A 57671-nucleotide genomic window follows, 5' to 3' on the forward strand; every position below is an offset into this window, starting at 1 on the left:
GATTAGACTAAATTTTATCAGAAGAAATCTATATAATTTTCAAATGAATTAAAGATTTATAATTTGATAAAGTGTATGACATATTTTAGGGTTTTGAATGATTAACCTAAAATTACTATAAATTTTGAATCTAAAAATGAAAAAAACAGGAAAGTGAAATGAAATTATAGGAAATAAAAAAGCTGATTCCATTTAAATGGAATCAGCTTTTTTAAATTATTTTGTAAGAATAAATTTTTCTTTGTCTTTTTTGACTTTCCAATCTGGATTTAATTCCAGTTTCCAACCATCTCCTTCAACTATTTTTTCTTCGATTTTAGTAGGTTCAGAAACAAAAACTCTTGACCAATCAGAAGCTAATAAAGCACCATTTTCAATTGTCAAAATTCCCCAATTATCTGTAACTCGCATTGTCGGATAAACAGTTCCATAATCTTCTATTGGTGTAATATTTCTCGGATCAAAAGAAATTCCCATATTTTCAAAAACAAGTTCTAAAGTAGGTTCTTCAATAAATTTGGTCTTTAATTTTTTGATTTTTTCTAGCCTTATTTTTTCTCTTTCTGATTCTTCAGAATGAATTTTTGTATAATTATATAAAGCTAATTTTTCAGAATCATTTAAAAGCTCTTTTTCAGAAAGTTTAATTTCAAAAGCATTTTTAAAAAAATCCGATAAATTTGTTTTACTATCTACATGATGTTGCCAATTATCTAACTTTTTAGAAAGTAAATAACCGTAAAAAGGAATAGTTTGATAAGCAAAACTTCGAACAAAAGTTGGATTTTCATAGAAATCATTTTTACTAGAAATTAAATGAGATTTCATTTGTTTGTGATTTCTTCCGCTCAACATAATTGCAGTATATTCAGCCAATCCTTCGTTTAGTTCTAAAGAATTTTCAGCATTTTTTATCGCATCATTTTCTTGTCTTTTTTTTCTGAAAATTAAAGCATTTTCTATATGTTTTTTTCTTTTAGAAGAATCCTCAGAAAGTAAAGCTTTTTCTAAAGCTTCCAATTCCAATTTCAAATACAAACGAGTCTGAAAAGAATCTAAATGTCCATTATTCAATTCTTTTAATCCTTCAAAACCAACTTTTGATTGAAGTTGATGAAATAATTCATGGATAATCAAATTGTTTCTAGAAATTTCATCCTCAGAAAGTGGTAACATAATCATTGACCATTTTTTTCCATCCCAATCAATTGCTGTATTTGCAATATTGATTTTTTCAGGTAAAGTATCTTTAAAAATTTCGCCAAATGATTGAAAAGAATTTTGTGTATTATTTTCATTTGCATAAAACTCTCTTGTTTCTGGATTTACTAGAAGAATTGAATTGTAAATTTGTTTTCCCCAGAATTTTCCATTGTCTAATTTTAAAATACTATCAACAGATTTAAAAACTTGTTCGTAAGAAATTTCTGTTTTTTTTGTGTGTTGTTTTGGTTGTTTTTGTTCTTGATTATTTCCGCAAGCGCTTAATAAAACCAAGGATAACAAATAAAGTGGTTTTCTCATTTTATCGAAAAAATGTAAGGTTAAATGGTTAGTTTTGGCAAAAATAGAAGAATTTAAGTCGAACGAAATAATCGATTAAAAAATTATAAAAGAATTAACATAAAGAATGTTGTAATTTCTATTTTATCATTGAAAATCATTTAAATAATTTTTTAATTATCATCATTGATAAAAGGTTCCAAAAACCCAATAATGATAGTTCCTTCTTTGTTCCAACGAATTCCATGTCCGCTTGCAACACGAATTTCATAGACCAATTCATGTTTATAATGAAAGAAAATATTCCACCAACTTTTGTTTTCTATCATTTCAGTGATTTTCTTTTGCACAAAAGCATTTTTCTGCGTTGGATTTCCCTTGATTTCTCCCCAAAACTGATCATTTGATCTTCCAACATGTTTTTCCCAAGCTCTTGTTGCGATGAAAATTTGCTTATTAAAAGGTTCAAAACAACTATTTAACAAAACACTTTTTAATGGAGGAATTGCATTTTCATCTGTGATACTTGCAGAAGTTAATCTTTGTCCGTGAATTATTAAAAGATATTCAAAACGAATGTTTTCAAAGACTTTTACCCAGGCTTTTGCTGAATTTTTTTCTGTTTTTAACTCTTTCTGATAAATAGTTTTCATTTCAAAGATAATTTCAGAAATAGGAGGAGTAATTTCCTCAAAAAAATAAGGAATACGATTATCAGAAATTTCATTATTCAAATAAAATTCCAATTGTTTTAAAAAGAAATTCCAATGTTCAGGATGTAAAAAAAGTGCATATTTTTTCTTCCATGATTTTGATAAAAAAGAAGTAATATTTTCAGGAATTAGAATCATGATTTTTTTATTTTTAAACAAAAGTAGAAAGGAAGTATGCAGTGTTTTTGCGTTTATTTTAAATTTCCATAATAAATTAAATCAATAATTTCTCCAGAAGTTGTTTTATAATCTTTTTGAATAATTCCTTCTACTTCAAAACCACATTTTCTATTATATTTAAAATGAAAATTACGGAAATTTTTAAAAAATATTTAAAATAAAATCGTCTAAAGGATTTTCTACATATTCTTCTGATTTAAATATAATTTCGAGTACCATAAACAAGATTTCTTTTTCAGTTTTATTCAGATTTTTATCTTTTTTTATGTTGTTTAGAAGTTCGATTTGTGTGTTTTTAAAAAGTTTTGACTGTTTATTTAGTTTGTATAATAAAGCTAATTTCAAAAGATATTCATGAGGTGATTTTATACAATCCTCAAAATCTTTAAATAAATGAATTGCCTCATCATAATTTTTTAAATCAAATTCCACTTCAATAATTGCTTTCTTTTTTTTGCATTCTGTAGAATTAAAATAGTACAATTCTTGTTTATTAGAATTAAAAAGAGGAGATTCTTTTAGATCTTCTTTTTTAAATTCCTCTTTTTTTACTCTAGAACAATTGAAACAAAGTGTTAAACTAAATAAGACAATTAGTTTTAAGCTAATTTTTTTAAAATAATAATCGTTTTTCATTTCAAAAAAATAGTTTTTAATTTTGAGTTTGTAAATATATTATAATTGATACTAAATATTTTGTTTAATTAGTAATGCATTTACATTTTCACCATCTGCATTTGCGTTTTTCATGACTGCATTTGCATTTTTACCATCTGCATTTGTGTTTTACATGACTGCTTTTACATTTTTACCGTCTGCATTTGTGTTTTTCATGACTGCATTTGCATTTTTACCATCTACATTTGTGTTTTACATGACTGCTTTTCATTTTTTACCCTTTTATCTTTATAGTAATTATTAATAATTTAGATTTTGTTTAATGTTTTGTGTTTCAGTTCGTTGTGTTTTTATTAGAGAGTATCGGCTTTTATAAAAAATGTTAAAAAAATCTTAAAATAAGTTTCTGTTTTTCAAAAAAAATGGCAATCTTTATGTATAGGTTTTTTTCGAATGAAACTTTGATGATAAGAGCAAATTTTATTTTACCGGGTACAAAGGAAGATGAATAATCTGTTTTTAGAGTCAAAGTTTTTAAATTTTAATAGATATTTAGATATCTAGCTAGCGAGTAAGTTTTTGTTAAAAGACAAAACGGATATTAAATAAACCTCTTCAAAAAAGAGAGGTTTATTTTTATGTGTTATGTCGGCAATATAGGAGTTCAAATTTAGAATAGTAAACAAAAATTTTTATAAACAATTTTTAATTTCATTTAAACCAGATTAAAATGACAACGAAAAAATTTAACTCGCCAGCATTCTGGGCAGAACATGATGTCCCTTCAGAATTGCTACCTGTTTTCCATAATCGATGGAACAATTATGTAAACTCATGTACAGAAAATTCATTACTTGGAGATGTTTGGTCATCTACAAATAATGCTCCAAGATCTTTTTATTACAACTATACTACAGTAGAAGATGGAGAGGCAACTAAGGACAATACGATGCCAGTTCAATGGTCTGCTTTTCCGAATAGAATTAAGTTCTATTTCAGTAATAAATTTCAAAAGTATTTTACACCAAATAATCCAACAGCAGAAGAAAAATTAATTTATTTAAAAAGACTTTATGAATTAGCGGATATTGGACCAGCTGCTTTCTCTGAAAAGTACAATGTTTTTATGGATATTCCTAAGAGTAGATGTAATTTACCTGTAGCTTTTATAAATGCACCTTTATTAGAAAATACAGATGAAGTAGCAAAAGCTAAGCAAACAAAAGAGTTTGATTTAGTTCAGTACGATCCAATAGGACCAAGAGGTTGGCAAGATGAATATTGTGAATGGTCAGTTGAGCGAAATAAAGAAGGACAAATTATAGCGATTAATTTTACACATGAAAATCCAGAATATTGGTTTTTCTTATGGGAGCAAGACCCAAATAATGTATTGAAATTATATCAAGATATTTTAAAGAATGAAACAATTCAATTGTCGGATTTGTATTTATTAGATACAGAAGGAAATCCAGTAATTGAAGAGCAAACAGGGAGGCCTGCTTATAATCCTATTAACAAATGGAATTATGGAACTGCCGCAAATAAAACAAAAGGAGGAGCAATTCATTTGACAAGTAATCCAAATACATTAGGAGCAGAAATTGAATTAGGAGCAGGAGCAACAATGCTTAGAAAAGATGTAAAAGGGAATCCAATAATTGATGTTGATGCTTTGATTTGTGCAGGAGCTTTCGGAAGGCCTTTTAGAAATAGTGATCCAAGAATTGGACAATCGGTAAATGCTTTTATTCGAAATGTAGGTTTACGTTTAGGATTGACAAATCCGATTGGATTATATGGACAACAACCAGAAAGATGGGATGCTTTTCAACTTCCTGCTGCTGCAAATGGATTGACGATTCAAGATTTATATACGGTTGTTAGAGGATTAAAACATGAAGATATCACAAGAAGTTTTTATCCAAATGATATGATTTTACATTCTCGTTTTGAAGTTCCAGAGGGGTATGATTTTACATTGTCAGATATAAAAGTAGAAGGAATGCCTTTAGAATGGGGATCACAAATTGCAGAACAATTTAAAGTACAATTAGCAGCAACAGGAATTCCTCCAACAGCAGAAGCTAAAGTTCCAAATCAATTTTTACCAGTAAGTTATTTACCACTTCCAAATATAGGATATTGTATGGAAGCAAGATTATTTGAAGTAAGTAATGAAAATAAATTATTTAAATATTCAAGTGTAAATCCTACACCAATTCGAGTAAATAATAGAACTGTATTTAAAAATATTTTAATTATTGTAGATGGTGCATCTAGTGAAGAAATTGAAATAATTGCAATGAATGATGAAATCGATTTTACTGTTAAGCAAGTAAAACGAACAGAAGATGGTTCTTTTGCACTTCTAGTAGATGCTATAGGAAAAAAAGATACAAATGGAAGTGTAAGTGTTTGTGCAATTCAAAAAGGAGTTGAAAGTTTAAGATATGGAGTGTTTGGAAAATTTGAATTAGATATGAGTGCAGAATATTCTAGCTCGGATTCTATCAAATTCGATTTAAATAATATGAATATTAAATAATAATCAATCTTTAAAAAGCATTCAAAATGAAACGAATTAATACATTCCAAAACAACATATATAAAATAATTACTTTAGTTTTAATTATTGTTCTTTCCACTTCATGTGAAGAACCAAAAAAAGACAAACCAAAACCAGAAACAGCTGAGGTTCCAACACCATCTTGTGGAGCGCCTTGTGGAGTTCCAGAAATTACTTGGGATTTGCCAAATAATACTTGTGTTGGATCTATTCCAAATCAAGAAGTAATCAATTGTTTTGCTTGGACTAATTTTATTGCATTAAACTGGGAATCATCTGATGAAAGAGGAGTAGCAGATACATTAGTAACAGCAAATAATTTCGGAAATCCAGGGAATTTAAAACCAACAGTTTGGGAATCTTTTTTACAAAGAGAAGATGTATTTAGAGATTCTCCTCCAGCAAATTGGGATAGAATTAATGTAAAAGATTATATAAAAAGCATTAAAAGTTTAGGAGAATTGACAGAAAAATTAAGTCAAATTCCAGATAATAAAATTCTTCCAACAGATGAATCACTTCGTAAATTGAAAAGTGTTTTACAAGCAGGAAGTGAAGCTTTTTTAATTGATCAGGATACAAGTCTTGTTTGGTATGAAGTAAAAATGAATAAAGATGAGTATGAATTTATTATGAATAATAAATTATACGATTATCCAACGCAAAGAGAATATGCCAATAAAAATAATGGAATTTGGTTGCCTTCTGCTGGAACAGATGGATTTGAGCAAGGAGCAATGCAATTAAAAGCTTCTTGGAAGATTATTCCAAATGCTAAGTTTGATAAGCTGAAGAAGTATTATAAAATTTCAAAAGCAATGGTTCCTTCTTGGGTAAAAGTTAAGGAAGTTGACGGAAAAAGAGTTATTGTTTATGGACCGATGACAGAAGTTTATTTAGGTTTAGTTGGATTACATATTGTTCGAAAAATTCAACCAGCAAATCAATTTGTTTGGATGACATTTGAGCATGATTGGAATGCTCCTACAGAAAATGCAAAAGAGGAAGAAATGTCTGTTGCAATGAAAGAAAATGGAGGTTATAACTTCTTTAATAAGGACAGTAAACAGCCAATAAATACGATAAGTGATAGTTTAAATATTCCATCGCAAATTGTACGAATTCAGCAAAATGCGATACCTAAAGATGTGAAAGGATTAAATGCATATGTAAAGCAGTTGATTGCACAAACAAATTCTAATTCTGTATGGCAATATTATCAATTAATTAGTGTACAATGGCCAGAAAGTCCAGTTTCTTCTAAATTTAATGATGGAAGAAATGTTCCGTTACAAACTGGAGCGATTACGCCTGTAAGTATGGCAAATGTTACATTAGAATCATTTACACAAACACAAAGTTGTATGACTTGTCATAAATATGCTTCGATTCATTTAAATAAAATGGATGCATCGAAATTTAAGACAGATGTTTTTGCTTCGGATTATAATTTTATGTTTAGTGAAGCAGAATATAATAAACCAAAAGTAGATAAAAAGTAAAAAAGAAAAAGCATCTATTAATTTAGATGCTTTTTAATTTATATTTTTCATAAAATTATCCTCCGATAAGTTCCAGTTTTTTTGAATTGATTTTTTTTCCACTAATACCATCCAAAGTGATTTCTAAATATTCATTTTTCTTAAAATCATAATAGCTGACTGTCCAAATTTTCCTTCCATTTAATTCACCTTTATAAATCTCTGTTTTAACACCTCCAATTACAGGATATCCTTTTTCTAGTTGAATTTCATTTTCTAAACAATAATTCATTACATCCAACCAATTAAAATCGAATCCTTCATCCATGTTGAATTCTTTTAATAATTTCCCGTTTTCATCAAATTCATACCAAATTCCACATTCAGAACCATTATTAAATCTGTTTCCTTTGATTTCAATATTTCCGTTTAAATAAAAGTTTTTGACAGTATGAAAATAACTTTTGTCATCATAAATCGTTTGACTATAGCCATTTGAGTAATCAATTAAAATAATAAAATTCTCATGCTCTCTTTTTCTTACCTGTCCGTTTGTTTTTTCTTTATTATAGCTTTCAATATCAAATTTTTCAAAGTTTTTTGATACTTCAGGTATTAGGATTTCATTTTTCATTTTTGTTGTTTTTTGTGCAATACAACTATTTAAGCTTAATATTAAAGTTAATAAGTAAACTAGATTTTTCATCTTATTTAAATTGAATTGTTAGCTCTTTTCCATTGCCAATAATATAAACTACAACGACTATTTGTATGACCAGAAATATGGTGTGAATAGTCAAGTAAATTATCTGTTTTTCTTGCGTAATATGTAAATTCTGCATTTGTTGAAGCTTCAATATTTGTAAATGTATGCGCTAAATTCAATGAATGTAAAAGCTCATGAGAAGCAGTTTGGTCATTTGCAGATTTAAATACTACAACATAATCAGCATTTGCAGCAGAGAAACCACTCAAATTACCACCACTCGGATGGTATCCATTCTCTGCGAAGTAGAATGCTTTAAAATAAGCTGTTCCATCGTATTTATTATCCTTTTCTTTAAGTTTTCGTTTTAAATAATTCACAATTCGTTCACTAGGAATTGCTGGTTTTCTTGGAATTGCTGGTGTAGTTGCTGTTGCTGGAACAGCTGGAACAGAGGAAATACGATCACTTTTTGTTTTAACTTTTCCTCGTTTAATAAATCTACTAAAATCAGGATCACCAGTAAGATCTAATTCTACAATTTCAGAATCTGGAGATAATTCTACATAAGCTTGTTCTAAATATTTATTAATTCTAGATTTTTCTGGAGTTGCATCTACCATGTTTGGACTAGAAGTTCTTGACATTTTTGTTTTTATTTGTACAAAAACAACTCTTTTAGATTTTGTTACATTATTTGCCCAAACATTTAATTGCCCTGAAAGCGTAGAAATTTCATGTCCATCTTTATAAGCTTTTATAACCAATTTTTGATCGCTAGAGAAAATCTGCTCACTTTTAATAGTAACAATATCATTTAATTTCTTGATACCAGATTTTCCACTTATATCAATTCTATTTGGAGAAATCGTAAAATTAGCATTGTCTTCAAACTCCAAATAATCTGCTTCATCTGTAACATCAATATGTAATTTGATTTTAGCTTCTTTATTTTTCTTTAAACTTAACCATTCAGTATGATGTTTAAAATTCGATTTTGTACCATTTGAATCCGTAACTTTTTTCCAAGAAATTTCTATTGGCGCATAATTTTCTTTTTTTAATTTTTCAAATTGTACGTTGTCTTTTTTGAAATGACCATCATATTTATTAGAATCCATTTGAAGATTTGTAAAGGAACTTTCTAAATATTGTTTCGTGATAACATCTTCGAATTTTTCATCATTAAATAAATTGGTATCTCCGATTCTCAACCAATCAAATCCAAATTCACCTTGCCAATTATCATGCGGTCTAAAATTCACTAAAACTTTTGGAGTAGGAGAGATTTCTAAAAATTTACTTTCTTTTTCTACATCTTTATAAGTAGCTGTTGCAACAAGTTTATCAGTATCTGCTGTTTTAAATTCTTCCCAACTATGTTTTATTTTAAAAAGAGGTAAAAGAACTGCTCCTTCCTTTGCAGCAGCAGAAAAAGTAAGATATTTTTTTCCAGTTTCGAATTCGGTTGCATCCTTTTTTGTAATTTTTATTTGAACATCACCATCTTCTACGTTTTCTAATACAACTTTTACAGCTGCCTTTTTTTGATAAGGAATTTCAGAAATATGTTCCTCTTTTTCATTGACCCAATCTATAGAAACAATTTTCGGATTTTTTTTCTTTTCTTCTTTTTTCTCTTCTGATTTACCAGTTTCCGTTTTTTCAGGAGCTGGAATCCAAGTTACATTCCAAGATCGAACATATTCTTCACCATAATCTTGAATTGCTGGAGAAATAGTAACAATCGTTTTCATCGGATTATCTTCTTCAGCACTAAAGGTTTCTTCAAAATGAACAAGATGTGAATCACCAAATTCATACGTTCTTGTTGGAGGAAATTCAAAGCCATTTTCATAAAAACATACTTTTCCTTTCTCCATTTTATCTATTTCTTCCCAAGTGTCATCCTCACTTTCTTTTGTCATCCAATTTAGAATTCTATCTGTATTTCCGTCAGATGGGAAGCAAACTGTTATTAATCCACCCATCACTTCTGTGAGAGGCTTTCCGTTCGGTCTAATATCTCTATGATATTTCATATCAGTCCAAAGAAGTTCAATTTCTTGTCCCAAAATGAATAATTTTGATAATATCATTTCATGTAAAATTTTTTACTCTTTAAAATCAATTTTGTTCTATTATTAGTGTTTTTTAATGGTTGATTCTAAATTTCATAGTGTTTTATTCAAAGATATTAGTATTCTAATTAAAAACAAAATATTGAAAATTAACATTAAATAATTAATATTAGTTATAAATTAAGATTATTTTGTTAATTCATTTATGATGAAATTTTCTGTTTCTTTTCCAAATTTTTGTTTGATTAATTTTAAAAAATCAGAAGTCTTTTTTATTTCCTTTTGGTGAACTTTTTTAAGTAGTTTTTCAAAGTTTTTTCTTCCAATTTTAACCTCTAATTGGTATAATAAATAGGCACCTTTGTAAGTGATTGTTGTTTGATTCTTTGTGTTTTTTTCTTTTAATTCTTGTAAAGAAGGAGCATTTTTAATTGTTTCTTCTAATTCTTTAATGTTTTTAGAAAAATTTTCTTCTCCATATTGTTTTCTTTGAAGAATAATGGAAGTATACTCAGCAAAAGATTCGTTTAACCAATCTTCCCAAGAACTCACTTCTGCTTTATTCCACCATAAATGTGCAATTTCATGTGCCAATGTTTTATCATCATTTAAGTCATAAGTTTTTCCAATTGAAAGAGAAATAAATCCTTTTCTAGCATAAGAAGTTACACGTTTGAATTGATTAACAGCTAAGGTTAAATTTCCTTTTGCTGTTTTTCCAAACATTTTATTTAGTTGTTTTAAATGCGTTTCAATGTTTTTTTCTAATGTTTTGGTAGTGTTTTTTTCTAAATTCAAATGATACACATTTACTTTCTTTTTTGCCGCAGAAATTGATTTAAACTTTGAGGAAATGATAAAAGGAATATCTAAAAAAGGAATATTCTGTGACATTTTCCAAGAATTAGTTGTATTAGAAACTTGTCCAGATCCAATTAATTGTAATTCATTTTCTAAAATAAAATTTATATCGTAAGTAAAAAGTCCATAATCCAAATTAAATGGAAACCAAGCATTGTAAATATTTAGTTCTAACCAATCTTTATTAAATGGAAAATTTTTATTCTCAATTTTTTTTAAATCGAAAAGATATTTTAAATGAATTTTTCCATCTGTAATATTTTTATTTTTGATGAGAATTGCTTTGTCTTCCCCAACAAAAGATTCTTCAGTTATAGTATAAGTTAATGATTTTGCATTTGAAGAAATTTCAGAAATAGTAGCAGATTTTGGGAAAAATAATTTTAATTCATCACTTTTTGAAAGGTGTTCAAATGAAATTATAAATTCAGCATTTAAAAGATGTTTTTCAATGCTAATTTCAATAGTTCCTGTGTAGTGTTTTATTTTTTGTGAAAAGAGAAAAGAAGTGAATAAAAATATTCCTAAAGTAAAGATTGATTTTAAGTGTATTTTCATAAGGAGAAATTCTATAATTTCTTGCAATATAAACTTTTTAATGAAATTAAACGGTTAGTGTAAAAATTTAAGTTTGTAGAATAAAAAAAGCATATTGAAAACAATCAATATGCGTTAATATTTATAGGTTTTATATATTTAAAATAAAAAAAGACAAATAAGATTTAAAGCTCCGAAAATTAATTCAAAGAAAATTCCTTGTATAATTTGTTTGTTAGGTTTTCCATCTTTTATTAAACTTATAATTCTTCCAATTAAAAAACTTAGAAATAGGAGAGATGCAATTGTAAAAGATGTAAATGTAAACTTTTCAATAAAAATTCCGAGAGAAATAAGAATTCCTGAAAAGAACATTACCGAACTAAATCCGCGAATTTCATTCAATAAATTGGTGTCATTTTCAAGTGAAATTCCAGAATTCTTCGAGAAAGTTTTTATCGGATTTACCAATCTTGATAGACCAACAAAAATTAATAATATACTGGATAATGAAAGTGTAATAATTTTAAAAATCTCCATTTTAAATTGCGTTTAATTTATATTGCAAATCTAAAAGCAGCTTGTGACAAAGGTGTGTCAAGGGTATTTTAATCTTTTACATATTTTTCAAAATATTCTTGAATTGTCATATTGTGTGGCGTAAAATTTTCTTCTAAAATAAAGATAGATTTTATAAAATCAATTCTAAAAATTCTAAAATCATTTCGAAGTTTACAAAATGCAATCAAAAGAAAATTTCCATTAGTACTATAGATTGCGAAAGGTTCAATTTGTCGTTTAGTTTCCTTTTTATTTGAAGAAAAATAGTTAATTTCTAAAACTTGAAAATTTGTAATTGCAGATTGAATTTGCATTAAATTATTACTCGATTTTTCTTGTTTTTTTTCTTTTCCAAAATGAATTCTTTCCGATAATAAATCTGCTTTTCCTTTTTGAGAATATTTTAAAACCGCTTTAATTTTTGTAATTGCATTACTATAATTTTCACTAAAAGATTGATCTTTATTTTTTTGAATTAATTTTTCTGCTGTTATTAAAGCATTTGCTTCATTTTCAGTAAAAAGAACAGGAGGAAGCTGAAAACCTTCCATTAAAGAATACCCTTTTCCTTCTTCAGTGAAAATCGGAATTCCAGATTGTTCTAAAGTTCGAATATCACGATAAATAGTTCGTAAACTTACATTGTGTTTTTCTGCTAAAAATCGAGCAGTTACAATTTGTTTTGATTGCAATAAAGTAATAATTGATGTCAATCTTGAAATTCTTGGTTTTTCACTCATGAGTGTTTTTGGGTATTATTGTATCCGCAAAACTAAGCGAATAATTTATTTCAGAATAGATAAAATTCTCAGAATTATTTTCTTTTCCTTTTAATAAAAAGAATGCTTTCCGTTGATTTTCCGATGCAAATTTAAGAATTTCACCATTTGGTAAAATAGGAATATCATTTTTAAACTGAAGAAAATTTTTCGAAACTCGAAAGGTTATTCCCAACCAATGATTTTCGGATTCCAGCGGTTTTTTTCGATGAGAATTGTCTAAAATAATTTTATGAACAAACTTTGAATTTGTAGAAATTGAAAATAAAACAACAGAATTATGAGAAAGTATAATTTCCGATTCTTCTGTTGTTTCTTTGTTTTTAATTTTTAGTTTTCTTGTAAAATCAGCATCTAAAGTCTCAGGATTTTTATAACAAGAAAAAAGTGCGATATAAGAATTCGGATGAACATCGAGACACTGATCCGAATGATAACTCATTTTGCGATATCTTTTTTCATAAATTTCAATCAAAGCATTATTAAATTCCAATGAATCAGAATCGATTTCACTCATTTTCGTTTTAATATTTTCAATAATTTTTAAATGATTTTCATCGAAAAAATAATTTGCTTCTAGAAAATTGGTTGTCGTTCTAACAATCGGAATTCCTTTGCTATCTTTTTTTACTAAATGTTTTCCAAATCTTCCTTTTCCAGTATTTTCAAACAAAATAGAAGAAGAAAGTTCTTGAAAAAGATTTTCTTTTAAAGGTAAATTAATTTTATGAAAATTAGATTTTGACATCTTTTAATAAATAGGTTTTTTATAATCTCCAACATTCATACTAAAACGAATTTTATCATAATCTACCTTCTCTTTAGTATCATTTTCTTTTTTGTAATCTTTATATAAATTCTGACGCATTTCCTCGGTCATTTCCACCATTTTTAAAAGTTCTCCACTTTCATTTATATAAACATTTTCATTCATATATTGTGCTTTTACATTCGAACAACGAGCTACATATCCCATTCTCACAGGAATTTGATCTACTCTTAACATGGAAGTTCGAATTTCATGTGTGTATAAACGATTTGTAGAAAGTGGAATAATAAAAGCCGAATTTGGATAAAGAGTTACACTAAATTCTTTCACCAAAGAAGTATCTGTAATGTCTTTTTTTAATTTAAATAAAAGTCTAGAAAGTCCGCTTACATTTTTATAAGTCCAATCAAAAGTATCTTCCTTTGAAGGTTTTAAATCTTTAAATTCTGTTCGATCATAAAATGTACAAAAAGCAATTAAGCCTTCATCTGCCATATCTTTAGTTTTGTCAGAATGTGCTTTGATTTTGGCTTTTGCTTCTTTTCCATTTTCTTGTTTCACGTTTCGATAAATTTGTGCTAAAACATGATTTAAATCGGTCTTTTCTTCAAAAACGTCTTTTGCACATTCATTTAATCTTTGAATAATTTGTTTATCAGAATTTCTAAAATTGTCTGTAGGACCAGTTAAATTGCTAGAACATCTTAAAAGGTGATAATGTAGGATTTCACCATTTTCTTCATTTTCTTCTTTTGTAACATTTGTTAGGTAAATTCCTGTTCTTAATGCTTTAGAAGGTTTTGTAGATTCTGTTAATTCTTGAAAATCATGTTCTGATTCGACCCATTTAAAATAATCTTCATCATTAAAAAGATTTCTGTATAGAACTCCAGCATTATGTAAAAGAATCGGAACTTTTCCTAAATCAATTAATTCAAAATTTCCAACATTTTCATAATTGGAAGAAAGTTCTTTAATGATAAAAATAGTAGAGTTTTCATTTTTAAAATCCACTAAATCTCCGCAAACATAGATTTTTTGATGCTTTGTAATTTCTAATGGATTTTTAATAATTTCTCCACAAAAATGTTCTTTTAGATAGTTTAATTCTCTGTTTTCTTGATTTTCAGTTGGAAAAATTAGAAGTGCATTTTTAGTTTTTGAAATAGTATTTTCTGTTTTCATTTGCTTAATTTTCTATGTTTAAATCTTTTAAAATTAATGTTGAAACGTTTGATTTAATTGTAGAATATGGAATTTTCAATCTAAAATGTCCGAAAAGTTGTAAACCCAGTCGCTCTTCATTTTTTAAGATTTCCATGTTTTCAAATAAAGTTCCATAAATGTTCAATTTTTTTATAGTAGATGTGGTTTTATTTTTTGTATGATTTATAATTTCAAGAAGATAAATTTTATTATTTGTTATCACTTTTGCATCAATTTTCATTTCTGAATTTCCTTTTACAACATATTTTTTAATTGTTGTGTTTTTGTGAATTAATTGAAATTCATAAATAATATGATTTAGAAGGTAATTATTCCAGATTTCTTCCTGTTTTTTTACTTCAAGCTTTTCAAAATTTGGAAATTCTTCAATGATATTTTTATATGGATCAAAGAATTTTACTGAAATATCAAAATCTTGAATTTTAAATTTCTCTAAGGTTGTTGATTTTTGAGAAAAAGAAACTTGGATTCCAAAAACTATTAGAATTATAAAAAGAAAATCAGTTTTAATATTTTTTCTTTTTTTGTGCATTATTTCATTAATTTAAAATTATTTTCATAACAAAAGTTCCCAAATATAATTGGAATAAGTCAAACATCAAAAAAATGAAGTTTTAAGTTAAATAATAAAATATTATTATAAAAACTAGGCTGAGATGAAGTATTAGAATTGTTTCAAATAAAATAAATGTCAATTAAAAAACAATTAAAAGTTTGTTTTGAAATTCTGTTAAAAATAAAAACAGGCCACCCAAAATAAAAGATAACCTGTTGATTTGAAAAAAGATATTTATAGTTAAATCTAATTTAACAAAAATATTTTAGTTTACAAATTGCTATAAATTAGTATGGATTTCTTCGAATTTACCAATGATTCTTCTTTTTATTTAAAAATAAAATAATCAATTTGTTTGGAAAATAGATTTTCTATTTAAATTAGTAATCAATAAAGCTTCATTTTCAATAAATTTATTTTTGAATTCTTCTTTTGTTATTTTCATTTTAATAAAACAAAAGATAAGGAGGAAGTAAAAAATACTATGAAACCTATAATTTTAGAAGTTGATTTAATAGAAGTTTCATTTTTTCAATTAAATCCTTTTCATTATCATATTCAATAATATAATTAGAACTTCCAGCAGCAGTTGTAGAATATTCTGCATCTTTTTTACGTAAATAAATAATAGGTTTTCCTTTTGCGTTTGCATAACCAATTTCAATTCCCACACCAATTGATTTTGTAGTTAATTCGGCAACTAAAAAAGCGGATTCATCAATTTCCTGAAATGCAGTTTCCATCATTATTTTTTCTTCATCTGCTTTAAAATTATAATGATCTACAAATGAAAATAATTCTAAATTTTTTGTGTGGAAAAGTTTTACTAAACTTTGAACTTCTGTATCAAATAATTTCCGATTGGAATAGCTAATGGCAAAATAAACTTTTTTCATATAATGTTATATTATTTCTTTTTTGGATTAAAATAATGTTGACCAAAGATAGAAGTTTATTGAAAAAATATTCACTAAAAACTGGTTGTTTTTACTTCTTAAAAACAAATGAAATTAATCTTGAAAGTTCTTTATTATCTTCATCAAACCACTCATTTAATTCAATTAAAGAAAAACCATTTTGATTGGCTTTTTCCATATATTCTGAAATATGATGTGTATAAACTTCCAATTCATGAATTCCATCTTCTGTTTCGTATTTTGCTTTACTTCCTGAATATTGTTTAAAAGGATGCAATTCAGAAATGAAAAAGATTCCTTCATTTTTCATTTTTAGATTTGCTTGTCTAAAAATGTGATTTAAATCTTCAATATGTTCTAGCGTTAAACTTGAAGTAATTAAATCTGCAAAACCATTTTCTACATCCCAGTTTTTGGTTAAATCAGCTTTTTGAAAGATAACATTTTCACTACTGATTTTTTCTTTTGCTTTGTTCAACATTTCATCAGAAAAATCTAAACCGATTATTTTAGAAGCTTTATTTAATAACCATTGTGTATTTTTTTCTGTTCCACAACCTAATTCCAAAACATTTTCAAAATTGTATTTTTCTAAAGTTTCAATTGTTGCTTTTTGATCTAAATCTCTTGTTTTGTTTAAGTTTGAATCATATTGTTCAGCCCAATTATTATATGCTTTATCTATGCTCATTTCTAATATTATTTTTATTAAATGTAATATTAAATTATAATCTTAATCTTCTTTAATTTTAAACAGTTTTTATTGCATAAAAAAACAGACCACCAAAAAGAAAGTCTGTTTTATAAATATTTTAAAGGAAAATGAAATAAAAGTTTCATCGAATTTTATTTATACTCGATTTCGACTTCGCTCAATCTCCATTTGTTATCCAACCAAAGATTCTAAACTCGATTTTAAAGTTTCGATTTTAGCTAAAGCATCTGCTTCTTTTTTCTTTTCTAAAGCAACAACTTGTTCTGGTGCATTGCTCACGAAACGCTCGTTAGATAATTTCTTTTGCACACCTTTTAAGAAACCTTCTGCACGATTTAATTCTACTTTGATTTTCTCAATTTCTTCTTCAACATTAATTGCTCCAGCAACTGGAATAAAGAATTCGTTTGCTTTCACACGGAAAGATAAACTTCCATCTAATTTTTCAGAAACTGTGTGAATCTCCGAAATATTTCCAAGCTTAGAGATAATCACATCAAAAGCTCTGTTGATTTTCTCATTTTCCATTACAGAAAGTTCAATAGCCTCTTTAAATGCGATGTTTTTATCTTTACGAATTGTTCTAACTCCAGAAATAATATCTTTAATTTCTTCAAAATCAGAAACGATTTCTTTGTTGTAATTCTCGTCTAATTCTGGGTAAGAAGCAATAATTAAAGCTTCCTCAGCAGTTCTTTCAGAGAAATGTTGCCAAACTTCTTCCGTTAAGAAAGGCATAAATGGATGCAATACTTTTAAACAATCTTCGAAAATCGCAACTGTTTCAGCATATGTTTTCGCATCGATTGGTTGTTGGTAAGCTGGTTTTACCATTTCTAAATACCAACCACATAATTCATCCCAAATTAATTTATAAATGCTCATTAAAGCATCTGAAATTCTATATTTAGAATAATGATCTTCAATAGTTGCTAATTCACTTTGGAATTTCGCTTTGAACCACTCAATAGCTACTTTTGCAGATTCTGGTTGCTCAATTTCTTCAGAAACTTCCCATCCTTTAACTAAACGAAATGCATTCCAAATTTTTGTTGTGAATTTTTGTCCTTGAGAACATAAATCTTCATCAAAAGGTAAATCGTTTCCTGCAGGAGAACTTAATAACATTCCTACACGAACTCCATCCGCTCCATATTGTTTCATTAATTCAATCGGATCAGGAGAATTTCCTAAAGATTTAGACATTTTACGTCCTTGCTTATCACGAACGATTCCAGTTAAATAAACATTTGTAAATGGTTTAGCATCTCCAAACTCATATCCAGCAATAATCATACGAGCAACCCAGAAGAATAAAATCTCAGGAGCCGTTACTAAATCATTTGTTGGATAGTAATATTTAAATTCTTCGTTATCAGGATTTCTTACACCATCAAAAACACTCATTGGCCATAACCAAGAAGAGAACCAAGTATCTAAAGCATCAGGATCTTGTTTTAAATCTGCTACTGTAATTTCTTTTCCTAATTTCTCAGAAGCTAAAGTTGCTGCTTCTTCAATTGTTTTTGCAACAACGAAATCATTTACACCTTCACCGTAGAAAAATGCTGGAATTTGGTGTCCCCACCATAATTGACGAGAAATATTCCAATCACGAACATTATTCATCCAGTGATTATAAGTGTTTACGAATTTATTTGGAACTAAGTTTACCTCACCATCTTGCACAGCTTTGATAGCTGGTTTTACTAAATCTTCCATTTTTAAGAACCATTGAACAGAAACTTTAGGCTCAATTACAGCCTTCGTTCTTTCAGAAGTTCCTACTTTATGTACATGATTTTCAACTTTTGCTAAGAATCCTTTTTCTTCTAACTCTTTAGCAATCTCTTTACGAACTACAAAACGATCTTTTCCTTCGTAGTGTAAACCGTGAGAATTTAAGCTTGCATCATCATGGAAAATATCAATAACTTCTAAATTATGTCTTTCTCCAATTTCTTTATCATTTGGATCGTGTGCAGGAGTAATTTTTAAACATCCTGTTCCGAATTCCATATCTACATATTCGTCTTCAATTACAGGAATTGTTCTATTTGCAATCGGAACGATTACTTTTTTCCCTTTTAATGAAGCATATCTTTCATCATTTGGATTCACACAAATTGCGCTATCTCCAAGAATTGTTTCTGGTCTTGTTGTTGCAATTGTTACAAACTCTTCTGTTCCTTCAATTTGGTAATTGATGTGATAGAATTTTCCATTTCTTTCTTCATAAATCACCTCTTCATCAGAAAGCGTTGTTTTTGCTTCAGGATCCCAGTTTACCATTCTATATCCACGGTAAATTAACCCTTTATTATATAAGTCAACGAAAACTTTTGTTACAGATTCCGATAAATCAGGATCCATCGTAAATTTCGTACGATCCCAATCACATGAAGCTCCTAATTTTTTTAACTGACTTAAGATAATTCCACCATGTTTATGTGTCCAATCCCAAGCGTGTTCTAAGAATTCTTCACGTGTTAAATCATCTTTTTGAATTCCTTCTTCACGTAATTTTGCAACAACTTTTGCTTCCGTAGCAATTGATGCATGGTCAGTTCCAGGAACCCAGCAAGCATTGTAACCTCTAAGACGAGCTCTACGAATAAGTACATCTTGAATAGTATTATTCAACATGTGTCCCATATGAAGTACTCCTGTGACGTTTGGTGGTGGAATTACAATTGTGTACGCTTCTTTTTCGTTTGGTACAGATTTAAAATAATTGTTTTCCATCCAGTAACTATACCACTTGTCTTCAACTTCTTGTGGGTTGTATTTTGTTGCAATATTCATTTTTAATAAATAATTTATATTTAAAATATCCGCAAATGTACAACTTAAAAAAAATCTAAAGAATTTTGAATGAAAAAAAAAATAATTAATTTTACAAAATAAAAAACTATTATCATGAAAAAATTTGTACCATTATTAGTGCTTTTTCTTACATTCGTAGGAGTGCAAGCACAACAGAATGCAAATAATCAAGCAGACCCAAATGCTCCAGTTATTACTTTTGAAGAAACTGTAATTGACTATGGGAAAATTGAGCATAAAGCAGATGGAAAAAGAGTGTTTAAATTTACAAATACAGGAAAATCTCCTTTAATTATATCTAAAGTTAAATCATCTTGTGGTTGTACAGTTCCAAAAAAACCTGAAAAACCAGTAATGCCAGGTGAGAAAGCTGAAATTGAAGTGAAATATGCAACGAATAGAGTTGGAGGATTTTCAAAAACAATTACTGTATTTTCAAACGCTAGTGAACCAACTGTAAGATTAAAAATCAAAGGTGTGGTGATGAAGCCAGAAGCAAATTCTAAAGTAGAAAAGAAAAAAAGTATGATGGCAAACTAATTACTTTTGTTATAAGAAATAGAAAATAGTAATCAATTTTTTGATTACTATTTTTTTTAGCTATGAATTAAATTTAATTGAAATGAATCAATTTAACCATAAATAAATGAAACAAAAATTACTATTATTAATCACTTTATTGATTTCTATATCTTCTTTTTCCCAAAAGATTATATTTAAAGAAAAAGTCTTCCAACCAAATGATATTGTAAATCTTTTTGCAAATGATGTTAAACTTCGAGCCGAACCAAACACAACTTCTGAGGTTTTAGCATTAATGAGAATGGGATCACAACTAATATTTTTAGAAAAAACAAACCAAGAATATGTGACGGATAATGTAAAAAGCGATTGGGTGAAAGTTCAATATGCAAATCAAGTTGGATATATTGTGCAAAAATTTATTGCCGTAGAAAAAGTTACTTTAAATGGAGAACCATATTATTTGAATGTAGAATTTGATGCCAAAAGAAAAAAATATAATATTTTGATAAGGAAAATGAATCTTCATGCTGAAATTGTTGAGAATGAAAGAATTTTAGTTCCAGAAGATTTTGATTCTTTAGAAATTGCGTTTTCAGATGACGATAGAGAACTTGACATTATAAAAGATATTATTGAAGTAGTTTATAAAAAAGGGGAAAAAAAAGTGACAACTTATATTTTTTCAGGTCCTGTTTATCTTCATAAAATTCCATCATTAATAGAGGATAAAAAGCTTACGAAAGATAAAAAAGAAGAAATTATTACAACTCAAAAAATACAATTCCCTGATGAAGTAGAACATTATGAAGGAAGTTTTATCTATTATACAGAAAGTATTGTAAGAAAGAATCTAGAAAATTCTAATTTAAAAGAAATTATTGAGCAATATAGTGTTCGAATGAAATGGGGGGAAAATGGATTACAACCAACATTTGAATATGTGAAAAATAATATTGAAGAATCTAAAAAAAGATAAAAATGAAAAAGTTACTATTTATTTTAAGTTTATATTGTTCTTTTTTCACTTTTGGACAATCGAAAGAAATTTCTCATTACATTACAAATGAAATAAATTGGAAAGAAAATGACACTGTTTATTTGTTTGGAAATAATGTAAAATTTAGAGAACATCCAAATACAGATGCAAATAATAAAGTTTTAGATACATTGCCAATTGGAGCTGAATTAAGAGTAATTGAAGTTTCCAAGAAAACATATAATTACAATGGAATTGATTATCCTTGGGTTATGGTGCAACATGATTATGAAATTGGATATGTTTTATCTGGTTTAATTGCGAATTCAAAGTTGGAATATCAAGGAGAAGAATTTTATATACTTGGCTACAAAAAACCATCTGATAATCCTTTTGATACAAATGTTGTTACTAAAATTCGTGCAAAAAAATCAAATGATGAGGTGGTTGAACAAGAAATTAGATTTATAAAAAATCATGTTTATTTTTCAATTTATGATGCTAAAGGTTTAGAGTATGTAGATAATGTTGTTCGAATTTCAACTTTAACAGAATCTTGTGGTGATACTTCTATTGAAAATTATTTTACTTTTTCTAAAGAAAATGGATTTCAATTAATTTTTGGAACTAATATAGTTGCTGATGGAGGATATAGTACTGTAGAAGAAATTATATTCCCAAGCGATAAATTTGGAGAAAATGATAAAATTATTCTACTAGATACAAGTTATGATTATGCAGATGATGAAGAATTAATATCTATAGAATATACTGAAAAATACGAATTTGCGTGGCCGCAAGAAAATATAAATGAAAAGATTAAAAAAGCGCTAAAAAGAAAATAAAAATAAAAGGCTATCCTAGGATAGCCTTTTAAGTTTACGATGGAAATTCTTTAGCCCATTCTTTAGTCCACGGTTTAAATAAATTTAATTGTTTGGTTAATTTAGTTCCCAATGGCGTTAGAATGTACCCATCTTTCGTCAATTCTAATAAATGTAAACTTTTTAATTCTTTGATTCTCAAATTCAAGGTTGTCGGTGATGAAGTTCCACATCTGTAGAGTAATTCGCGAAACTTACACGGCCCATCCTTCAAGCTCCAAATAATTCGTAAAGTCCAATTTTTTCCTAACAAATCAAATAAAGCTAATAGTGGTTGATCATTACTGGCATCTTTTTTCGGTATAGATAATTTCATATGTATTTTGTTAGTTTTAACAGTAAATGTAGTTAAAAATTATTATTTATGCATAATAAATTTATAAATATTCTAATTTTAGTTTAATATAGATAAAATGTAAAATCCACGCAGGACCTATCAATAAAAACTGAATATCCTTTAAAAATGATGGTTTTTTCCTTCTAATTGATGTCCGTAAAACTGTCCAATCCATGCAATAACAAATGTTATTATCGTAATCTTTAGAATCGAAACTGGCACGTATAATTCTATAAGATAAAAAGATATAAGACAGAAAAAACTAAAAATTAGCATTCCAAAACTTAACCTAATTGAAAGAGATATATAGTAAATTAAAACAAATAATAAAGCTATTGTCGCCCAATTTACTAAAAAAAGATTTCCAAAAGAAGAAATTAACAACTGATTTGGAATTGCATAAAAAAAACCTACAATAGACCAGAAAATAATAGGAACACAAACAAAATGAATTTTTTTATTTTTTGCATTCTGATGACTTTCTGCATATGCATCTAAAAGTAATTGTAATTTGGTTGTTTTTGTTTTTTTAGAATTCATAAAATTGGTGTTTTTGAGAGCAGTTGAAATTGAATATTCAAGAAAATTAGAAAAACTTTTTTCAAAATACTAAAAAAAATATAGCTTTGCACTTGATGAATTACCCAAAGAAAATAAAAGCTCTTTTACTTTTAAGTATCATAAGTATTATGATTCTTCATAATGCGCTGCCACATATTCACCATATTCATCACAAATTAGTTTCTTCAGAAACTTCACATAATCATTCTCATGATGGACATTCACACCATCATTCTTCTGATGAAAAAAAACAAGATTCTTCTGCTTTTCAATCTAAACTACCGATTGATTTAGAAGGTCATGCACATTCTTTTCATTCTTATGAAGATATTACTTTAACGAAATTCAAAACAGAAATTGCAAAAGTTCAAAAAGCAGTTTCCGAGTTTGGATTTGTTTTCACAGATGGTTATTATACAATTGCTGAAAAACTCGATTTACATAGGAATTTTCTTTATGATGAACCATTCTATGAATCCTATGTTTTTCAAAATATTGCTTTAAGAGCTCCACCTAAAATTGCCTAAATTCCGCATATCGGATAAATCCCTTTATCCAAAAAATCAATTATTTATTAATAAAAGAATTTGTGATATTTATTTACTGCTTGTTTTGTATTTAAAGAAGAGATGTATTAAATCGTTGATGAGATTTTATAACTCGAAATCATACATAAATGCAACAAACAATGAGCAAACTTACAAAAGTGCGCTAGTGTAAATATTAAATTTTATTTCAATAGAAAAACAAATTCTTTAAATATCATTTTTAAAAATGAGACTTAAATTAGTTTTCATTTTTTGTAGCTTTTTTGCTTTTTCTCAGTTAAATGCACAAGAAAAAACAGAAAATATTCTGCAAAAAATAGAACAGAACAATAAAGAATTACAGGCTTTTGCTACTTATATAAAAAGTAAAAAATTACAATTAAAATCAGAAAATAATCTTTCAAACCCTGAAGTTGGAGCTTATTTTTTACCATGGGGAGAACATACAGATGGAAATTATTCAGAGTTTGAAGTTTCACAAACTTTTGAATTTCCAACAGTTTATACTTCTCGTAAAAAATGGATTACTACTGAACAAATGAGTTTGGATTATGCTTATGAATTAAAAAAACAAGAAGTTTTACTTTCTGCAAAAAAGGAATTAATCAAACTAATTTCTCTACAAAATTTGATGAAATTAGAAGAAGAAAGAATTCTAAAAGCAGAAAAAGTTTATGAGCAAACAAAACAACTTTTTGAAAAAGAACAAATTGGGATTTTAGACCGAAATAAAGCAAAAATAGCTTGGTTGCAAAAACAATTTGATTTCGAAAAGTTACAAACTGAAATGCAGAATCAAAAACTTACTTTAGAAAGTTTAAATGGTGGAGAAGCACTTAATTTTTCTATTCTAGCATTTGATAAAAATGTAAATTTGGCGCCTTTAAATGAATTATGGGAACAAAAGAAAAAAAACGATTTTATGTTGAAACAAATTTCGCAAAAAGAAACTGTTGCCTTACAGAAATATAAACTTTCGAAACATAAATCGTTACCAAATCTTACAGCTGGTTTTAATTATCAAGGTGTAGCAGGAAATAATTATTCTGGACTTTATGGAGGAATTTCACTTCCACTTTGGAATAATAAAAACAAAGTAAAAGCTGCGAAAATCGATTATGAATCAAGTAAAATTGAATCGGAAGCTTCTATTTTAAAATTATATGCTGATTTTCAAAAGAAATACAATTCTTACCAAACAATTTTAAAGAAATACACAGAATATAAAGAAGTTTTAAACTCTTTGAATTCTGCTTCTTTATTGTTGAAAGCATATGAATTAGGTGAAATTAATTTCATCACTTATTTCCAAGAAAATCATTTTTACGAACAAGCGATAAATAAAGTTTTAGAAATGGAAAAGGAACTTTATTTACTTCAAGCAGAATTATTTAAATACCAATTATAAAATTAAATATTATGAAGATCACAAAATTAATTATTGCAGGTTTAGTTGTTTTTGCTGTGGCATGTACGCCAAAAAAAGAAAAGAAAAATGAGGATCATGGACATGACCATGGAACTGAACAAAATTCTGATCACGGACACGATCATGGTGATGGTGACCACGGACATGATCATGAACATGGAGATCACCATGAGCAAAAAGAATTTAAAGTAAATGATTCTACTTCAAATCATGATAATCATGAGCATAAAGAAGGAGAAGAGCATCACAAACATGAAGCAGAAGAAACTCATAAACATGAAGATGGAACAGAGCATAAAGCTCACTAATTTTTGAGTTTTTAAGCTTTAAAAAGTTTAGAGGTGTGTAAAAAACTCATCTCTAAACTTTAAATAATTGGTGAAATAATTTGTGATTTAAATAATTATTAAAAGAAAAAAACAATGCGATTTTTATATATAATCATTGCTTTAGCAATAGTTTCTTGTAGCCCAAAAGCACAAGAAGATCATGGACACGCACATGATGTAAATGGTGGACATTTTGAAGAAACACCAAGAATAGATTTTACAAAATGGACAGAGAAATCAGAGTTATTTGTTGAGTTTCCAGTTTTAGTTGTTGGAAAAACAAGCCGATTTGCTGCTCATTTTACAACGATGAAAAAACACAAACCCGTTACAGAAGGAAAAGTAACGGTGAGTTTTATTTTAGGAAATTCAGGAATTAAACATACGGTAAATGCACCATCTTCTCCAGGAATTTTTTCTCCGAAATTACAACCGAAAAAAGCAGGAAAAGGTACATTGATTTTTGATATTCAAACACCTGAATTTTCGGATGAAATTGTAATTAAAAATGTAGAAGTTTATACTGATTTAGAAGCTGCTAGAAAAGCAAATCCAGCTACGGAAGATGATAGTTCGATTTCATTTTTAAAAGAACAAGCTTGGAAAATGGAATTTAAAACAGAACCTGTTCGAGAAATGGAAATTTATGAAATGATTTCAACTTCTGGAGTTTGGAAAACATCGAATTCTAATTCGAAAGTTTTAAATGCAACAACAAGCGGAACAGTTTCTTTTGCTGATGAGAAAATTGTAGAAGGAGCAAAAGTTCAGAAAGGACAATTGCTTTTAACGATTGAAAGTAAAGAGTTTTCCGTGAATAATTTAAACTCAAATGTTGCTAAAGCAAAAGCAAATTTTGAAGAAGCAAAATCGAATTTTAATAGAAAAAAAGAATTATACGAATCGAAAATTATTGCAAAATCAGAATTTTTAAAATTTAAAAAAGAATTTGAAGTTGCAAAAGCTTCTTATCAATCTTTAGTTTCTAATTTTTCTACAAAAGGAAAACAAATCAGAGCGCCATTTTCTGGATTTATTAAAAATGTAAAACATCGAAATGGTGATTTTGTAGAAGAAGGAGCGATGTTATTTACAATTTCCAGCCAACAATCAAATATTTTAGAAGCAAAAGTAAGCGCTTCAGATGCAGAAAAACTAAGTGCAATTCAAAATATTTGGTACCAACCAGAAACAGATTCTTGGTCGAATTTAAAAAAAACCGAAGGAGAAGTTTTATCTGTTGGGAAAAAAGTAGATACTGAAAACCCGATGGTTTCTGTAATTGCAAAAGTAAAAGATGCTGTTTTAAAACCTGAAGGAGCATTTACAGAAGTGCAAATTGCTGTTGGAAATGGAGAGAGAGGAATTGTAGTTCCTTTGAATTCCTTATTAGAAGATTATGGAAATTATTCAGTAATCGTACAATTAAGTGGAGAAACTTTTGAAAGAAGACCTGTAATAATTGGAAAACAAAACGGAGAATTTGTGGAGATTAAAGAAGGACTTTCGAAAGAAGAATTTGTAGTGACAAAAGGTGCGTATCAAGTTAAAATGGCTTCAATGTCTGGACAAGCGCCAGCTCATGGACATGCACACTAAAAAGGATTGGATTTATGTTAAATAAAATTTTATCAATATCGTTACAAAATAGATTTCTAGTCCTTTTAGTCGCTGTGATTTTAAGTATGACAGGAATTTATTTCACACGTACAATGAACGTGGATGTGTTTCCAGATTTGACTGCACCGACAGTTACAATTCTGACAGAAGCACATGGAATGGAATCGGAAGAAGTAGAGAAATTAGTTACTTATCAATTGGAAACAGCAATGAATGGTTCGCCAAATGTTCGACGAATTCGTTCGTCTTCGGCTGCTGGAATTTCTATTGTTTGGGTAGAATTTAATTGGGGAACAGATATTTATCGTGCAAGACAAATTGTTAGTGAAAGAATTCCGATGGTTCGTGAGAATCTACCAGAAGGAGTTGGAACACCAACAATGGCACCGATTTCTTCTATTATGGGAGAAGTAATGTTACTTGGAGTTACTTCGGATAGTTTGTCGCCAATGGAACTTCGAACTTTAGCAGATTGGATAATCAGTCCAAGAATTAAATCAATTGGAGGAATTGCAAATGTGATTGTAATCGGAGGAGATTATAAAGAATATCAAGTTTTTGCAAATCCTGAAAAATTGAATTATTACAATGTTAGTATTACAGAGCTTTTAGAGAAAGTACAAGAAGCAAATTTGAATGCTCCAGGAGGTGTGATTAATCAACATGGAAATCAATATATCATCAAAGGAAGTGGGCGAGCTTATAACTTGGAAAGTTTACAAGAAAGTATTGTTAAATATAAGAATGGACAAGCGATTAAAATTAAAGATGTTGCGACAGTTCAGATTGGAACTTCAGATAAAATTGGAGATGGATCGTTAAATGGAAAACCTGCTGTTGTTCTAACAATTTCAAAGCAACCAGATGTAAATACTTTAGAATTGACAAAAAGTTTGGATGAAGCAATTGTAGATTTAAAGAAAACAATTCCAGAAAATGTAGAGATTCAAAGTCATATTTTTAGACAAGCGAATTTTATTGAAGCTTCAATTAATAATTTAAATCAAACTCTTTTAGAAGGAGCATTTTTTGTTGTTTTAGTCTTATTTATTTTCCTGATGAATTGGCGAACAACAGTGATTTCTCTTTTAGCAATTCCAATTTCACTTTTAGTTTCTATTATTGTTTTAAAACTTTTAGGTTATACAATTAACACGATGTCTTTAGGAGGAATGGCAATTGCAATTGGAGCTTTGGTGGATGATGCAATTATTGATGTGGAAAATGTTTTTAAGAGATTAAGAGAAAATGTACAAAAACCAAAAGAAGAACGATTAGGAATTTTAGAAGTGGTGAAAATTGCTTCGATGGAAATTCGTAGTTCGATTATTATTGCAACGTTAATTATCATTGTTTCTTTTGTTCCATTATTTTTCTTAAGTGGAATGGAAGGAAGATTGTTACAACCACTTGGAATTGCATTTATCACATCTGTTCTAACTTCTTTGATTGTAGCTGTAACAGTTACGCCAGTTTTATGTTCTTTTTTATTAAAGAATGAAAAAGTAATAGGAAAACAAGCAGAAGGGACAAAAATCGAAAGAGTTTTACAAAAATGGTATGCTTCTATTTTAGAAAAAACATTAAAAATTCCGAGAATTATTATTGGATTTACAGTAGGAGTTTTTGTTTTAAGTTTAGTGTTTTTATCGCAATTAGGAAGAAGTTTCTTACCAGAATTTAATGAAGGTTCTTTGGTAATCAGTGTTGTTGGAATTCCTGGAATGTCTTTGGAGGAAAGTAATAAAACAGGAAAATTAGTAGAGCAACTTTTATTAGAATTACCAGAAGTTGATGTGGTAACAAGAAGAACTGGGCGAGCAGAATTGGATGAACACGCACAAGGTGTAAATGCTGCCGAAGTGGATGTTCCTTTTACTTTAAAAGATAAAACAAAAGAAGAATTTTTCGAAGAAGTTCGTACAAAGTTGAGTGTAGTTCCTGGAGTAAATATCACGTTGGGACAACCAATTGCTCACAGAATTGATCATATGCTTTCTGGAACTCGTGCGAATATTGCGATTAAGATTTTTGGTTCGGATTTACAAAGACTTTTTGAAGTTGGAAAAGACGTAGAAACGAAAATTAAAGCTATCGATGGGATTGCAGATGTTGCCTTAGACCAGCAGATTGAAGTTCCACAATTACGAATTGTTCCGAAAAGACAAATGTTGGCTGCGCACGGAATGACTGTGAAAGAACTTTTAGAGCAAATGGATATTTCTTTAGCAGGAGAAAAAGCAGGAGAAATTTATGAAGGACAAAAGTATTTTGATTTGGTAGTTCGTTTGCAAAAAGAAAACCGAGACACAAAAGAGAAAATTGAAAAAACTTGGATTCATTTGCCTAAAGGAGGACAAGTTCCTTTGCGAGAATTGGCAACTGTAGAATCTGTTAGTAGTCCGAATACAATAAGTAGAGAAGATGTACAGCGAAAAATTGTTGTTGCTGCGAATGTGCAAGGACGAGATTTACGAAGCGTGGTAAATGATATTCAGAATATTGTAAATACTGAGGTGAAATTACCAGAAGGATATCGTGTGGAATATGGAGGACAATTTGAAAGTGAAGCGAAAGCATCGCAAATGTTATTAATTACGGCTGTGATTGCGATTGTGATAATTTTCTTTTTGCTGTATTATGAGTTTAAAGATATCAAGCTTTCATTTATTGTTTTGATCAATTTACCTTTAGCGTTGATTGGTGGAATTCTGATTGTGTATTTTACTTCTGGAATTATCAGCATTGCTGCAACTATTGGATTTATTAGTCTTTTTGGAATTGCAACAAGAAATGGAATTTTGTTGATTTCTAAATATGAAGATTTACGAAAAGAAGGAAAAGAAGGTTTTGAATTATTAAAAATTGGAGCATTGGATCGTTTAAATCCGATTTTGATGACTGCTTTTACAACTGGTTTAGCTTTGATTCCTTTAGCAATGAAAGGAGGAGAGCCTGGAAATGAAATTCAAAGTCCGATGGCAGTGGTGATTCTTGGAGGATTACTTTCTGCAACGGTTTTAAATCTGATTGTAATTCCTTGTGTTTATGAATTGGTGATGAAGCGAAAATAGAGACAATTTAGACTTTATATAATTTCAAAACCCAACTAGATTTTTTCTGGTTGGGTTTCTGCGTTTTCTAGAGCTGCTTTGTATAGTTCTAGTGTTTTTCTTCTAATAATGATTTGTTTCTGTTCATATTATTTAAAATTTAGATTGTTTAACCACCCTCGGCCCCTCCTTTTAAAGGAGGGGAGTTTGATTGTGCTTTTTTATGTTGCCTGAGTGATTCCTCATGTTATCTGAGTGGTCTCTTAGAGAGTTTTAGTAATAAATTTATTTGTTTGTTGATTTAGTTTTTCTTCTTTGCTCTATATTAATTAATTGATTTTTAACTTCTTAAATATAATTAAGAAATTATTTGTTTTAACATATTCTATTTGTCTTTGTTTTAATATTCATATTTACTTTTTATAGGTAAAATACGGAAACCCGTAAGGAATTGTTTATTCTTTATGTTATTTTTGAATGATTATAAATTTAATGTTACGTTATTTTTTACTGTTTTTATTTTGAGAGTTTTTTAAAATAATTTGAGAAAAATGTTAAAATAGACTTATTATATTTTACTAGTTTTGCGTAAGAGAATAGATTTAATTTGAACTAGAATTAATTTTTTAATTAAATAATATTTGGTTTGAAATCTTATGGGGATTTTGTGTAATCTAGAACACACCCCTAGCCCTCTCTAGAGGGGAATTAGATAGTCTTTATGGGAGCTTTTATTTTTTAAATCTCTAGCCTCTCTAAAGAAAGGAACTTGAAAATCTGTATATCTTTATACAAAGTCAAACGTGGTAATGTTTAATATAAAAGGAATCGTAATAATATATTATTATAAAAATAAAAAATGGCAAAAGTAGATACTAGTAGTTTTGAGCAAAAACTATTTAAGGCAGCAGACAAACTTCGTAAAAATATAGATGCTGCGGAATATAAGCATGTTGTGTTGGGATTGGTTTTTTTGAAATATATATCGGAGTCTTTTCAAGAATTATACAATAAACTAGAAGAGGACGAATATTCGGACCCAGAAGATAGAGATGAATATCTTGCAGAAAATGTCTTTTTTGTACCTAAAGATGCTCGATGGACACATATTCATAACAATGCAAAATTAGCAACTATTGGTCAGACCTTGGATGATGCTATGAAACATGTGGAGAAAGAAAATAAGGAGCTTAAAAATGTATTGCCACAAGTATATGGTAAAGCGAATTTGGATAAAACTTCACTTGGAGAATTAATTGACTTGATTTCGAATACGGAATTGCAAGCTGAAAACGAAAACTCTAAAGATTTGTTTGGGCGTGTGTATGAATATTTCTTAGGAGAATTTGCCAATGCGGAAGGGAAAAAAGGAGGACAGTTTTATACACCAAAATCTATCGTGAAATTAATGGTAGAAATGATTGCGCCATATAAAGGACGTGTGTATGACCCTGCTTGTGGTTCTGGTGGTATGTTTGTAATGTCTGAAAAGTTTGTGATCGAACATCAAGGAAATATCAAAGATATTACTATTTATGGGCAAGAAAGTAATCAGACTACTTGGAAGCTTTCCAAAATGAACCTTGCGATTCGAAATATTAATTCGCAGTTTGTGTCTTGGAACACGGAGGGGAGTTTTTTAAAAGATGCACATCCTGATTTGAAAGCTGATTTTATTTTGGCAAACCCACCTTTTAATCAAAAAGAATGGGGTGTGGATTTACTACAAGAGGATGGTCGTTGGAAGTATGGAACACCACCAAACGGAAATGCCAATTTTGGATGGATTCAGCACATGCTATACCATTTGGCACCAAAAGGAGTGATGGCAACAGTGCTTGCCAATGGTTCGTTGAGCTCTAATACTTCTGGTGAGGGAGTGATTCGTAAAAATTTGATTGAGAATAATTTGGTAGAATGTATTGTTGCTTTGCCAAAGCAGTTGTTTTATAATACGGGAATTCCTGCTTGTATCTGGTTTTTGCGTAGAGACAAGCAAAGCAAAGAGACCTTGTTTATCGATGCTTCGGAGCTTGGATTTATGAAAACTCGTGTACACCGTGATTTGTCAGAAGAAGATTTGGCAAGTATTCGTGATGTGTATCATAACTGGCAGGCTTCGGCTTTGGCTACAGAAAATTCGGGAGCATATGAAGATGTGAAAGGGTTTTGTAAGTCGGCTAGTATGGAAGAAATGGAAAAGCATGGTTTTGTATTGACTCCTGGGCGCTATGTTGGAATACCTGAAGAAGAAGATGACGGAATTCCGTTTGATACGAAAATCGAAGCTTTGACTACGGAACTAAAACAACAAATAGCAGCTGAAGAAAACTTAAACGAAGAAATTAAAAAACAATTGGCAAGTATCGGGATTAGCTTGTGAAATGGGGCTTCGACTCCGCTCAGCCACCAGATTAAATAAGGCTGGAATTAAAAAAGATGCAGTTTTCCCCTCTTGAGAGGGGCTAGGGGTGTGTTTTTCAGTATAAAAAAATATGTGACCTCGGCAGGATTCCAGCCTGCAACCTCTTTTTTTAAAACAAAAGTTTAAGTTTCTTAAAAAACAAAATGAATGAATTTAGAAGCACAAATAGCAGCAAATAAAACAAAAATGATAAATGATATTCCTGAAGGGTGGGTGGAGACTACGCTTGGGGAGGTTTGTAAAATAAAGTACGGTAAAGATCATAAGAAATTAGAAGATGGTAATTTTCCTTGTTATGGTTCTGGTGGAGTAATGAGAAATGTTAATAAAATATTATATGACAAACCATCTGTTCTTATACCACGAAAAGGTACTTTGTCAAATTTATTTTTTATAAATAAGCCTTTTTGGACAGTAGATACTTTATTTTATACCGAAATTGATGAAACGAAAATTAACCCAAAATACTTATTCTATAAATTAAAGACTTTAAATTTAGCAGATTTAAATGTTGGTTCAGCTGTTCCAAGTTTAACTACAAGTGTGTTAAATGATGTAATTTTAGAAATTCCTAAAAATATTTTAGAACAAGATTCTTTAGTTCAAATCCTCACTTCCTTCGACAACAAAATCTCTTTACTCCAAGAACAAAACAAAACCTTAGAAACTATGGCGCAAACTATTTTTAAGGAATGGTTTGGGAAATATCAGATTGGAGATGTATTGCCTGAGGGATGGCATGTTGGGACTTTAAAAGATATAATAAAAACAGCTAATACAGGTTTAGATGCTATAAAAAGAGCTCCGATTGTTGATGAAGAAACAGGAATCAAATGTTTTAGAATTCAAGACGCTTCTCAAAAAAAATACTTTAATAAATGGGGAAATACTATTGTAGAAAAGAAGAATTTTGAGAAATTTAAGCTTATGAAAGGTGATATTTTGATTGCTAGAACAGGAAACTCTATAGGTGTGAATTATTTTGTTCAGGAGAATTTAAATGCAGTATTTAATAATGGATTAATTAGATTGAGAACTAACGAAAAAAGTAATTATTCTGTTTTAAATATGATTATTACTTCCGATAGGTTTAAAAAACATATTGACTCTATCTCATATGGTACTTCCACTCAGCCAAATATGCAAATTAATTCTTTATTAAACTATGAGTTTATCTTGCCGCCTGAAGAAATTCAAAATGAATTTGAAAAGTTATATGAATTAAATATAACCAAACAAAATAATAATCATCAACAAATCCAAACCCTAACCAAAACTAGAGAAACGCTTTTGCCGAAGTTGATGAGTGGAGAGTTAAGAGTGGCGGATGCTTTGAAGGCGGTGGAGTAGGAATTTATATAAAAAATAAACGCAGCTTATTAGCTGCGTAGGTCAAAAGCGGTTGGCTTTTGAGATGTTCTTGTGGTACAAATTTATAATAAAAATATTACATTGCAAAAAAAATAAAAATAAAATGGAAAAAGTCGCTGTTTTTATAGATGGTTTTAATCTATATTTTGGTTTAAATTCTAAATGTCCAACATTAAAATGGTTGGATGTATACTTACTAAGTGAAAATTTATTAAAACCAAATCAAACTCTTGTTGCTGTTAATTATTTTACAGCTAGAATTGGAAATAATCCATCTAAAGAACAACGACAAAGTATTTATTTATCGGCAATAAAAAATACACAGGCTTCCATAATTTATGGGCATTATAAATCAAAGCCAAAAAGCTGTAAAAGGTGTGGTCATACATGGACAACCAATGAAGAAAAAATGACAGATGTAAATATTGCAATGGAAATGGTTAAAGGAGCATATAAAGATATATACGATGTTGCTATTTTAATTTCGGGTGATAGTGATTTGATACCACCTATTAAATCTGTACAACAATTGTTTAGTAAAAAAGTTTTTGTTGTTTTTCCGCCTAATAGACATAATAATAGTGTTAAAAATGCAGCTGATTTTTCTATGAACTTGGGAAGAGGTAAAATAAGTCAATCACAATTTCCTTTAAAAATAACATTGCAAAATGGGCATAACATAAAAAAGCCGTCGGTATGGTAGGGAATAGGGATTTAAAAATGTTTTCTAAACTAGATGCTTAGAATTCAAATAAAAAAAAGACCAAATTTTAATTCTCCTAATAAATACTTTACAAGAATAATTTAAAGAAAATACAAGCATGATTTTACGAGTACAAAAGAAAATAACGATAAAAATATAAACATATGTAAGCTAATAGATGTTTGGAGGGTGTTGTGTGATGAGCTTGAGTTTGTTTTGACAAATAATTAAATGAAAGAGAAAATAATATTTGATACTAATACCATACGTAATACTGATATCAATCATTTTTTAGGAGGACGAAGCGATCTGCATAAGTTTTTAAAACATGCAGATATTATAATTCCAAAAATTGTTTTAGAGGAAGTTAAAAGACAAAAAAAGAAAAAATTAAGAGAAGAAAAAGATAAGTTTTTAAGTAACTCTTATAGTAAACTATTGGGGATAGATCCTAATAGTGCTAAAGAATTCGATATAGATAATTATATTCATAAACTTGAGTCAGAAGAAGAAATACCTTTTACTTCAATAGAAATTAATGATACAAGTGTGTTGAATGAAATGACTCAATTAGCAATAAAGAAATTACCACCATTTGAATCTAAAGATAATACAGATAAAGGGTTTAAGGATGCGGTTATATATTTTTCAATTTTAGAATATTTAAAGAATCATTCTAGTAATGAAATTTTTGTTTGTGTTAAAGATATCCGATTAAAAGAAGCGTTAGATAAACACATAGAAATTAAAATAATTGAAAATTATGATGAATTTTTAAAGATGAGATCTGATCAATTTGATAATGAATATTTTATATCTCAAGTAGCTGAATATTTGAATTGTGAAGTAAAATTAATATTTGTCAAAGGATATTATTTAAATATCAACGACGACAAAGTAGTGCAAGTAAATAAAGAAGATGATGAATTTTTATTAATAGTTGATAGTGGAGAAATTATTGAAAGTATAAAAAAAGAAAAAGTAAGAATATATATTGACAAGTTAATAAATTCATCAAACTTTGAAAATACTCACCATTATGTCGGACTTTTAAATAATGAAGGTTTACATTTTTTGTCACTTGAAAATATGATAAGGATATTACAAGCATCTATAGATAATACTCAAATTGCATGGATTATTGATGATGAGGATGTAAAAGAGTTGATAGGGAAACTTTATGATGTTTGTAAAAATCAAATTAAAGATGATTTAAGAGAACGTTTAAGTTCCATTTTTGAAATTAAAATAGTTTAAATTAAATACAGAATGATAGACGAAACTACAATAGAGTTTTCATTTATACAACAATTAGAACGATTAGGGTATACTTATGTTTCAGGAAAAGAATTAAGCCCAAATAACAATCCAGCAGAAAGAAAAAGCTATGAAGAGGTATTGTTAGAAACACAATGCAAAGAAGCTCTATTAAAAATCAATCCGAATTTAGAAACATCATTTATTCATGAGGCTTATGCTAAAATAGCAAATTTGGGTACCCAAGATTTGATGGAGAATAATGAGAAGTTTCATAATTATCTTAGCGAAGGTGTACCTGTAGATTATATAGAAAATGGTAATGAAAAAGGAATTCAAGTAAAATTATTAGATATAGAGCAACCAGAAAATAATAGGTTTTGGGTAGTAAATCAATTGCTTGTAAAAGAAAATAATCAAGAAAAAAGATTTGATGTCGTATTGTATATCAATGGAATTCCTTTGGTTTTTATAGAGTTAAAAAGTGCTACAGATGAAAAAGCAACTTTAAAGAAAGCTTATACACAGATTCAAAATTATAAAGCATCGGTAGCTTCTATATTTTATTATAATGCATTATGTGTTATTTCTGACGGAATTGATGCTCGAACTTCTAGTGTTTCGGCACCGTTTTCTAGGTATCTGCCATGGCAAGCACCTGTTGATAAACAATTATCTGCGCTTACAATAAACGAGCAAGAGCTTCAAAATGTTGCTGAAGCTGATGCGACTTATGGTTTGACAGAATTGCAAGTCATGACAAAAGAGATGCTAAATCCTGCCGTTTTATTAAAATTAATACGATACTGTACTGTATTTGAACAAGAAGAAAAGAAAGATGAGGTAACAGGACTTATTTCGATTGCGAAAATTAAAAAAGTAGCAGCTTATCATCAATATTACGCAGTGCAAAAAGCGGTGAAGCAAACTTTAAGAGCAACAGATGACAAAGAGGGAGATAGGAAAGTAGGTGTTGTTTGGCATACACAAGGAAGTGGAAAATCATTATCGATGGTTTTTTATAGTGGTCAAATAATAGCGAATCCACAAATGAAGAACCCAACTATCATTATTATTACAGATCGAAATGATTTGGATGATCAATTATTTGGAACTTTTGGAAATTGCATTGATTTATTAAGACAAACACCTGTACAGGCAAATAGTAGAGCACATTTAAAAGAATTACTTCGGATTTCTGGGGGAGGTGTGATTTTTACAACCATTCAAAAATTTAATCCAGAAGAAGGAAATGTTTTCGATACTTTATCTGAACGAACTAATATTGTAGTAGTTGCAGATGAAGCACATCGAAGTCAATATGGTTTTCAAGGAAAAGTAGTGGAATTGAAAAATGAGCAAGACGAAATAACAGGTTCGGAGTTACGCTATGGAAATGCAAAATACTTAAGAGATGCTTTGCCCAATGCTTCTTACATTGGATTTACAGGAACACCCATAGAAAAAGAAGACAAATCTACCTTAGCTGTTTTTGGAGATTATATTGATGTGTATGACATTAAACAAGCAGTAGATGATGGCGCTACAGTACCTATAAGTTATGAATCACGTTTGGTTAAAATAAAATTAGACCAAGAAATCGTGAATAAGATTGACGAAGAAATCCAATATATTGAAGGAGCTACAGAAGAACAATTAGAAAAAGCGAAAAAACGAACTGCTTCTATTGATGCAGTAGTTGGGCATCCAGATCGAATAAAGGATGTTGCTAAAGATATTGTAATGCACTTTGAAGCAAGACAAGAGCATTTTGAAGGAAAGGCAATGATTGTAGGTATGACCCGAACTATATGTGTGAGGTTATATAAAGAAATCATCAAACTAAAACCAGAATGGCATCATGATGATTTGGATAAAGGCTTATTGAAAGTAGTGATGACAAGTTCTTCAGATGATCCAGAAATATTTCAGCCACATCATACCACCAAACAACAACGTAAAGATTTAGCTTCAAGAATGAAAGATACTCAGGATGAACTAAAATTAGTTATTGTAAGAGATATGTGGCTTACTGGATTTGATGCGCCAAGTATGCATACTATTTATGTAGATAAAAAAATGAAAGGTGCGAATTTAATGCAAGCTATTGCGAGAGTTAATCGTGTTTATAAAGATAAACCAGGAGGGTTAATTGTTGATTACATTGGAATTGGCCAAGATTTGAGAGATGCAATGGGTGTATATCTACAAAGTGGAGGTGAAGGAAAACCTATTGTAGATATAAAAGAAGCCATTGCTGGAATGTTGGAGAAATTTGAAATTGTAGAACAAATGTTTCATGGATATCCTTATCAAGCTTACTTTCAATCCGATGTTTCAAGAAAATTACAAATTCTTTTAGGAGCTCAAAATTTTATTTTAGAAAATCAAAAACTGAAAGAACGATTTTTAAAAGAAGTAACTTTGTTGTCGCAATTATTTTCCATGTCTATCCCAAGTAAAGAAGCAAATACTTTAAAAGATAGAATTGCATTTTTTCAGGCGATAAAAGCTCGAATTAATAAGTTTACAAGTATAGGTGTAAAATCAGATTTTGAAGTAGAAACAGCAGTAAAGCAAATTGTAGATGATGCTATAGGGAGTGATGGTGTCGTAGATGTATTCGAGGCAGCAGGAATAAAAAGTCCTTCTATTGGGATTTTATCAGATGAGTTTTTGTTAGAAGTTAAAAATATGCAACAAAAAAATGTTGCTTTTGAATTGCTTAAAAAATTATTGAGTGATGAAGTGAGTATCCGAAAAACTCAAAACATAGCACAAGGGAAAAAGTTTTCTGAAATGCTACAATCTGTTGTAAAGCGATATCATAATAATCAAATTGATTCTGCTCAAGTTTTAAAAGAGTTGTCAGACATAGCAAAGGAGATAAGACTGGATGATGCAAAATCAGAAAGCTTGGGTTTAACTCCTGAAGAATATGCTTTTTATAGTGTTTTGTCTCAAAATGATTCTACAAAAATGCTGGACGATGTAAAAATGAAAGAATTGATTCATACAATTGTGGATGTAATTAGAAAAAATGCAACAGTTGATTGGAGCAAACGAGAGGATGTAAGAGCAAAATTAAGATTAACTGTTAAAAAGATTTTAATGAGATATGGTTATCCACCTGATTTGGCACGTTTGGAAGCAGATAAAGTATTGGCACAAGGAGAGAATTTAGCTGAATTATTTTCTTCGAAATCTGAAACTAGTTTTTAAATAGGAAGAAGATTATAAAAAAATAAACACCAATGAACAGACCACAAACCATACAAATATTTTTGCCAGACGGTTCGCCAAGAAGTGTAAAAATTGCCGAGATAACGAATAGAGTAGTAAAAGCAGTTTTGGTGCCGAGGAATAAATTAGAATATATTTCTACAAGAGAAGAACTAAGTAATGTTGGGATTTATTTTTTATTCGGAGTGTCCGAAGAAACTCTAAAACCGCAAGTATATATTGGCGAAGCAGAAGATTGCTTAGAAAGATTAAAACAACACAATCGAAAAAAAGAGTTTTGGACACATGCTGTGGTTATTGTTTCGAAGATTAATGCTTTCACAAAATCACATGTGAAATATTTGGAACATACTGCAATACAAAAAGCAAAAGAAGTAAATAGATATCGAACAGAAAATATGGTTGTTCCTACAAAGCCTTTTGTGACAGAATCTATGGAAGCTGATTTGTTAGATAGTTTTGAAACGATAAAGATATTATTATCTACTTTGAATTACCCTGTGTATGATAAAATAGATAAACAAGAACTTACTTCGAAAGAGTTATTTTATTTAAAATCTAAAGGAATTCAGGCAGAAGGAGATCTAATAGATGATGGTTTTATTGTATTTAAAGGTTCGCAATTATCTAAAAGCACAACGCCTTCTTGTCATGAATATATTTTGAAATTGAGAGCCAAACTGATTGAAAATGCAATAGTACAGGAAAAAGAAAACTATTTGGAATTTCAAGAAGATTATATTTTTAATGCACCAAGTACAGCAGGAGGTGTAGTGATAGGAAGAGCGACAAATGGCTGGAAAAAATGGGTAAATAAACAAGGACAGACTTTAGATGCTGTCAAAAGGAATTAAGAAAAAGAATTAATTTCTCAGAATCAATTTTTCAATGTCTTACTATTTTATAAAATTTAAAATCATTTAGAAATTTTCTGAAACCATTATTCTTATAAAATAACGATTATAAAATTAATTTTCTTCTAGAAGAAAACTATAATTACAAATGCTAATATTAATTTTAAAAAACTATGAAAAAAGAAAACTACAATTTTGATTCAATTGCAGATAATGAATTAAATGCAACTGAGTGGATAGGAGCGATGCTTCGTTATTTTTTAAAATTTGGTAAAATTCCTTTTAATAGTATATATAATCAAAAACAAAAAAGAAAGAATGTAAGAGTTGGGAATTGGATTAAGATTTTGGTCTTTTTGATTGGAATTGTGTTTTTATTTATTTGGTTTAGAGGTGTTTAAATAGATTTATATAATAAAAAAGCACATCTATTAGATATGCTTAAATAACTTTCTTATAATTTAAAATAAATAATCAATTTTAATTATCTAATTGTACTTTTAATTTGAGAATGAAACATTCAATTTCGTAAACAGTTCATTTAAATGATTCTCATGACGAATAAAATCTTTTTGAATTTCAGGATTTTTAATAACATCATAACAAACAAAAGTTGGTAAAGCTTCCATTGCAAAAAATCGAAGCGACATATGCAACGGAAAAAATAAATCGTCTACAGATTTTCCTTGAAATAAATATTCATCTGGATTGTTAAAAGCTTCTTTTGGAGCATTAAAAGTGATAGAAAGCATGTATTTTGTTCCTTTTAATTGTCCTCCTGTACCATAATTTTTCTCTGGATTTTTACTTGTTCTACCATCATTTTTACAAAGTTTTCCCATTGTTCCCATAGAATAAACTTCATCTATATATTTTTTAAAAGCCCATGGAACACCCATCCAATATGTTGGTGTTTGAATGATAATTAGATCAGCCCAAACATGTTTTTCTAGTTCTTCTTCTGCATTTATTTCATCATTCATTGTCGTAATTTTTACAGAATGACCTTTATTTTCAAAGAAAACTTTTGCATTTTCAACCAAACTTGCATTTAATCTTCCTTCTGCAAATGGGTATTTTTGGTGTGCATTTATTATTAAAACATTTTCCATCTTTGTTCTTTAATTTGTTTTTGATTATAAGTGAATTTCAGAATGAAAAAATATATTATTAACTGATTTTAAATTCTGAAATACATAACATTTTTTGCTAAAACAAAGGTAGAATCGAAATGTATTTTTAAATAGATACTATTTACTTGAAAAAAGATATTATTTACTGATGAATGTTTTTTTGTATTGAGAAGGAGTGAAGCCTAATTGTTTTTTGAAAAATCTAGCGAAATAATTTGGGTATTCAAATCCTAAAGAATATGCGATTTCAGAAATAGAAAGTTGTTGTGCATCTAAAAGTCTTTTCGCTTGTTTTATAATTTGCTGATTGATGTGTTCTTTTGCTGTTTTTTTGGTGTTTACTTTGACAATATCACTTAAATAATTTGTAGAAACATTTAATTTTTTAGCAAAATAATGCACATTAGGATATTCTTTAATTTCTGAATTTTTAGAATAAAATTGATTTAATTCAGTAATAAATGATTCAACTAAATGATGATAATTCTCATTTTGTGAACCAAATTGGCGAAGATAAAAACGTTGAATATAACTGAAAATAAGATTGATATAAGCAATCAAAACATCCAAAGAACCATTTTGATTTTCGTGTTCTTTTAAAGCTTCCTTAAATAATGAAATCAATTTATTTTCTTCGCTTTGAGTTAAAAATAAAGCTTCATGCATTCCATAATGAAGGAAATTAAAAGATAAATGTTGATTATGTTCTAAAAATTTGGGAGAAATATGGATATAAAATCCAGAAGCTGATTCTTCTATTTTCCATGATAATTCAGTTTTAGGGGCTGAAAAAAATAATTGCCAAAAACCTACTTTTTCACCATTTATAGAATCCAAATTAGGTTTGATAAATTTATATTTTAAAGAAATTCTGTAAATATTTGGATGAATAGGAGAAGATTCTAATCGTTGGTTTTTAATTGTATCATATTTTCCAACATTTATATCTTTAAAAATTGGAGTAGGCATTCCAAAATATAAATTAAAATCTTCAATATTTTCTATTTTCTTCATTTTTCGAAATTACGAAATAAAATATTTTTTGCTTCAAATGAAATGCGAAATAGTTTTACTTTCCAAATAATATTTAAATAGATTAAAAAAAAGCACATCATTTGACATGCTTTTCATCATTAAAATTATTTTAAAGGCATTGACCAAACATGACTAAGAATTTTCCATTCATTATCGGTTAAAACCCAAACGATAGAATATTTTCCGATTCCTAAAATTTCTTTTGTTTGGATGTCTACATCTTTAAAAATGCCATATTCAAAAATTAGATTATTATTAATTTCAGAGAATTCTTTTTCAAATAAAACATCAACTTTTCCTATACCATTTTTCATAAAATCTAGGATTTTTTTATTTCCTTGAATTGTTGGTTTATTTGGTGGAAAAATAACAGCATTTTGACTGTATAAATTTTTAAAATTTTCTTTTTCTGCATGATGCCAAAATTTTGTCCATCGTTGCATTGTAGGATTTTCTTGTGCATTCATAAAATTTGAGATTAAAAAGATTAAAATAAATAGGTTTTTCTTTGGGGTAAATTGAATTGGGGTTTTTAATTTAATCATACACTTTTTTTCTAATAATTGGTGCTAAATAATAAATAGAAAGAGAAACTAGAATAAAAGAAATTAACCAAGAACGTAGCCAGATAAAAACGAATTCTTTGTTTAAACCAACATTTATTAAAGCGCTTAAAAAACTTACATAAAACGTGATGATTAAGCTCGTTAAAATGGAAAATAATATGTCTTTTCTTTTAAAATACATTCTCTAATTTACTAAAAGGATTTTATACAAAATTCAGAGAATGTTATTAAAAAGACAAAAATGAAGTAACTAACTTTTAGGTAAGTTAAAGGAGGATGAAATTAAATTTCAGAAACTAATTCAGTCTTTTTATACTAAAAAAGAAGATGAATTGGATATTTTATTATTGGTTGTAAATCTAGAAATATTCTGATATAAAATGTTTCTTTAAAAAAAGTAAAGTATCTTATATTTTTTCGTCAAAAATAAAGTTGAAAAACAAAAAGAATGAAATGAAAATGAATGATGATTTTATGGAATCATTTTGTTAAAAATGTATTAAAATCAATAGCTTTAAAAGTATAAAATGGTTTAATGCCTTTTTAGAAAAATTCTAATTAACGTATATTTGCAAACGATAAATTTGAAAAATTATGCAGGAAAATAAAGTACTGAATTATATAAAAGATGTGTTAGAAAATATGCCAAATGATTGGGTGAGATTAACAACACATCGCCTTGATATTTATAATGAAAAATTAGCGAAAACAGAATTTTTAGAAGAATTTGAGAAGTTATTTAATGAAAATAATTTTGATAAAACAATTTTAAGTGAATTACCTACAGCGTATGATTATATTCGTTTAGGACATCCGTTGTCTTCTGTTTTAGAATGGGGAATTGCGAAATTAAATAATCTAGATTCAAAAAGTGTGATTAGTTTTTCTTCTAAAACAGTTCCAGTTTTGGCTGTTTTAAGAAAAAATCTTTTTGAAAAGAAAAATACTTTAATTGCTTATACAAATGAATTACCTGAAACCTTTGATGCGGAAGTTGTAAAAAATGTTTATGGATATGATTTTGAATTGCAAAAAGTGAATTCTATCGAGGAAATTCCAACTTTTGATGGAAGTACGATTTTCATTACGCAACAAGAAACTGTTTCTAATTTTAATTTGCCTAAATCGGTTGATTTTCTAATTAATACATATCCACAATTTGGAAGTATTCTTTTAGCAAATGGTGAGAAAAACGCAACTTATGTTTCGGAAATTCAACATGTTCGTAGAAGAGAAACAATTGCAATGACTCCAGCGAATACATTGGCTGTTTTAAATATTTTAGTTGGAAATTCTTCTTTTGAAAATAATGTTAGCGATTTTGCAACGAATAAAATTTCCGTAATTAATTCAATTAAAGAAATTACAACTGCAAATTCAAAAGCTGTTGTTGGATCAAGTGGACTTTCGATTCAATACGCAATTATGATGGGACTTGTGGATCATGCAATGGAAAATCATTCTGGAAAGAAAATTCGTTTTGTAGTTCCACCAAATTGTTATGGAGGAACGAATGATCAAGCGAGGAGAGTTGCAGCTTGTAATCCAAATATTGAAGTAATGGATTTACCTGTGGATGGAGGAAAAGATATGGTGCAAAGTATTGATGTGGTTTTAGAAAAAATCGCTGAAGAAGATGCTGTTCCATACATTATTGCTGAAATTCCAACAAATCCAAGAGTTGAAGTTCCAAATTTAGAGAAATTAAAAGATGCTTTAAGTAAAGAACGTAAAACTGCAAATGGAGAGATTGCAATTGATCCTGTGTTTGTTTTAGATCAAACGTTTTGTCCAAATGTTCATTTTTTAGGAGATGCTAATATTCTTTCTTCCGTTAGAACAATTGCTTATGTAAGTGGATCTAAATTTCCAAGTGGTGGACTTTGCACGGCTGGTTATAGTATTGCAAATACAAAAGCAGCTTCTTTAATGGATAAAATTGAAAAACATTTGTTTTTATGTGATAATGAAGCAACAGATTTACAAATGGAAATTCTTGCAAAACAATTACCTTCTATGAACCAAAGAATTCACGATGCTTATGTGTATACTCGTGATTTTGTAACTTTCATTGAAGAAAATTTACCAGATGCAAAAATCAATTTCGTTTCTGAAGAATTAGCTTCACAAGGATTTACACCTTCTGTTTTTTCTTTAGATTTACCAACAAAAGGAAATTCAGAAGAAGAAAAAGAAGCTTACAAAAGAGAATTAAACTTGAAATTAATCAATATGATGATTTCAGAAATTCCAAGTGAAAGTAAATTCTGTGTGAGTTATGGGCAATTAAAAGGTTGTTATTGGACAATTCCTGCAACTTCTACGCAAGGAACAACAAAAGAAGGAGATAAGGATTATATCGTTCGTGTTGCACTTTCAGGAAACATGGATTTAGATTTACACAAAAAGGTGTTTTTAGATTTTGTAAAAGGACTTTAATTAAATAGAAAGTTTGGGTGACTGAGCGAAGTCGAAGTCAAAATAATATTTGAAAAGCAGTATTCATTTGGATGCTGTTTTTTTGTTTTAATATATTTGTTGAAAATCATGAAAAATAATGACAATAAAAGAATCTATCTTAAAAAGTTTAGAAGATATAAATTATTTAACAAATTATAAGGAAATCTATAATCATATTATAGATAAAAAATATTATAAATTTGGTGCCAAAAACCCACAATCTATAGTTTCAGCGCAATTGGGAGATTTTATTCGAAATGGAGATGTTCGTGTAAAAAGAATAAAAGAAAAAACAAAAGGAAAGTATTTATATTATTTAGCTAAAAACGAAGAGAAATTAGAAAAAGAGATTTTGAAAATCCAATCTTCCAAAATAACTAAAGAAAATATTTTTTTGGAAAATGATAAAAGTTATGAAGAACGTGATTTACATAAACTTTTGAGCAGTTATTTAAAAAACAAAAATATTTTTTCCAAAACGATTTACCATGAAAAGTCCAAAAATGGAAAAGATTCAAATCAAATTTGGACACATCCTGATATGATTGGTGTTTCATTCTTAGATTTAAAAAACAGAATAAGTAAGAATTTTTTAAAATCGATAAATAGAGTTGATTCATTTAAAATTAACTCATATGAATTAAAGAAGGAGATAAATACAGATTCAGATTTAAAAAAAGCTTATTTTCAAGCCGTTTCAAATTCAAGTTGGGCAAATTATGGTTATTTGGTAGCTTTTGAAATAGATAATAGTTTAATAGACGAAATGGAGAGGTTAAATCAATCTTTTGGAATAGGTATTATAGAATTAAATGCGAATCCATATCAAAGTAAAGTTTTATATCCTGCTGATTATAGAGCTTTGGATTTTAAAACGATAAATAAGTTATGTGAAATAAATAAAGATTTTGAACAGTTTATAGAACAAACAGATAGACTTTTAACTGCCCAAGAAAGATATTATAGTTCTACAAAAAAAGAACTAGAAGAATTTTGTGATTCCTTTTTTATTAAAGACTCAGAAATTGAAACGTATTGTAAAAATAAAGGAATACCTTTAGAAAATTGAAATGAAATTTATATTAGACACATTCAAAAAATCATTTAAATATTTATTAATTGTTTTTATCAATTTTATAATTCTCTTTTTTTTGTTTTATCTATCATTAGATTCATTAACACTTAAATTGAGCTCAGGTTTTTCAGAATTATTTGAATTTTTAAAAATGATTGGAATTTCTTTAATTAGTTTATTCTTTTTATGGATTGCAACTTATTGGTTTAAAACATTTAAAATTAATTCAAAACGAAAGAAAAATATATTTTTAATTATTTTGACTTTATTAATTTCGAGTAAATTTTATTATAGTTATTCTACTGATATTATACATAGAATTACATCAGATAAAAGAATTATGATTAATTCAATTGAATCTAAAATTCAAAAAAATATAGAAAAATATCCATATAGTTTAAGCGCACAAAAATTGATTTTAGAAGAATATGAAGAAATAATTAAAAGAAATAAAGGCTTTCCAAAAATTCAAAAGGAAGCTGAAGATATTTCTTATAAATATTCTTATGATGGATTTTTACCCGATTATACTTTTAGACTTTCTTTTCAAATTCCTTTAAATACAAAACTTGATTCTACACATTTAAAATTTGGGAAAATTAGTTTGGATACAATTAATTATAAAATAAAAGTGAATTATTTAGAAATAAAAGATTAATAAAAAACGCACTGTTTAAAAGTGCGTTTTTTATTTTAAATTGCATGTAATTTCAAAATTTTATGTGTTCTTTTTCTAGTTTCATGACAAAGTTTTTTGTTTTCTGAAAGTTTTTGACCAAAAGTTGGAATCATTTCTTTCATCTTTTTTTGCCAAGCTTCTGTTTTCATTTTTTCATCAAAACAAGTCTGAATAACTTCCAAAATAATAGAAACAGAAGTAGATGCTCCAGGAGAAGCTCCCAGAAGAGCAGCAATTGTTTTATCATCATGATGTACAACTTCAGTTCCAAACTCTAAAATTCCACCTTGCTTTGAATCTTTTTTAATAATTTGTACACGTTGTCCAGCCATTACCAACTCCCAATCTTCCATTTTTGCTTCAGGAACATATTCCAACAAAGCTTTAAAACGATCTTCTGGAGTTTGTCGAACTTGTTTAATTAAATATTCTGTCAAAGCAACATTATGTAAACCAGCTCCAATAATCGACATGATATTATCAAATTGAATAGAAGAAGGCAAATCCCAAAACGAACCTTTTTTCAAGAATTTTGTGCTAAAACCTGCATAAGGACCAAAAAGTAAAGCTTTTTCACCATCAATTATTCTAGTATCTAAATGTGGAACAGACATAGGAGGAGAGCCAACAGAAGCCAAACCGTAGACTTTTGCATGATGTTTTTGAATCACTTCTTTATTTGTACAACGCAACCATTCACCACTCACAGGGAAACCACCAAAACCTTTTCCTTCATTGATATGTGATTTTTCCAAAAGTGGTAAAGCACCACCTCCAGCTCCAATAAATACAAATTTTGCTAAAACTTTTTTATGTGTTCTATTTTCAAGATTTCTTGCATCCACTTCCCAAAGCCCGTCTTTGTGCTGATGTAAATGCAAAACTTCATGTTTTAAAGAAAGTTCAACACCATCATTATTTACCAAATGATTTACAAGTTTTCGCGTCAAACTTCCAAAATTTACATCTGTACCAATTTCATTTTTTGTAGCAGCGACTTTTACACCATTTTGTCTTCCATTCATAATTAAAGGAAACCATTTTTCCAGTTGTTTTTTATCTTCTGAAAAGATCATATTTTCAAACAAACAATTTTGTTTCATGGTTTCAAATCGCTTTTTCAAAAACTCTGAATTATCTGTTCCCCAAACAAAACTCATATGAGGATTACTATTTATAAAATCTGATGGAGTAGAAATCCATTTATTTTTAACTAAATAAGACCAAAACTGTTTCGAAACTTCAAATTTTTCTGCAACTGCAATTGCTTTGGAAATATCAATAGTTCCATCTTCTTTTTCTGGAGTATAATTTAATTCACAAAGTCCAGAATGACCTGTTCCTGCATTATTCCAAGCATCCGAACTTTCTAAAGCAACATCTTCTAAACGTTCGAAAATTTCAATATTCCAAGTTGGTTCTAAAAGTTTTAGAAATGTACCTAAAGTTGCACTCATGATTCCTCCACCAATTAAAACTACATCTCTAATTTGTTGATTTTCATGTACAGATTTTTCTTTCATTGTAAATTTATTTTAATTGATAATCAGTGTTTTATATAAATTTACGGAAAAATATGTTTGTTTTTTAAAAGAATTAGATTTATTGAAAAACAGAAAAAGTCAGAATATTCTCCGACTTTTAATGTTTTAGTTTGTTTTTTTATCAAGAAAAAATGAAATGAATAAAACATTTTTTTACCAAAATTTCCACCACGGTCTTTTTTTCTTTTCTTCTTCTTTTTCCTCAAAAATACCGCTTTCAATAATTATTTTTTCAATGATTTCATTTTTCTCATATTCTTGCACAAAAGTATAAATTGACTGATTGATTTGATTTTCGGTTAAGTAATCTAAATTTTCTTTTATAAAATATAAAACACGTTTGTTGTGTGGTTCGTCTTTTCCAATTTTTAAATATAATTCTAGAGCCAGATTTCCTTTATGTTCTTTGTTTTTTAGAATTAATTCTTCCAATAAAAGTAAATCGTCATGTATGAAAATTTTAAAGAAAAAACTGGTTAGATATAAAATAGTTTGCTGTACATTTCTGGAAGTTCTGCTGAATTCTCCTTCGTAAAAATAGATTTCAGTAATTTTTTTAGAATCTTGAACGCTATTAGATTTTTCGTTTACTTTCTCTAAAATTGCGATGATTTTTTCTTTTTCAAATTCGGATAATTTTACTAATTCTTCTGCTGCGTGTAATAAGAAGTTGTATAATTCTAAATCGACTTTTTTTAAATTCTCCTTTGCCTGTGCATCTGCAAATTGTATAAAAGAATCAATCGTCTCTTCTTTCATTAGGTTAATTTTTTAGATTTTATTATTTAAATGTTTAAATTTTGTTTTTTGTATTTATAAAAATAAGATAAATAATTAAAAAAATTAAGAAAAATAATATGTAAAAAATAAAATAATAATCATATTATTATGTAAAGTTTAAATTGTTAAGAAATAGCATGTTAGGTTTTGAATTTTCTTTTAGAGAAAGTTTTAAAATTCTCATAAAATTGTTAAATAGATTTTTTCACTTTTTTAATAAATAAAATTTATGATACTTTAAACTGAGATATATTAAGATAAATAGCTCTTTTATTGTTTTAATCTCAGCTAAAAATACATTCTTTTACATATTTTTAAAAATATTATTAAGAAAGCTTCTAAATAAAATTGTTAAATTATTTTTATTTAGATTGTATTTAAATTAGATTTGCGCCTTGTAAAACAAGATATAAGCGTGCCAAAATTTTTAATCTATAGTATTTTTATGTTAGTTTCGACTATCGTTTTTAGTCAAACTACTTTTAAAGGATTTGTATATAATGAAGCAAAAGAAGGATTGTCTTCAGTATATATTTACAACGAATCATCAAATGCTTGGACAAATTCAAAAGAGGATGGAAGTTTTGTCTTAACGATTCCAAAAAATGTAAAAACTTTCCAAATTACATATTCTTATATTGGAAAAAAAGCACAAACAATTACTTATAATATTGCTACAATTAAAGAACCTGTAATTGTTGTTTTAAAAGAAAATACACTTCGTTTAAATGTTGTAAATATTCAAGCAAGTCATAAAAAATACTCAGAAGTTACATTACGAAAAGAAGCAATTGCACAAGTACAGGCGTTTTCTTTAGATGAAGTTTTAGAACAATTACCAGGACAATCCGTTTCAAATTTAGAATTAAATGGATTTAAAAATATTGTTTTTCGAACTGCGAATATAGATGATAGTATTGACAGTGATGCTTATGGCAATAAAGCTTTTGGAACAGCGATAATTGTTGATGATATTCCTATTTCAAACAATGAAAATTTACAATCTTATGCACCAAATAGTTCTGAGGTTTTTCAAACTAGATATGCAGGATTTTTAGTGAATAATAATTCTTCAACCAATGCTAATTATGGTGTTGATTTAAGAGAAATTCCAACTTCAACAATTGAAAAAATTGAAGTAATTCAAGGAGTTCCTTCAGTAAAATATGGAGATTTAACTTCTGGAATTGTAAAGATTGAAACAAAGGCGGGAAAAACACCATATAGAATGTCTGTTTCTTTAAGAGATGGAACCACACAATATGATTTTTCAAAAGGTTTTTTAATAAATGAAAGAATTGGGCATTTAAATGTAAATGTGAATTATTTAAATTCCAATACAGATCCAAGAGATCGTTTGAATAAATTTAATCGCTATAATTTTGGTTTGGTTTGGAGTACAGCAAATCGTAAAAAATCGCTTTTAAATACATTAAAATTAAACTATAGTTTTAAAGAGGATAAAGCAGAAACAGATCCAGATGATGTATATGAAAAACTGATTAGTAATGATTCAAAAGGAATTTCTATTTCCAATAATTTAAGATGGTTTGTAAATAATAGATTGATTGATAATATTTCTTTAAATGCTAATTTCAGTTATGCAGAGCAATTTTCTCATAATTCTAGAATTATCAATAATTCTTCGGATATTATTCCTGTAAGTAAAGAATCAGGAATTTCAATTCCAGAATTTTCACCAAAACAATACAGACAAATTTCTGAAATTGACGGAAAACCAATTAGTGCTTTCTTTGATTTTAGCATGAACAAAACATTTAATTTAGAAAATGGATGGAAACATCGTTTGATGTTAGGAAATTCATTTCGTTATTCTGATAATATCGGAAAAGGAAGATTGGCTTCTCCAGATTCATATAATACTCTTTTTTCAATCGGAACTAATGGGAGTGGAAGTGGAAAAGGATTTAGACCTTTTAATTTTAATGAAAATGTACAAGCGAATATTCAATATGGATTGTATTTCCAAGATAATATTACAAAAGTTTGGAATAAAACAATTTTAAATCTAACAGCAGGTTTGCGCTATGATTTGCAAAATAATGCTTCTACATTATCACCAAGATTTAACTCTTCATTACGATTAGGAAAATTGAAAATTCGTGGTGGATTTGGATATACTTCAAAAGCACCTTCTTTAAATATGTTATATACAGGAGCAAGATATTATGACCGAATTTTAAATTTGACACCAAATTCAAATGACTTTACAGGAATTGAACAAATGCCAAATGGACAATTATTCTCTTTGTTATATACAGATGTAATTGAAGGTAATAATTTAAACTTAAAACCTTCAAAAAGTTTTAGAAGTGAAATAGGATTTGATTATAAATTTCCTTTTGCAAATCTTGGAATTACTGCTTATTACAATAATTTATACGACGGATTTACAACACAAACATTCTTTGTTCCTTTTGAATTACCAACTGTTGAAGTGGACAGAACAACAATTCCTTATACATATTCTGTTTCTGGAACAACGAATACTTATTATCAAAGCTCGAGACAAATTAATGGTTACGAGTCAAATGATAAAGGAATTGAATTTATCATGAATTTTAAAAAGATTTCTTCTTTAGGTTTAAATTTTTCAATGAATGGATCTTTCGTTCAAACACAAAGTAAAAGTAATGCTAAAGAATACATCACAAGCACACAATTTAATAATCCTGTAAATTCAAAAAAACGTTGGGGAGTTTTTGATGGAAATACGACTACTTCAAATCTTTTCCGAATGGGAGGGAATGTTTCATATCACTTACCAAAAATAGGATTATTAGTCTCACTTCGTTCAGAACATTTCTTAATAGACGAAACAGAAAATTCAGGGAAAAATATTTATCCTCATGCGTATTTAAATGAAGATTTACAAGAAGTTAAAATTCCTGAATCTGATAGAACAAATACAGCACTTTATGGAGATATTTTTAGACCAACAGATGATTTTGATACAAAACCGTCAAGTGCAAATAATTTAAAGAAAATCTATCACAATTTTCATTTGAGAATTTCAAAAGATTTCTTGAATGGATTCCGATTTGATTTTTATGTAAACAATGTGTTGAATTTACAGTCAACTTATATTGATGAAGATGGTGATAAAAATAATATTGAATTAACACAATTGTCTTTTGGAAGTAAAATAAGTTACCAATTTTAAATATAAAAATACCAAATACAAATGAAAAAAATCTTATTTCTATCTAATTTAGTTATCCTTCTTTTTGTTGTAGGATGTAGTAAAGATGATGATTTTGGTGGGCAAAATGTTGTGCAGCCAATTGATTTTACAGTTGATTTAAGTTATAATGAAAGTTTTGGAGACATTCAAGCTGAAGGAGTTTCTGTGACTTTAACAGAAACGAATTCTTCTCAAGTTTATACTGTAACAAGTAATGCACAGGGAATAGCTTTATTTGAAGAAATCAATCCAGGAACTTATAGTTTAACAGCTTCTATTGCTTTTACTAAAGAAACATTTGAACAAACATTTGGATATGATTCTAACCAAGATGAAACAAATTTTAATGCTTCACAAGGAAATGTTGTGATTAATGAAAATGTAACTACAACAGCTGTAGAATTAAAAACTGCAAAAGTAGGAGATTTATTAATCAAGCAAATTTATTATGCTGGTTCTCATGTTGCTGATGGAGCTTCTTTTCGTGATCAATTTATTGAAATTCATAACAATTCTAATGAAGTAATTTATGCAGATGGATTATACATTGCTCAATTATTCGGGAATACTTCGATGACAGTGAAAGATTATACACTTTCTAATGGACAATTTGATTGGTCAAAATCAATCGGAATGACTCTAGGAAATGAAGCAAACACAGATTATATCTATGCGGACTTTGTATATAAAGTTCCAGGAAACGGCGAACAATATCCAATTCAACCAGGAGAAAGTATTGTAATTGCGCAAACGGCTGTAAATCATAAAGCAAATTATACAGATAATGCCGGAAATACTGTAGAAATTACAAGTCCAGAATTAACTGTTGATTTAAGCGGAGCTGATTTTGAAGTATTTATTGGAGATGATTATCCTTCAGATATTCAAACAGGAGCTGCCGATATGGAAGTGACATATTTTAGAGCTGGAAAAGATATGGTTTTTGATACAAATGGTCGTGATGGTTTTGCAATTTTCAGAACAGATGCTGATGTTGCTTCTTTCCCTTTATTTAGATCCCCTAAAGAAGCGGAAACAAAAGAACCTGCTTATATGCAAATTCCTAATAATGTAATTATTGATGCAGTTGATATTACAAGAGAAGATTTAAGTACACCTAAAAAATTACCATCAGAATTAGATGCTTCAAACATTCATGTTCCACTTGGTAAATTCTCTTCGCAATCTGTAATTAGAAAAACAAAAACAACGATTGGTTCAAGAGTAGTTTTAGAAGATACAAACAATTCTGAAAACGATTTTACAACATTAAACGTTGCGACTCCTAAAGGTTTTGCACAATAAAATTTATACAAAATGAAAACGAATATAATTTGGTTATTTATTGTAATGTTATTTAGTTCTGGTGTTTTTGCACAACATGAACCAAAAGATTCTATTTTACTAAATGAATCTCCTTTTTATATTGTTTTTAAACAAAAATTATGGGAAGCTCCAGTGGTTATTCAGGAGCTTCCTTTACAAAATTTTACCCAAACAAGCATTTTTGCAAAGTATGATAAATTAAATTTCAAACGAACGCAAACTGCGGAACAAACTACTATTGTCGGTTTTAATACCAACGGAATTTACAAAACCAAAAACAACATTTTACTATTTGGTGATATTGTAGCTGAAAAATCTTTTGAGAAAAATCTTTCTTATAATTTAACTTCGGAAAGATCAAACAATCGAATGTTACTATCGCCAAATTACTATTTTAGTCCAAAAAAAGGAGATTGGGAAAACCAGCATTATAGATTAAAAGGAGGAATTTCTACAAAAATATTTCAAAAATTTTCTGTTGCTGCAATAGTATATTATAACACAGAAAAATTCTTTAGAAAAATTGATCCTAGACCAGAAATCAAATTGTTAAACTACGGAGGAAACATTCAGTTTGGTTATCAATATCAAAAACATACATTATACAGTAATTTTGGTTTAGGAAAGAAAACACAAGAAGTTGATATCGCATATGTAAATAAAGATTTAGCAGATCCAGTTTCTGTATTGTTATTTTCAATCGGATATGGAAGAGTGATAAAAGATCCAAGTCCTGATGGTGGAAATAGCTCAGATCCAGGCGAAAATGTTTATTATATTCAAAATGATGAAAAATATGGATTTGGATATAATTACGCTTTAGAAAATGGATTTATAAATATTTCTTATAATTATGAAAAGAATCTAGAAAATCTTCATAATACAAATAATAAAACCAGAGAAGGTGAGAGACTTGTCCAATATCGTGTGATTTCACATAAATATAATGCGATGTTTTTTACACAAAAAGATGCTAAAAAATATACTATTACAACAGATTTTCAAACTTCTACTGGTGATAATTATAGTTTTGTTTCACCAAATGGACAGAATTTTAAGCAAGAAGCACAGAAGTTTTCGCTATTTGGAGAAATTTTAAAAGAAGAAAAAGCAATTGCAAAATACCATCTAAAAACAGGATTTGTTTACAATACTTTTAAAGCAAGTGATTTTTTAGCACAAGTTCATAAGAAAATAGATGCGATTTCTTTTATTATTTCAGGAGATAAAGATTTTCAATTCACTGAAAAGACGATTGGAAATATTGGATTGCATGGAACTTTTTATCAACCAATTGAAGAAACTCTTTTAGTTCCGAATAATTTAAATGACTTTATAGAAAATGTTGTACTTCCTGATCAAAATTTTGATGCAAGTTCAAAGTTAAAATTGGGAATTGATTTAACTTATAAAATCAAATTAGAAAACAAAAAAACATTACAAATTTTCTCTTCTATTTCAAATGTTTTAATCATTGATGAAGAAACGAAATATGGAGAAAATACTGCTACTAACAATAATAACTTATTTATTAACGGAGGAATTACTTTAAATTATTAGAACATGCAGAAGAAGATATTTTTATTATTGGGATTCATTTCGATAATTGCAATTTTTGCATTTACCAAAAAATCGGAAAAAGAACCTGAATATCATAGTATTGATGAATTACGAAAAGTATACAGTAGTGGAGATATTACATCTTGGCCAAAAGCAACTGTAGATAGTTCTGTAGCTCATTTTAAAGAAATAGGAAAATTACCAAAAGTGAAATTTCCAGAGAACAATCCGTTTTCTATGGAAAAAGCAATTTTAGGAAAGAAATTATTTTTTGATCCTAAATTATCTGTTTCTGGGCAAATTGCTTGTGCTTCTTGTCATGAACCACAATTAGGTTGGGGAGACGGAAAGCGTTTTTCAAATGGAGACGTTCGAAAGGAAGGAAAACGTAATGCACAAACGATTATGAATATCGCATATGCGGACAAAATGTTTTGGGATGGAAGAGCAGCAGATATCGAAGATCAAATTCATTTTCCTGTGGAAGATCCTTTAGAAATGAATACACCACAAGAGGTTGCGATGGAACGAATTTCAAAACTTCCAGAATATAAAGAGGAGTTTAAAAAAGTTTTTGGAACTGAAGAAATAACTTTTGAGAAAATTGCTTTAGCAATTGCAACTTTTGAAAGAACCGTAATCAGTGGTAGAACAAAATTTGACAAATTTATCGAAGGAAATTCGAAAGTTTATTCTGATGAAGAAGTCCTAGGTTTACATATTTATAGAACCAAAGCACAATGTATGAATTGTCATAACGGACCTTATTTTTCAGATAATGATTTTCATAATATCGGTTTAACTTATTATGGAAGAAAATTTGAAGATTTAGGAAGATATAATGTGACAAAAGAAACAGAAGATGTAGGGAAATTTAGAACACCTTCTTTAAGAGAAGTTACAGCGACTGGACCTTGGATGCACAATGGATTATTCACGAATTTAGATGGAATTATCAATTTATATAATGCAGGAATGCCAACTCCAAAGCGAAAAGCACATCAAATGAATGATACATTATTTCCTAAAAAAAGTCATTTATTAAAACCATTAAACTTAACAAAAGAAGAAAGAAAAGCATTGGTAGCATTCTTAAAAACTTTAGAAAGTTCTATGAGTAAAAAATATATTAAATAATAATATTTTTGGATTTATTATAATTTATCGAAAGAGGCTGTAGAAATACAGCCTTTTATTTTTTAAAGAAATTTAATAATCTGAAAAATAATTGACTGAAAATGAATAATACTAAAAATAAAATTCCAAAAATAATTATAGAAAAAAAAGAAAATGGATGAATTGAAAAACGATATCCTGGTATTATTGCTGTATGAAAATCAAAAGAAATAAAACTGAAAATTAAACAAGTTAGAAGAATAGAAATGATGAAAGAGGTTTTATATTTTTTCATGTGTTTTAATTTTTGAAATAAAAGCAATTTTAGAAGTTTTTTCATTTTTACCTGAAAAAATCACTTCATCGTCATTGAAATTATGAAGGTTACTAGAGCAAACAATTGAATCTCCCAAGAAAGTTTCGCTCATAAAATTAACCTCATATTCTGCAATCGAATGTGTTTTATAATAAGAAAAAGGAATGGAATCTAAAATCCATTGTGCATATTTTATATTATTTACATGTTGATTTGCATCCAAATCGCTTATCATAACTTCAATAGTTTTTTGCGCTTCCATATCATTAGGAATTTTTATTTTATCAGCATAAAAATCCAAATGATAATCGGTTCTTGGTGTGAAATAACTTTTTACAGAATTAATTTCAATTGGTTTTCGATTTTCATCATCTAAAATCATCCAAGTTGTAGAACATTCTCCAATTTTCTCTTTTTCTAAATAAATCTCAAATTCACGAATTGCATATAAACCTTTTGTAGGAATTGTCCATGTTTTTATCGTAACAATATCATGCCATTTTGGCCAAGTTTTCATTTTCAATTTTTGACGAACCAAAACCCAAAAACATCCCATTTCTCTCATGGTTTCATAGCCAAAATTCAATTGATGAGCATGTTCTGAAGCGGTATCTTGTAAAATTCCTAACAAACCAAATAATCCTAATTTCTTATTTGTATTGATATTTATGCTTCGAATTTTATATTCTTGTTCAAAAATCGCTTTGTTCATAATGCTTTGGAAGATTTAAATGAAAAGTAAAAATAGCAATTTATGTTTGAAATAATTAATTCTAGGACTTGAAAAGATTAAAAATTATCTTTAATTATGCCCTTTGTTTAATTATTATTAAAAATTTTATGAAATGATGATGAGGTTCTTTAAAAAAAATAATTTATTTCTGTTTTTATTCTTTTTGTGTTTAACAAATTATGCACAAACGAATCTGTTTGTTTCCAATTCTGGAAGTGATTCTAATGATGGTTCTATCAATAATCCTTTTAAAACAATTAAATATGCATCTACGCAAGCATCGCCAGGTGATTTTGTTTATGTAAGAGGAGGAGTTTATACAAATGAAGATTTCGGTGATGCAGATTTTTGGGAAGGAGAAACGGTTGCTTTTATTCAATCTAATGGAACAGAAGGAAATTATATCACTTTTACACCTTATGAAGAAGA

At 28.3% G+C, this 57671-nt stretch carries 49 protein-coding genes (1 of these 49 cut by a window edge); 26 read left to right on the forward strand and 23 right to left on the reverse strand.

Annotation, left to right across the window (positions count from 1 at the left end; genetic code table 11):
• Positions 1–216: 216 nt before the first annotated feature.
• From I1A51_RS10615 to I1A51_RS10625, 3 genes are all read right to left on the reverse strand, one after another.
• Positions 217–1524 carry a hypothetical protein gene (locus I1A51_RS10615; RefSeq protein WP_196893706.1) on the reverse strand — a complete coding sequence of 436 codons (1308 nt, stop codon included), beginning with the start codon at positions 1522–1524 and terminating at the stop codon, positions 217–219.
• A gap of 152 nt (positions 1525–1676) precedes the next feature.
• On the reverse strand, positions 1677–2354 hold the full coding sequence (locus tag I1A51_RS10620) for a hypothetical protein (RefSeq protein WP_196893708.1): 678 nt from the start codon (positions 2352–2354) through the stop codon (positions 1677–1679).
• Between the two features lie 183 nt (positions 2355–2537).
• A complete protein-coding gene (locus I1A51_RS10625; protein WP_196893710.1) occupies positions 2538–3032 on the reverse strand; it encodes a hypothetical protein in 495 nt (164 codons plus the stop codon).
• A 112-nt stretch (positions 3033–3144) separates the two neighbouring features.
• On the opposite strand from I1A51_RS10625, the gene I1A51_RS10630 reads away from it, so the two are divergent.
• The 3 genes from I1A51_RS10630 to I1A51_RS10640 all read left to right on the forward strand — a co-directional run bounded on the left by I1A51_RS10630 (position 3145) and on the right by I1A51_RS10640 (position 7085).
• Entirely contained in the window at positions 3145–3318 is a 174-nt protein-coding gene (locus I1A51_RS10630) for a hypothetical protein (RefSeq protein WP_196893712.1), read from the forward strand.
• A 426-nt stretch (positions 3319–3744) separates the two neighbouring features.
• Complete coding sequence (locus I1A51_RS10635; RefSeq protein ID WP_196893714.1) at positions 3745–5562, forward strand: hypothetical protein; 1818 nt, start codon at positions 3745–3747, stop codon at positions 5560–5562.
• A 26-nt stretch (positions 5563–5588) separates the two neighbouring features.
• Positions 5589–7085, forward strand: coding sequence for a hypothetical protein (locus tag I1A51_RS10640; RefSeq protein ID WP_196893716.1), 1497 nt, complete (start codon positions 5589–5591; stop codon positions 7083–7085).
• 55 nt (positions 7086–7140) lie between these two features.
• Here the strand turns inward: I1A51_RS10640 and I1A51_RS10645 are convergent, their stop codons facing one another.
• The 11 genes from I1A51_RS10645 to I1A51_RS10695 form a co-directional block, all read right to left on the reverse strand.
• A complete protein-coding gene (locus I1A51_RS10645) occupies positions 7141–7698 on the reverse strand; it encodes a hypothetical protein (protein WP_196893718.1) in 558 nt (185 codons plus the stop codon).
• Positions 7699–7775: 77 nt separating this feature from the next.
• On the reverse strand, positions 7776–9869 hold the full coding sequence (gene tssD, locus I1A51_RS10650) for a type VI secretion system tube protein TssD (RefSeq protein WP_196893719.1): 2094 nt from the start codon (positions 9867–9869) through the stop codon (positions 7776–7778).
• 168 nt (positions 9870–10037) lie between these two features.
• A complete protein-coding gene (locus I1A51_RS10655; protein ID WP_196893721.1) occupies positions 10038–11270 on the reverse strand; it encodes a M1 family aminopeptidase in 1233 nt (410 codons plus the stop codon).
• Between the two features lie 138 nt (positions 11271–11408).
• The gene (locus tag I1A51_RS10660; protein WP_196893722.1) at positions 11409–11789 is read right to left on the reverse strand and encodes a DUF4345 domain-containing protein; all 381 of its coding nucleotides are present in this window, start codon (positions 11787–11789) and stop codon (positions 11409–11411) included.
• Between the two features lie 68 nt (positions 11790–11857).
• Positions 11858–12550: a helix-turn-helix transcriptional regulator gene (locus I1A51_RS10665; RefSeq protein WP_196893724.1), complete on the reverse strand. Its 693-nt coding sequence runs from the start codon at positions 12548–12550 to the stop codon at positions 11858–11860.
• Positions 12543–13337 (reverse strand): alpha-ketoglutarate-dependent dioxygenase AlkB, encoded by a 795-nt coding sequence (locus I1A51_RS10670; protein ID WP_196893726.1) that lies wholly within the window; start codon positions 13335–13337, stop codon positions 12543–12545. The genes I1A51_RS10665 and I1A51_RS10670 overlap by 8 nt, the downstream gene beginning before the upstream one ends.
• Positions 13338–13340: 3 nt before the next feature.
• A complete protein-coding gene (locus I1A51_RS10675) occupies positions 13341–14543 on the reverse strand; it encodes a hypothetical protein (RefSeq protein ID WP_196893728.1) in 1203 nt (400 codons plus the stop codon).
• 4 nt (positions 14544–14547) lie between these two features.
• A complete protein-coding gene (locus I1A51_RS10680) occupies positions 14548–15117 on the reverse strand; it encodes a hypothetical protein (protein WP_196893730.1) in 570 nt (189 codons plus the stop codon).
• A 515-nt stretch (positions 15118–15632) separates the two neighbouring features.
• Positions 15633–16037 (reverse strand): nucleoside 2-deoxyribosyltransferase, encoded by a 405-nt coding sequence (locus tag I1A51_RS10685; protein ID WP_196893732.1) that lies wholly within the window; start codon positions 16035–16037, stop codon positions 15633–15635.
• Between the two features lie 91 nt (positions 16038–16128).
• Positions 16129–16749, reverse strand: a complete 621-nt coding sequence (locus I1A51_RS10690; RefSeq protein ID WP_196893733.1) for a class I SAM-dependent DNA methyltransferase — start codon at positions 16747–16749, stop codon at positions 16129–16131.
• Between the two features lie 195 nt (positions 16750–16944).
• On the reverse strand, positions 16945–19578 hold the full coding sequence (locus I1A51_RS10695; RefSeq protein WP_196893740.1) for a valine--tRNA ligase: 2634 nt from the start codon (positions 19576–19578) through the stop codon (positions 16945–16947).
• 114 nt (positions 19579–19692) lie between these two features.
• Between I1A51_RS10695 and I1A51_RS10700 the strand changes: the two genes are divergently transcribed.
• The 3 genes from I1A51_RS10700 (at position 19693) to I1A51_RS10710 (ending at position 21945) form a co-directional block, all read left to right on the forward strand.
• On the forward strand, positions 19693–20139 hold the full coding sequence (locus tag I1A51_RS10700; protein WP_196893742.1) for a DUF1573 domain-containing protein: 447 nt from the start codon (positions 19693–19695) through the stop codon (positions 20137–20139).
• A gap of 106 nt (positions 20140–20245) precedes the next feature.
• Complete coding sequence (locus I1A51_RS10705; RefSeq protein ID WP_196893744.1) at positions 20246–21100, forward strand: SH3 domain-containing protein; 855 nt, start codon at positions 20246–20248, stop codon at positions 21098–21100.
• Between the two features lie 2 nt (positions 21101–21102).
• Positions 21103–21945, forward strand: coding sequence for a hypothetical protein (locus I1A51_RS10710; protein ID WP_196893746.1), 843 nt, complete (start codon positions 21103–21105; stop codon positions 21943–21945).
• Between the two features lie 34 nt (positions 21946–21979).
• Here the strand turns inward: I1A51_RS10710 and I1A51_RS10715 are convergent, their stop codons facing one another.
• Both I1A51_RS10715 and I1A51_RS10720 read right to left on the reverse strand, forming a co-directional pair.
• Positions 21980–22300, reverse strand: coding sequence for a winged helix-turn-helix transcriptional regulator (locus tag I1A51_RS10715; RefSeq protein ID WP_196893747.1), 321 nt, complete (start codon positions 22298–22300; stop codon positions 21980–21982).
• Positions 22301–22441: 141 nt separating this feature from the next.
• On the reverse strand, positions 22442–22861 hold the full coding sequence (locus I1A51_RS10720) for an Mpo1 family 2-hydroxy fatty acid dioxygenase (protein ID WP_231374014.1): 420 nt from the start codon (positions 22859–22861) through the stop codon (positions 22442–22444).
• A gap of 95 nt (positions 22862–22956) precedes the next feature.
• Here I1A51_RS10720 and I1A51_RS10725 point away from each other — a divergent pair, with 95 nt between their 5' ends.
• The 12 genes from I1A51_RS10725 to I1A51_RS10780 all read left to right on the forward strand — a co-directional run bounded on the left by I1A51_RS10725 (position 22957) and on the right by I1A51_RS10780 (position 40115).
• Positions 22957–23409, forward strand: a complete 453-nt coding sequence (locus tag I1A51_RS10725) for a hypothetical protein (RefSeq protein WP_196893748.1) — start codon at positions 22957–22959, stop codon at positions 23407–23409.
• 247 nt (positions 23410–23656) lie between these two features.
• On the forward strand, positions 23657–24838 hold the full coding sequence (locus tag I1A51_RS10730) for a TolC family protein (protein WP_196893749.1): 1182 nt from the start codon (positions 23657–23659) through the stop codon (positions 24836–24838).
• 11 nt (positions 24839–24849) lie between these two features.
• Positions 24850–25167, forward strand: a complete 318-nt coding sequence (locus I1A51_RS10735; RefSeq protein WP_196893750.1) for a hypothetical protein — start codon at positions 24850–24852, stop codon at positions 25165–25167.
• A 114-nt stretch (positions 25168–25281) separates the two neighbouring features.
• Positions 25282–26787, forward strand: a complete 1506-nt coding sequence (locus I1A51_RS10740) for an efflux RND transporter periplasmic adaptor subunit (protein ID WP_196893751.1) — start codon at positions 25282–25284, stop codon at positions 26785–26787.
• 14 nt (positions 26788–26801) lie between these two features.
• Positions 26802–29882, forward strand: a complete 3081-nt coding sequence (locus I1A51_RS10745; RefSeq protein WP_196893752.1) for an efflux RND transporter permease subunit — start codon at positions 26802–26804, stop codon at positions 29880–29882.
• A gap of 838 nt (positions 29883–30720) precedes the next feature.
• A complete protein-coding gene (locus tag I1A51_RS10750; protein ID WP_196893754.1) occupies positions 30721–32244 on the forward strand; it encodes a type I restriction-modification system subunit M in 1524 nt (507 codons plus the stop codon).
• A 189-nt stretch (positions 32245–32433) separates the two neighbouring features.
• Positions 32434–33636 carry a restriction endonuclease subunit S gene (locus I1A51_RS10755; RefSeq protein ID WP_196893756.1) on the forward strand — a complete coding sequence of 401 codons (1203 nt, stop codon included), beginning with the start codon at positions 32434–32436 and terminating at the stop codon, positions 33634–33636.
• A gap of 124 nt (positions 33637–33760) precedes the next feature.
• Entirely contained in the window at positions 33761–34360 is a 600-nt protein-coding gene (locus tag I1A51_RS10760; RefSeq protein ID WP_196893758.1) for an NYN domain-containing protein, read from the forward strand.
• Between the two features lie 231 nt (positions 34361–34591).
• Positions 34592–35617 (forward strand): PIN domain-containing protein, encoded by a 1026-nt coding sequence (locus tag I1A51_RS10765; protein ID WP_196893759.1) that lies wholly within the window; start codon positions 34592–34594, stop codon positions 35615–35617.
• Positions 35618–35629: 12 nt separating this feature from the next.
• Positions 35630–38839, forward strand: a complete 3210-nt coding sequence (locus tag I1A51_RS10770; RefSeq protein WP_196893761.1) for a type I restriction endonuclease subunit R — start codon at positions 35630–35632, stop codon at positions 38837–38839.
• Positions 38840–38871: 32 nt separating this feature from the next.
• Positions 38872–39714: a GIY-YIG nuclease family protein gene (locus I1A51_RS10775; protein ID WP_196893763.1), complete on the forward strand. Its 843-nt coding sequence runs from the start codon at positions 38872–38874 to the stop codon at positions 39712–39714.
• A 173-nt stretch (positions 39715–39887) separates the two neighbouring features.
• The gene (locus I1A51_RS10780; RefSeq protein ID WP_196893764.1) at positions 39888–40115 is read left to right on the forward strand and encodes a hypothetical protein; all 228 of its coding nucleotides are present in this window, start codon (positions 39888–39890) and stop codon (positions 40113–40115) included.
• A 99-nt stretch (positions 40116–40214) separates the two neighbouring features.
• Here I1A51_RS10780 and I1A51_RS10785 read toward each other — a convergent pair whose 3' ends face one another.
• The 4 genes from I1A51_RS10785 to I1A51_RS10800 all read right to left on the reverse strand — a co-directional run bounded on the left by I1A51_RS10785 (position 40215) and on the right by I1A51_RS10800 (position 42629).
• Positions 40215–40826, reverse strand: a complete 612-nt coding sequence (locus I1A51_RS10785; protein ID WP_196893766.1) for an NAD(P)H-dependent oxidoreductase — start codon at positions 40824–40826, stop codon at positions 40215–40217.
• 159 nt (positions 40827–40985) lie between these two features.
• A complete protein-coding gene (locus I1A51_RS10790; protein WP_196893768.1) occupies positions 40986–41861 on the reverse strand; it encodes a helix-turn-helix domain-containing protein in 876 nt (291 codons plus the stop codon).
• Between the two features lie 125 nt (positions 41862–41986).
• Positions 41987–42349: a YybH family protein gene (locus I1A51_RS10795; RefSeq protein ID WP_196893769.1), complete on the reverse strand. Its 363-nt coding sequence runs from the start codon at positions 42347–42349 to the stop codon at positions 41987–41989.
• A 70-nt stretch (positions 42350–42419) separates the two neighbouring features.
• Positions 42420–42629, reverse strand: coding sequence for a DUF2798 domain-containing protein (locus I1A51_RS10800; protein WP_196893771.1), 210 nt, complete (start codon positions 42627–42629; stop codon positions 42420–42422).
• A 413-nt stretch (positions 42630–43042) separates the two neighbouring features.
• On the opposite strand from I1A51_RS10800, the gene I1A51_RS10805 reads away from it, so the two are divergent.
• From I1A51_RS10805 to I1A51_RS10815, 3 genes are all read left to right on the forward strand, one after another.
• Positions 43043–44887, forward strand: a complete 1845-nt coding sequence (locus I1A51_RS10805; RefSeq protein ID WP_196893773.1) for a PLP-dependent aminotransferase family protein — start codon at positions 43043–43045, stop codon at positions 44885–44887.
• A gap of 118 nt (positions 44888–45005) precedes the next feature.
• Positions 45006–45977, forward strand: coding sequence for a hypothetical protein (locus tag I1A51_RS10810; protein ID WP_196893775.1), 972 nt, complete (start codon positions 45006–45008; stop codon positions 45975–45977).
• 157 nt (positions 45978–46134) lie between these two features.
• On the forward strand, positions 46135–46641 hold the full coding sequence (locus tag I1A51_RS10815; protein WP_196893776.1) for a hypothetical protein: 507 nt from the start codon (positions 46135–46137) through the stop codon (positions 46639–46641).
• A gap of 35 nt (positions 46642–46676) precedes the next feature.
• Here the strand turns inward: I1A51_RS10815 and I1A51_RS10820 are convergent, their stop codons facing one another.
• On the reverse strand, positions 46677–48185 hold the full coding sequence (locus I1A51_RS10820; RefSeq protein ID WP_196893778.1) for a malate:quinone oxidoreductase: 1509 nt from the start codon (positions 48183–48185) through the stop codon (positions 46677–46679).
• A gap of 174 nt (positions 48186–48359) precedes the next feature.
• A complete protein-coding gene (locus I1A51_RS10825; RefSeq protein ID WP_196893780.1) occupies positions 48360–48965 on the reverse strand; it encodes a hypothetical protein in 606 nt (201 codons plus the stop codon).
• Between the two features lie 466 nt (positions 48966–49431).
• Here I1A51_RS10825 and I1A51_RS10830 point away from each other — a divergent pair, with 466 nt between their 5' ends.
• The 4 genes from I1A51_RS10830 to I1A51_RS10845 are packed head-to-tail and all read left to right on the forward strand — an operon-like array spanning position 49432 to position 56214.
• Positions 49432–52170: a TonB-dependent receptor plug domain-containing protein gene (locus I1A51_RS10830; protein WP_196893782.1), complete on the forward strand. Its 2739-nt coding sequence runs from the start codon at positions 49432–49434 to the stop codon at positions 52168–52170.
• A gap of 21 nt (positions 52171–52191) precedes the next feature.
• Positions 52192–53496 carry a DUF4876 domain-containing protein gene (locus I1A51_RS10835; protein ID WP_196893784.1) on the forward strand — a complete coding sequence of 435 codons (1305 nt, stop codon included), beginning with the start codon at positions 52192–52194 and terminating at the stop codon, positions 53494–53496.
• Positions 53497–53508: 12 nt separating this feature from the next.
• Positions 53509–55077, forward strand: coding sequence for a DUF6850 family outer membrane beta-barrel protein (locus tag I1A51_RS10840; protein ID WP_196893786.1), 1569 nt, complete (start codon positions 53509–53511; stop codon positions 55075–55077).
• A 3-nt stretch (positions 55078–55080) separates the two neighbouring features.
• Complete coding sequence (locus I1A51_RS10845) at positions 55081–56214, forward strand: cytochrome-c peroxidase (protein ID WP_196893788.1); 1134 nt, start codon at positions 55081–55083, stop codon at positions 56212–56214.
• A gap of 260 nt (positions 56215–56474) precedes the next feature.
• Here I1A51_RS10845 and I1A51_RS10850 read toward each other — a convergent pair whose 3' ends face one another.
• On the reverse strand, positions 56475–57221 hold the full coding sequence (locus I1A51_RS10850; protein WP_196893790.1) for an acyl-[acyl-carrier-protein] thioesterase: 747 nt from the start codon (positions 57219–57221) through the stop codon (positions 56475–56477).
• A gap of 133 nt (positions 57222–57354) precedes the next feature.
• On the opposite strand from I1A51_RS10850, the gene I1A51_RS10855 reads away from it, so the two are divergent.
• A protein-coding gene (locus tag I1A51_RS10855) for a right-handed parallel beta-helix repeat-containing protein (protein ID WP_196893792.1) crosses the window boundary here: on the forward strand, positions 57355–57671 show its start. Its footprint extends 1366 nt past the window's final position; 317 of the gene's 1683 nt are visible here — the first part of the coding sequence; its start codon is at positions 57355–57357; its stop codon lies off the right edge, out of view.

It is taken from the genome of Aureivirga marina (genome assembly GCF_015767265.1).
Taxonomy (GTDB): Bacteria; Bacteroidota; Bacteroidia; order Flavobacteriales; family Flavobacteriaceae; genus Aureivirga; species Aureivirga marina.

Coding starts and splice junctions, on each gene's coding strand:
- I1A51_RS10615 (WP_196893706.1), bottom strand. CDS start 1,524: ATGAGAAAACCACTTTATTTGTTATCCTTGGTTTTATTAAGCGCTTGC.
- I1A51_RS10620 (WP_196893708.1), bottom strand. CDS start 2,354: ATGATTCTAATTCCTGAAAATATTACTTCTTTTTTATCAAAATCATGG.
- I1A51_RS10625 (WP_196893710.1), bottom strand. CDS start 3,032: ATGAAAAACGATTATTATTTTAAAAAAATTAGCTTAAAACTAATTGTC.
- I1A51_RS10630 (WP_196893712.1), top strand. CDS start 3,145: ATGACTGCATTTGCATTTTTACCATCTGCATTTGTGTTTTACATGACT.
- I1A51_RS10635 (WP_196893714.1), top strand. CDS start 3,745: ATGACAACGAAAAAATTTAACTCGCCAGCATTCTGGGCAGAACATGAT.
- I1A51_RS10640 (WP_196893716.1), top strand. CDS start 5,589: ATGAAACGAATTAATACATTCCAAAACAACATATATAAAATAATTACT.
- I1A51_RS10645 (WP_196893718.1), bottom strand. CDS start 7,698: ATGAAAAATGAAATCCTAATACCTGAAGTATCAAAAAACTTTGAAAAA.
- tssD (WP_196893719.1), bottom strand. CDS start 9,869: ATGATATTATCAAAATTATTCATTTTGGGACAAGAAATTGAACTTCTT.
- I1A51_RS10655 (WP_196893721.1), bottom strand. CDS start 11,270: ATGAAAATACACTTAAAATCAATCTTTACTTTAGGAATATTTTTATTC.
- I1A51_RS10660 (WP_196893722.1), bottom strand. CDS start 11,789: ATGGAGATTTTTAAAATTATTACACTTTCATTATCCAGTATATTATTA.
- I1A51_RS10665 (WP_196893724.1), bottom strand. CDS start 12,550: ATGAGTGAAAAACCAAGAATTTCAAGATTGACATCAATTATTACTTTA.
- I1A51_RS10670 (WP_196893726.1), bottom strand. CDS start 13,337: ATGTCAAAATCTAATTTTCATAAAATTAATTTACCTTTAAAAGAAAAT.
- I1A51_RS10675 (WP_196893728.1), bottom strand. CDS start 14,543: ATGAAAACAGAAAATACTATTTCAAAAACTAAAAATGCACTTCTAATT.
- I1A51_RS10680 (WP_196893730.1), bottom strand. CDS start 15,117: ATGCACAAAAAAAGAAAAAATATTAAAACTGATTTTCTTTTTATAATT.
- I1A51_RS10685 (WP_196893732.1), bottom strand. CDS start 16,037: ATGAAAAAAGTTTATTTTGCCATTAGCTATTCCAATCGGAAATTATTT.
- I1A51_RS10690 (WP_196893733.1), bottom strand. CDS start 16,749: ATGAGCATAGATAAAGCATATAATAATTGGGCTGAACAATATGATTCA.
- I1A51_RS10695 (WP_196893740.1), bottom strand. CDS start 19,578: ATGAATATTGCAACAAAATACAACCCACAAGAAGTTGAAGACAAGTGG.
- I1A51_RS10700 (WP_196893742.1), top strand. CDS start 19,693: ATGAAAAAATTTGTACCATTATTAGTGCTTTTTCTTACATTCGTAGGA.
- I1A51_RS10705 (WP_196893744.1), top strand. CDS start 20,246: ATGAAACAAAAATTACTATTATTAATCACTTTATTGATTTCTATATCT.
- I1A51_RS10710 (WP_196893746.1), top strand. CDS start 21,103: ATGAAAAAGTTACTATTTATTTTAAGTTTATATTGTTCTTTTTTCACT.
- I1A51_RS10715 (WP_196893747.1), bottom strand. CDS start 22,300: ATGAAATTATCTATACCGAAAAAAGATGCCAGTAATGATCAACCACTA.
- I1A51_RS10720 (WP_231374014.1), bottom strand. CDS start 22,861: ATGAATTCTAAAAAAACAAAAACAACCAAATTACAATTACTTTTAGAT.
- I1A51_RS10725 (WP_196893748.1), top strand. CDS start 22,957: ATGAATTACCCAAAGAAAATAAAAGCTCTTTTACTTTTAAGTATCATA.
- I1A51_RS10730 (WP_196893749.1), top strand. CDS start 23,657: ATGAGACTTAAATTAGTTTTCATTTTTTGTAGCTTTTTTGCTTTTTCT.
- I1A51_RS10735 (WP_196893750.1), top strand. CDS start 24,850: ATGAAGATCACAAAATTAATTATTGCAGGTTTAGTTGTTTTTGCTGTG.
- I1A51_RS10740 (WP_196893751.1), top strand. CDS start 25,282: ATGCGATTTTTATATATAATCATTGCTTTAGCAATAGTTTCTTGTAGC.
- I1A51_RS10745 (WP_196893752.1), top strand. CDS start 26,802: ATGTTAAATAAAATTTTATCAATATCGTTACAAAATAGATTTCTAGTC.
- I1A51_RS10750 (WP_196893754.1), top strand. CDS start 30,721: ATGGCAAAAGTAGATACTAGTAGTTTTGAGCAAAAACTATTTAAGGCA.
- I1A51_RS10755 (WP_196893756.1), top strand. CDS start 32,434: ATGAATTTAGAAGCACAAATAGCAGCAAATAAAACAAAAATGATAAAT.
- I1A51_RS10760 (WP_196893758.1), top strand. CDS start 33,761: ATGGAAAAAGTCGCTGTTTTTATAGATGGTTTTAATCTATATTTTGGT.
- I1A51_RS10765 (WP_196893759.1), top strand. CDS start 34,592: ATGAAAGAGAAAATAATATTTGATACTAATACCATACGTAATACTGAT.
- I1A51_RS10770 (WP_196893761.1), top strand. CDS start 35,630: ATGATAGACGAAACTACAATAGAGTTTTCATTTATACAACAATTAGAA.
- I1A51_RS10775 (WP_196893763.1), top strand. CDS start 38,872: ATGAACAGACCACAAACCATACAAATATTTTTGCCAGACGGTTCGCCA.
- I1A51_RS10780 (WP_196893764.1), top strand. CDS start 39,888: ATGAAAAAAGAAAACTACAATTTTGATTCAATTGCAGATAATGAATTA.
- I1A51_RS10785 (WP_196893766.1), bottom strand. CDS start 40,826: ATGGAAAATGTTTTAATAATAAATGCACACCAAAAATACCCATTTGCA.
- I1A51_RS10790 (WP_196893768.1), bottom strand. CDS start 41,861: ATGAAGAAAATAGAAAATATTGAAGATTTTAATTTATATTTTGGAATG.
- I1A51_RS10795 (WP_196893769.1), bottom strand. CDS start 42,349: ATGAATGCACAAGAAAATCCTACAATGCAACGATGGACAAAATTTTGG.
- I1A51_RS10800 (WP_196893771.1), bottom strand. CDS start 42,629: ATGTATTTTAAAAGAAAAGACATATTATTTTCCATTTTAACGAGCTTA.
- I1A51_RS10805 (WP_196893773.1), top strand. CDS start 43,043: ATGCAGGAAAATAAAGTACTGAATTATATAAAAGATGTGTTAGAAAAT.
- I1A51_RS10810 (WP_196893775.1), top strand. CDS start 45,006: ATGACAATAAAAGAATCTATCTTAAAAAGTTTAGAAGATATAAATTAT.
- I1A51_RS10815 (WP_196893776.1), top strand. CDS start 46,135: ATGATTGGAATTTCTTTAATTAGTTTATTCTTTTTATGGATTGCAACT.
- I1A51_RS10820 (WP_196893778.1), bottom strand. CDS start 48,185: ATGAAAGAAAAATCTGTACATGAAAATCAACAAATTAGAGATGTAGTT.
- I1A51_RS10825 (WP_196893780.1), bottom strand. CDS start 48,965: ATGAAAGAAGAGACGATTGATTCTTTTATACAATTTGCAGATGCACAG.
- I1A51_RS10830 (WP_196893782.1), top strand. CDS start 49,432: ATGTTAGTTTCGACTATCGTTTTTAGTCAAACTACTTTTAAAGGATTT.
- I1A51_RS10835 (WP_196893784.1), top strand. CDS start 52,192: ATGAAAAAAATCTTATTTCTATCTAATTTAGTTATCCTTCTTTTTGTT.
- I1A51_RS10840 (WP_196893786.1), top strand. CDS start 53,509: ATGAAAACGAATATAATTTGGTTATTTATTGTAATGTTATTTAGTTCT.
- I1A51_RS10845 (WP_196893788.1), top strand. CDS start 55,081: ATGCAGAAGAAGATATTTTTATTATTGGGATTCATTTCGATAATTGCA.
- I1A51_RS10850 (WP_196893790.1), bottom strand. CDS start 57,221: ATGAACAAAGCGATTTTTGAACAAGAATATAAAATTCGAAGCATAAAT.